The sequence below is a fragment of the Pseudoduganella ginsengisoli genome (assembly GCF_009720865.1).
GTDB lineage: Bacteria > Pseudomonadota > Gammaproteobacteria > Burkholderiales > Burkholderiaceae_D > Rugamonas > Rugamonas ginsengisoli.
Map to the genome: position 1 here is coordinate 112,861 of NZ_WNLA01000005.1, position 57,671 is coordinate 170,531.

The 57,671-nt window shown below is 60.9% G+C and carries 36 protein-coding genes and 1 tRNA gene (2 of these 37 only partly in view); 19 read left to right on the forward strand and 18 right to left on the reverse strand.

The window, feature by feature from the left end:
- Positions 1–599 carry the 3' portion of a helix-turn-helix transcriptional regulator gene (locus GM668_RS10645; RefSeq protein WP_155438933.1) on the forward strand. 109 nt of this gene lie to the left of the window's left edge, so only the last 599 of its 708 coding nucleotides appear in the window; its start codon lies beyond the left edge, outside the window; the stop codon is at positions 597–599.
- Positions 600–616: 17 nt separating this feature from the next.
- Here GM668_RS10645 and GM668_RS10650 read toward each other — a convergent pair whose 3' ends face one another.
- The 4 genes from GM668_RS10650 to GM668_RS10665 all read right to left on the reverse strand — a co-directional run bounded on the left by GM668_RS10650 (position 617) and on the right by GM668_RS10665 (position 6,762).
- Positions 617–2,128, reverse strand: coding sequence for an alkaline phosphatase D family protein (locus GM668_RS10650; RefSeq protein WP_155438934.1), 1,512 nt, complete (start codon positions 2,126–2,128; stop codon positions 617–619).
- 139 nt (positions 2,129–2,267) lie between these two features.
- Positions 2,268–3,998 carry a cation:proton antiporter domain-containing protein gene (locus GM668_RS10655; protein WP_155438935.1) on the reverse strand — a complete coding sequence of 577 codons (1,731 nt, stop codon included), beginning with the start codon at positions 3,996–3,998 and terminating at the stop codon, positions 2,268–2,270.
- A 67-nt stretch (positions 3,999–4,065) separates the two neighbouring features.
- Positions 4,066–5,187, reverse strand: a complete 1,122-nt coding sequence (locus GM668_RS10660) for a beta-ketoacyl-ACP synthase III (RefSeq protein ID WP_155438936.1) — start codon at positions 5,185–5,187, stop codon at positions 4,066–4,068.
- Positions 5,188–5,316: 129 nt separating this feature from the next.
- A complete protein-coding gene (locus GM668_RS10665; RefSeq protein WP_155438937.1) occupies positions 5,317–6,762 on the reverse strand; it encodes a S41 family peptidase in 1,446 nt (481 codons plus the stop codon).
- Between the two features lie 585 nt (positions 6,763–7,347).
- Between GM668_RS10665 and GM668_RS10670 the strand changes: the two genes are divergently transcribed.
- The 3 genes from GM668_RS10670 (at position 7,348) to GM668_RS10680 (ending at position 13,811) form a co-directional block, all read left to right on the forward strand.
- On the forward strand, positions 7,348–9,552 hold the full coding sequence (locus GM668_RS10670; RefSeq protein ID WP_155438938.1) for a TonB-dependent receptor plug domain-containing protein: 2,205 nt from the start codon (positions 7,348–7,350) through the stop codon (positions 9,550–9,552).
- A 15-nt stretch (positions 9,553–9,567) separates the two neighbouring features.
- Positions 9,568–11,628: a M13 family metallopeptidase gene (locus tag GM668_RS10675; RefSeq protein WP_170305586.1), complete on the forward strand. Its 2,061-nt coding sequence runs from the start codon at positions 9,568–9,570 to the stop codon at positions 11,626–11,628.
- 128 nt (positions 11,629–11,756) lie between these two features.
- Positions 11,757–13,811 (forward strand): M13 family metallopeptidase, encoded by a 2,055-nt coding sequence (locus GM668_RS10680; RefSeq protein ID WP_170305587.1) that lies wholly within the window; start codon positions 11,757–11,759, stop codon positions 13,809–13,811.
- A gap of 136 nt (positions 13,812–13,947) precedes the next feature.
- Here the strand turns inward: GM668_RS10680 and GM668_RS10685 are convergent, their stop codons facing one another.
- A complete protein-coding gene (locus GM668_RS10685) occupies positions 13,948–14,493 on the reverse strand; it encodes a c-type cytochrome (RefSeq protein WP_155438939.1) in 546 nt (181 codons plus the stop codon).
- Between the two features lie 187 nt (positions 14,494–14,680).
- On the opposite strand from GM668_RS10685, the gene GM668_RS10690 reads away from it, so the two are divergent.
- Positions 14,681–14,756 (forward strand) — tRNA-Arg (locus tag GM668_RS10690).
- A 30-nt stretch (positions 14,757–14,786) separates the two neighbouring features.
- On the opposite strand, the gene GM668_RS10695 is transcribed toward GM668_RS10690, so the two are convergent.
- A complete protein-coding gene (locus tag GM668_RS10695; protein ID WP_155438940.1) occupies positions 14,787–15,914 on the reverse strand; it encodes an acyltransferase family protein in 1,128 nt (375 codons plus the stop codon).
- A gap of 160 nt (positions 15,915–16,074) precedes the next feature.
- Between GM668_RS10695 and GM668_RS10700 the strand changes: the two genes are divergently transcribed.
- Both GM668_RS10700 and GM668_RS10705 read left to right on the forward strand, forming a co-directional pair.
- Positions 16,075–16,680, forward strand: a complete 606-nt coding sequence (locus tag GM668_RS10700) for a fused MFS/spermidine synthase (protein ID WP_170305588.1) — start codon at positions 16,075–16,077, stop codon at positions 16,678–16,680.
- Complete coding sequence (locus GM668_RS10705) at positions 16,677–18,203, forward strand: spermine/spermidine synthase domain-containing protein (protein WP_155438941.1); 1,527 nt, start codon at positions 16,677–16,679, stop codon at positions 18,201–18,203. Before GM668_RS10700 ends, GM668_RS10705 begins: the two co-directional genes overlap by 4 nt.
- Positions 18,204–18,206: 3 nt before the next feature.
- On the opposite strand, the gene guaD is transcribed toward GM668_RS10705, so the two are convergent.
- Entirely contained in the window at positions 18,207–19,652 is a 1,446-nt protein-coding gene (gene guaD, locus GM668_RS10710) for a guanine deaminase (RefSeq protein WP_155438942.1), read from the reverse strand.
- Between the two features lie 193 nt (positions 19,653–19,845).
- Here guaD and GM668_RS10715 point away from each other — a divergent pair, with 193 nt between their 5' ends.
- Positions 19,846–21,993 (forward strand): YHYH protein, encoded by a 2,148-nt coding sequence (locus GM668_RS10715; protein ID WP_170305589.1) that lies wholly within the window; start codon positions 19,846–19,848, stop codon positions 21,991–21,993.
- Entirely contained in the window at positions 21,990–23,084 is a 1,095-nt protein-coding gene (locus GM668_RS10720; protein ID WP_155438944.1) for a HupE/UreJ family protein, read from the forward strand. Before GM668_RS10715 ends, GM668_RS10720 begins: the two co-directional genes overlap by 4 nt.
- Before the next feature lie 26 nt (positions 23,085–23,110).
- On the opposite strand, the gene GM668_RS10725 is transcribed toward GM668_RS10720, so the two are convergent.
- On the reverse strand, positions 23,111–23,758 hold the full coding sequence (locus GM668_RS10725; RefSeq protein WP_170305590.1) for a TetR/AcrR family transcriptional regulator: 648 nt from the start codon (positions 23,756–23,758) through the stop codon (positions 23,111–23,113).
- 83 nt (positions 23,759–23,841) lie between these two features.
- Between GM668_RS10725 and GM668_RS10730 the strand changes: the two genes are divergently transcribed.
- From GM668_RS10730 to GM668_RS10740, 3 genes are all read left to right on the forward strand, one after another.
- A complete protein-coding gene (locus GM668_RS10730) occupies positions 23,842–25,047 on the forward strand; it encodes an acetyl-CoA C-acetyltransferase (protein ID WP_155438946.1) in 1,206 nt (401 codons plus the stop codon).
- Positions 25,048–25,059: 12 nt separating this feature from the next.
- Positions 25,060–27,186 carry an FAD-dependent oxidoreductase gene (locus GM668_RS10735; protein ID WP_155438947.1) on the forward strand — a complete coding sequence of 709 codons (2,127 nt, stop codon included), beginning with the start codon at positions 25,060–25,062 and terminating at the stop codon, positions 27,184–27,186.
- A gap of 150 nt (positions 27,187–27,336) precedes the next feature.
- Positions 27,337–30,534 (forward strand): transporter substrate-binding domain-containing protein, encoded by a 3,198-nt coding sequence (locus GM668_RS10740; protein WP_155438948.1) that lies wholly within the window; start codon positions 27,337–27,339, stop codon positions 30,532–30,534.
- A gap of 4 nt (positions 30,535–30,538) precedes the next feature.
- Here the strand turns inward: GM668_RS10740 and GM668_RS10745 are convergent, their stop codons facing one another.
- Together GM668_RS10745 and GM668_RS10750 are read right to left on the reverse strand one after the other, a co-directional pair.
- Positions 30,539–31,978: an oligosaccharide flippase family protein gene (locus GM668_RS10745; RefSeq protein WP_155438949.1), complete on the reverse strand. Its 1,440-nt coding sequence runs from the start codon at positions 31,976–31,978 to the stop codon at positions 30,539–30,541.
- A 228-nt stretch (positions 31,979–32,206) separates the two neighbouring features.
- Positions 32,207–33,322 carry a glycosyltransferase gene (locus tag GM668_RS10750; RefSeq protein WP_229499162.1) on the reverse strand — a complete coding sequence of 372 codons (1,116 nt, stop codon included), beginning with the start codon at positions 33,320–33,322 and terminating at the stop codon, positions 32,207–32,209.
- Positions 33,323–33,572: 250 nt separating this feature from the next.
- Here GM668_RS10750 and GM668_RS10755 point away from each other — a divergent pair, with 250 nt between their 5' ends.
- A complete protein-coding gene (locus GM668_RS10755; protein ID WP_155438951.1) occupies positions 33,573–34,556 on the forward strand; it encodes a glycosyltransferase family 2 protein in 984 nt (327 codons plus the stop codon).
- 11 nt (positions 34,557–34,567) lie between these two features.
- Here the strand turns inward: GM668_RS10755 and GM668_RS10760 are convergent, their stop codons facing one another.
- Together GM668_RS10760 and GM668_RS10765 are read right to left on the reverse strand one after the other, a co-directional pair.
- Positions 34,568–36,799 (reverse strand): glycosyltransferase, encoded by a 2,232-nt coding sequence (locus GM668_RS10760; RefSeq protein ID WP_155438952.1) that lies wholly within the window; start codon positions 36,797–36,799, stop codon positions 34,568–34,570.
- A gap of 118 nt (positions 36,800–36,917) precedes the next feature.
- Entirely contained in the window at positions 36,918–39,221 is a 2,304-nt protein-coding gene (locus GM668_RS10765; RefSeq protein WP_229499164.1) for an RIFT barrel domain-containing protein, read from the reverse strand.
- A gap of 552 nt (positions 39,222–39,773) precedes the next feature.
- On the opposite strand from GM668_RS10765, the gene GM668_RS10770 reads away from it, so the two are divergent.
- Genes GM668_RS10770 through GM668_RS10785 form a run of 4 tightly spaced genes read left to right on the forward strand, consistent with a single transcriptional unit; the run spans position 39,774 to position 46,059 of the window.
- On the forward strand, positions 39,774–41,180 hold the full coding sequence (locus tag GM668_RS10770) for a TIGR03013 family XrtA/PEP-CTERM system glycosyltransferase (RefSeq protein WP_155438953.1): 1,407 nt from the start codon (positions 39,774–39,776) through the stop codon (positions 41,178–41,180).
- Positions 41,181–41,196: 16 nt separating this feature from the next.
- On the forward strand, positions 41,197–43,260 hold the full coding sequence (gene prsK / locus GM668_RS10775; protein ID WP_155438954.1) for an XrtA/PEP-CTERM system histidine kinase PrsK: 2,064 nt from the start codon (positions 41,197–41,199) through the stop codon (positions 43,258–43,260).
- 20 nt (positions 43,261–43,280) lie between these two features.
- Positions 43,281–44,633: a PEP-CTERM-box response regulator transcription factor gene (gene prsR, locus GM668_RS10780; protein WP_170305591.1), complete on the forward strand. Its 1,353-nt coding sequence runs from the start codon at positions 43,281–43,283 to the stop codon at positions 44,631–44,633.
- The gene (locus GM668_RS10785) at positions 44,626–46,059 is read left to right on the forward strand and encodes a right-handed parallel beta-helix repeat-containing protein (RefSeq protein ID WP_155438955.1); all 1,434 of its coding nucleotides are present in this window, start codon (positions 44,626–44,628) and stop codon (positions 46,057–46,059) included. Before prsR ends, GM668_RS10785 begins: the two co-directional genes overlap by 8 nt.
- Here GM668_RS10785 and GM668_RS10790 read toward each other — a convergent pair.
- From GM668_RS10790 to GM668_RS10805, 4 genes are read right to left on the reverse strand one after another with little or no spacing between them, the layout of a single operon-like run.
- On the reverse strand, positions 46,056–48,791 hold the full coding sequence (locus tag GM668_RS10790; RefSeq protein ID WP_155438956.1) for an oligosaccharide flippase family protein: 2,736 nt from the start codon (positions 48,789–48,791) through the stop codon (positions 46,056–46,058). The genes GM668_RS10785 and GM668_RS10790 overlap by 4 nt on opposite strands.
- A complete protein-coding gene (locus GM668_RS10795; protein WP_170305592.1) occupies positions 48,695–50,002 on the reverse strand; it encodes a putative O-glycosylation ligase, exosortase A system-associated in 1,308 nt (435 codons plus the stop codon). The genes GM668_RS10790 and GM668_RS10795 overlap by 97 nt, the downstream gene beginning before the upstream one ends.
- On the reverse strand, positions 49,995–51,152 hold the full coding sequence (locus GM668_RS10800; RefSeq protein WP_170305593.1) for a glycosyltransferase family 4 protein: 1,158 nt from the start codon (positions 51,150–51,152) through the stop codon (positions 49,995–49,997). Before GM668_RS10800 ends, GM668_RS10795 begins: the two co-directional genes overlap by 8 nt.
- Positions 51,149–52,327 (reverse strand): glycosyltransferase family 4 protein, encoded by a 1,179-nt coding sequence (locus GM668_RS10805; RefSeq protein ID WP_155438958.1) that lies wholly within the window; start codon positions 52,325–52,327, stop codon positions 51,149–51,151. Before GM668_RS10805 ends, GM668_RS10800 begins: the two co-directional genes overlap by 4 nt.
- Positions 52,328–52,514: 187 nt before the next feature.
- Here GM668_RS10805 and GM668_RS10810 point away from each other — a divergent pair, with 187 nt between their 5' ends.
- A complete protein-coding gene (locus tag GM668_RS10810; RefSeq protein ID WP_155438959.1) occupies positions 52,515–53,879 on the forward strand; it encodes a UDP-glucose dehydrogenase family protein in 1,365 nt (454 codons plus the stop codon).
- The gene (locus tag GM668_RS10815) at positions 53,876–54,850 is read left to right on the forward strand and encodes an NAD-dependent epimerase/dehydratase family protein (protein ID WP_155438960.1); all 975 of its coding nucleotides are present in this window, start codon (positions 53,876–53,878) and stop codon (positions 54,848–54,850) included. Before GM668_RS10810 ends, GM668_RS10815 begins: the two co-directional genes overlap by 4 nt.
- A 16-nt stretch (positions 54,851–54,866) precedes the next feature.
- On the opposite strand, the gene GM668_RS10820 is transcribed toward GM668_RS10815, so the two are convergent.
- Both GM668_RS10820 and GM668_RS10825 read right to left on the reverse strand, forming a co-directional pair.
- Positions 54,867–55,934, reverse strand: a complete 1,068-nt coding sequence (locus tag GM668_RS10820; protein WP_155438961.1) for an acyltransferase family protein — start codon at positions 55,932–55,934, stop codon at positions 54,867–54,869.
- Positions 55,935–57,671, reverse strand: the 3' portion of a protein-coding gene (locus GM668_RS10825) for an XrtA/PEP-CTERM system amidotransferase (RefSeq protein ID WP_155438962.1). It continues 162 nt past the right edge of the window; the window shows 1,737 of its 1,899 coding nt (coding positions 163–1,899); its start codon lies off the right edge, out of view; its stop codon occupies positions 55,935–55,937. It lies immediately after the preceding gene.

Sequence of the window (57,671 nt, forward strand, 5' to 3'; positions counted from 1 at the left end):
CCTATGTGCACCTTGGCGTGACGGGGTTCATGGTGCGCCACCAGCCTGCGGAAGACAGTATCGGCACAGCCGTCGGCAGTTTGCCGGATCCCTTGCTGCGTGCACTGTGCCGCCAGACGGGTGACCCGGTCGATGTCGGCCTGGCGCGTTCACCGCTGCCGCAATCGTGGCGCGCCGACGTGCTGCATGCCGCGTATCCCCATGCGCTGTATGGACAGCTGGGGGAAGCGGGTGTCGTGTATGGCATGAGCGTCGCGTGCCGCAGTGGTTCGGGCGTGAGCCGCGTGGACTTTTACCGCAGCCGGCATGGCGACAGCTTTACCGGCTGTGCGCAACAGGGCACGCTGCAATTGCTGGCGCTGCACTTGCATGAAGGCGCGGCATTCCTGCTGCGTAGCGCCGGTGTGCTGTCGGAGCGGGAGCGGGAAGCGCTGGCGTGGAGTGCGCAAGACAAAACCATCCGGGAAGTCAGCGACATGATGGGGATTTCACAGCGCGCCGTGTATTTCCATTTGCAGAATGCGGCGGCCAAGCTGCAGGTCTACAGCACGCGGCATGCGATCAGCCGCGCGATTGAACTGGGGTTGCTGGCGCTCTAGCAGACTCACTGGGCGGCTTACTCGGCGCCGACCGGATGGATGGCTTTCGTGTACGGCTGCTCTTCGCCTTCCACCCACCAGTTGGCCCAGATACGGTGGCCTGTGTCTGCGCCCGTATCCGGTTCCAGGCTCAGGTAATTGCGCGCGCCGATATAGCGGTGCGACGTGCCGGGGAACGGATACATCGTGGCCGTGATGCCGCGGTCTACCGTTTCCACGCGGCCGCCCACGTGTTCCAGGTAAAACAGCGCCATGGCAGGCGGCGCCGGATGTACGATGCCGGAAGACGTCAACTGGTTGATGACGTCCGCGTTCACCGGCGTGTGGGGGGAGCGGTGATGCCGGTCCGATTCAATCACGCCCAGCGCGCCCACGTGCACGTCGCCTGACAGCACGGTGACGCGGGTGCGGCGCGCGGCAGCCCAGTCCAGCAAGCGGTGTATCAGGCGCAGGCGTTCCTGGCGGTGCGTGCGGCTCAGCCAGTGGTCTTGCAAGTCATCTTCCAATTCCTGCCGGCCGGGCAGGGCGCTCAGCAAGGTTTCCAGCGTCGAGAAATCCGGGTGCACCACGGGGATGCTGGACATCACGAACAAGTGGCGGCAGCCGTGCTGTTCTTCCAGCCACGTGTACACGGCTTGCCACGCTTCATCGCTCATCACGCGGGTGCGGGTGCGCTCGCTGCGCAAGTCCAGCACAAGAATCGCGCATTCTCCGGCACGGATGCCTTGGCTGTAGCCCGGCTGTCCTGGCAGGCGCAGTGCAACGGAAGCGTCGTCTGCCGCATGGAGCTGGAACAGGCGGAAATAATGGCGCGCCACGCTGTAGATACCTTGATAGACGGCGCTGTGCTGCTGTGCATCCGGATACGAACCCCAGCCGTCAAAAATATCGTGGTCATCCCACATCATGACGGTGGGCGCCTGCGCCATCATGGCCGCCACGGCAGGCTGGCTCCAGCGTTCCATGTACAGATTGAAGTAAAACGCATCGACCTGGGCGCGCATGGTTTCCGTGAAGGGCGCGCTGTCGCGCGCATCGGCCGGCAGCGCGCGCCAGGCGCGCAACGCATCGACGTCTTCCCACATATTGTCGCTGTACACCTGGTCGCCGCCCATCAGCAGCAAATGGTGCGCGCGGGCGCCGTGCCGCTCCGCCATGCGGCGCCACATGGCATTGGGTTCGCGCACTTTCTTGATGACTTTGGGATCGGAAAAGCCGTTGCACGACGTGTAGGCGCAAGTGGGCGCGGCGCCGCGCGCGGGGACGACGAAGCTGTGGACGGCGCCATCGACGTCATAGCGCACGCGCTGTTCAAACGCGGTTTGCGGGATCGCCAGGCGGAAGCTGCGCACTTCCGTGGCATCGACGCCGCTGCCGTGGCGCGCCAGCAAGGTGGCGTGGATGGATTCCGATGCGGGGCACGCGACATGGGGCATGGACGCTGCCGGCGCGGCCAGCAAGATACTGACGTGCCAGCCGTCGTCGTCCGCGCCTAGAAATTTCAAAATGGGGCCCAACTGCTTGCTCATCGACGACTACTCCGAATGTGCGGCAACTGAACGCGGCGCCGCGACGCGGGAGCGACATAGTAATCGATTCATTCAATTCTGATAACTAATTAATTTTTATGCATTCCTCTAAAACCGTGTGCCTGGCTCGGATCAAACGTCAATGCGCCGCGTGCTCATGCTGGGCGCGGTGCTCTCCATAAGTTTTCACGACGTATGCCGTCATCCCCCGCGCCAGTTCATCTTCTCCCATGAAGATTTCCCCTGCCCGTTCCTTGCGCAGCAATTCCGCTTCTTCGTCGCTATGCGTGCGCATGACGGTGCGGATATCGGGATTCAAGGCCCGCGCAGTTTCCAGCATGGCCCGCACGTGGAACGTATCCGGCGTGGCAATCACCAGCATGGCGGCGCGTGCAATATGGGCCTGGATCAGCACCGCCGGTTCCCCCGCATTGCCCGCCACGGCAGGCACGCCTTGCTGGCGCAGCTGGTCGACCAGTTCGCGGTTTTGTTCTGCCACCACGTACGGAATGCCGCGCGAAGCCAGTTGCGCGGCAATGCGGCGGCCCACGCGGCCATATCCGACCAGCACCACTTGCCCGCTGAGTTTTTCATGCGGCACCGACATCGGCAATTCCGCCAGCGGATCCGCGCTGCGTTCGAAGCGCGCCGCCAGCAGACTGTTTTTTCCAAAGCGGCGTTCCAGCGGCCCTGTTGCGGCAAAGATCAGCGGGTTCAGTGCAATCGACAGGATGGCGCCTGCCAGGATCAGGCTTTGCCCTTCATGCGGCATCAATTGCAGTGCGATGCCCAGCCCCGCCAGGATGAAGGAGAATTCGCCAATTTGCGCAAGGCTGGCCGACACCATCAGCGCGGTCTTGGCCGGATAGCGCAGTAGCAGCACCAGCACAAACGCCGCCAGTGATTTGCCCAGCACGATAATGCCCAGCACGGCCAGCACGTGCAGCGGCTGTTGCACGAGGATAGCTGGTTCAAACAGCATGCCGACGGAGACAAAGAACAGCACGGCAAAGGCGTCGCGCAGCGGCAGCGATTCATTGGCGGCGCGGTGGCTCAATTCCGATTCGCGCAGCACCATGCCCGCAAAGAATGCGCCCAGCGCAAATGAAATGCCAAACAGTTTGGTGGCGGCAAACGCAATCCCGACGGCTGCCGCAATCACGCACAGCGTGAACAATTCGCGCGACCCCGTGCGCGCCACTTGCCACAGCAGCCAGGGGAACAGCTTGCGGCCCACCAGCATCATGAAGGCGATAAATGCCGCCGCCTGGCCAATGGTGAAGGCGACGGTTTGCCACAGCGGCGTATCCGGATCGGTATGTATATCGGCAGGCGCGGCGCCGCCCAGTGCACCGGCCAGCGGCGGCAACAGCACCAGCACGATGACGGTAACAAGGTCTTCCACCACCAGCCAGCCGACCGCGATGCGGCCATTGAAGGTATCGAGGATGCCCCGTTCTTCCAGCGCCCGCAGCAGCACGACAGTACTGGCCACGGACAGCGCCAGCCCAAATACCAGGCCGCCGCCAAGGCTCCAGCCCCACCAGTGCGCCAATCCCATGCCCATGGCCGTGGCGGCGCCGATTTGCAGCACAGCGCCCGGCAGTGCGACCTTGCGCACTTCCCACAAATCATCGAGCGAGAAATGCAGCCCCACGCCAAACATCATCAGCATGACGCCGATTTCCGCCAATTGCCCGGCCAGCGCCGTATCGGCAACAAAGCCCGGCGTGGCAGGTCCGATCAAGATGCCGGCTGCCAAATAGCCGACCAGCGCGGGCAAACGGAGCTTGGTGGCAATGAAGCCGAATGCCAGCCCGGAACCGAGCGCGGCAGCAATGGTGGTGATCAGGGGAAGGTCATGGTGCATGCGTAAGTAATACCCTTAAACGGTGGACAACCGTTCAAGGGTAGCACAGGCATGCGATGGAGGTTTTTTACAGCTTGCGTACGACGACAGCGCCGATGGAATAGCCGGCGCCAAACGAGCAGATCACACCCAACGCACCGGTATCCAAATCATCCTGGTGCTTGTGGAATGCAATGATGGAGCCGGCCGACGACGTGTTGGCATAGGTATCCAGGATCACTGGCGATTCATGCGGTTCCGCGTCGCGGCCCAGGATGGTGCGGGAAATCAGCTGGTTCATGCTGAGGTTGGCCTGGTGCAGCCAGAAACGCTTGAACTGTTCCACTTGCAGCCCGGTGCGGGCAATGCTTTCCTTGATCATGGCGGCGGCCATCGGGCACACTTCCTTGAACACTTTGCGGCCCTGCTGCTTGAACAGCTTGTCCGGCTGGCCCACGCCGCTTTCATCGAAGCGGTTCATGAAACCGAAGTTGTTGCGGATATTGTTCGAGAAGCTGGTTTTCAGCTTGGTGTCGAGGATTTCCCACTGGTGCTTCGACACTGCCGCATCCTTGGCCTCCACCACGATGGCCGTGCACGCGTCGCCAAAGATGAAGTGGCTGTCGCGGTCGCGCCAGTCCAGGTGGCCGCTGGTGATTTCCGGATTGAGCACCAGCACGGCGCGGGCCTGGCCGCTTTGCACGGCCGCCACGGCGGTCTGGATGCCGAACGTGGCCGACGAGCAGGCCACGTTCATGTCGAAGCCATAGCCATCGATGCCCAGCGCCTGCTGCACTTCCACCGCCATGGCAGGATAGGCGCGCTGCATGTTCGAGCATGCGACCAGCACCATGTCGATGTCGGCCGGCGTGCGGCCTGCGCGGTCCAGCGCCTGGTGGGCCGCCTTCACGCAAATTTCCGCCTGCAGCGACAGTTCGTCATTGCTGCGCTCAGGAATGCGCGGCACCATGCGCTTCGGATCGAGGATGCCTTCCTTTTCCATCACGTAGCGCGCCTTGATGCCGGACGCCTTTTCAATAAAAGCGGAGCTCGATGGCTCCAGCGCCGTGACGGTGCCGGCCGCGATAGCGTCCGCGTTGTCGGCATTGAATTGTTCCACATACGCGTTGAAGCACTCCACCAGTTCATCGTTGGAAATCGAGTATGGCGGGGTAAACAGACCGGTGCCGCTGATGACGACTTGTTTCATATTTTGTAATCTTTCTTAAAAGGCGGTCGCCTGACCGAGAAATTTTACACGATGCGACGAGCCGGAAAGGTAAAACGGCGCCCGCTGGGACGCCGTTTGGGTGCTGGCTATCTATTGTCACAACATTGGCTATTTTTTCAAGGGAGTTTTTGCGGGTACAGGATCGGCCTGCACCAGCTTGGAATCCTGTTTGGCCGTTTGCACGGGCAGGCCCTTCAAATGATTCAGCGCTTGCTGCAGTTGGAAGTCGTCGCCGCTGCCGAATTCCAGCGGCTTGCGCTTGCGCTCCGCCATCAAGATACGCAACTGTTCTTCCGCTTCATCGCGCTTGGCCTTGGCGGCTTCCTGGTCGCGGTCATTGGTCAAGTGTTTCGACAAGTCTGCTTCCCGCAAGCGCAGCGCATTCAAGCCATCGCCATCGGCGTTTTCTTCCACCTGCAAGTCCGGCGTAATGCCCTTGGCCTGGATCGAGCGGCCATTTGGCGTGTAGTAGCGCGCCGTCGTCAGTTTGACCGCTGTATCGGCCGTCAACTGGCGGATGGTTTGCACGGAACCTTTGCCGAACGTTTGCGTGCCGATAATGGTGGCGCGCTTGTAATCCTGCAGCGCGCCTGCCACGATTTCGGAGGCCGATGCGGAACCGGTATTGACCAGCACCGCCATCGGTACATTCTTCACGGCAGCCGGCAATTTGGCGAGGATGTCGCCTTCATTGCGCAGCAAGTAGTATTCCGGACGCCCGTAAAATGTCTGGCGCGAATCCGGCAATTGGCCATTGGTGGACACGATGGCGGCATCGCGCGGCAGGAATGCTGCCGCCACGCCGATTGCGCCTTGCAGCACGCCGCCCGGATCATTGCGCAAGTCCAGCACCAGGCCCTTCATTTGCGGATCCTGCTTGTACAGTTCCGTGATTTTCGCGGCCAGGTCATCGACGGTCGGTTCCTGGAATTGCGCAATGCGCAGCCACGCGTAACCTGGTTCGACGATCTTGCCCTTCACGCTTTTCTGGTGGATTTCTTCACGCGTGATGTGGAACACCAGCGGTTCCGGTTCATCCTTGCGCAGCACGGTCAGCGATACTTTGCTGTGCGGCTCGCCACGCATTTTTTTCACGGATTCATCGAGGCTCAAGCCTTTCACGGGCGTGGCATCAAGCCGTGTGATCAAGTCGCCAGCCTTGATGCCGGCGCGGTAAGCAGGCGAGTCTTCAATCGGGGCGACAATCTTGATGTAGCCATCTTCGCTCTGGCCGATTTCAATGCCCAGGCCGACGAACTTGCCTTGCGAACCTTCACGCAATTCAGCGTAGGCTTTTTTGTCGAGGTAAGCAGAGTGGGGGTCGAGCGATGCGACCATGCCGGTAATGGCTTCGGTCAGCAATTTCTTGTCTTCGACCGGTTCCACATAATCGGATTTGATCAGGCCAAACACGTCGGCCAGCTGCCGCAATTCTTCCAGCGGCAGGGCGGGATCGGCAGGGCGCTGCGCCATCGCGGAAAATTGCAACGAAACGGCGATGCCGGCCACTACACCGAGCCCAACCAGCCCGGTATTCTTGAGTTTCTTGCCCATGTTTCACCTGTATCCAAGCACGCATTACCCTATGGTATTGCGGTGAATTCAGTATAAACCTGATTTTGGGCAACCTGAGTAGCCTGTGCGTAATTTCATTCGCTTTTCAGGCACTTTTAAGCCTGCCGCGCCACACAAATGACGTATCAACAAGAGAAAGTTTGACAGCCTCTCAACATTTCGTTTTCCACGGTTTATCAGTTCTGTAAATGGTCTATTCACGACGGTAAGCAATTGTAAGAAAACAGGAAGGGCAAGCGGACGCGGCCTACACTGGCCTTGTAATTCTCTCTACCCTGTAGTGGTTTTCCGCCAGCGCGCCCGCGCTGGCTTTTTTTTAAATTGGCCATGGCGGCTGAGCTGTTGATTTGACAGCAGCGCTGCGGCAAAACACGCAGTACGGCTGTGGATTCCTGCACTGAATGTTGCTGCGAAAAACGACGTGTATCGAAAAGTAAAAACCCGTTAACAAACGGGCTCTGCAGGCCCGCACGCGATTACAATGCGTGCGCGGCACACTCTCCCGAGCCAGCCAGACTGCTCCAGCCAGCCCCGGCCGCACGGACTGCAATCCCCAGAAATTCCATGAGCAAACTGATCCCCATTGCCTGCCTGGCATTAATAGGCGCCCCCGTTCATGCCTTGGCCCAGCAGCAAAAGGATGAGGGGAAGACGCCGGCACAGCCAGTGGTGCCGCAAGTGACGATCTCCAACACCCGCGCCAGCGATATGGATGAGCGCCGCAATTCCACGGCGGGCAAGCAAGTGTATGGCCGCGAAGAATTGGACCGCAATGGCGATACCAGCCTCGGTGACGTGCTGAAACGCTTGCCGGGGGTGACCATCGGCGGCGGCCGTCCGGGCCGTGGCGGCGATGTGCGCATGCGCGGCCTTGGCAACGGCTATACGCAAATCCTCGTCAATGGCGAACGCCCTCCGGCCGGCTTTTCCATGGAATCGCTGTCGCCGGACCAGGTGGAGCGCGTGGAAGTCATGCGCGGCCCCATTGCGGAACACAGCACGCGCGCCATTGCCGGCACCATCAACATCGTGCTGCGCGACGGCTACCAGCAAAAAGACATCCAGGTGAAGCTGGCGGATTCGGTGGAGCAGGGCCTGCACACGCCGAATCTGTCCGTGACGCTGCCGGGCAAAGAGGGAGCGTTGAATTACACGCTGACCGGTTCCTTGGGCGTCAACCGCCAGCACAACGTGGGCCATACCGTCAGCACCGACACGCGCGCCGACGGCACGGTGGAGCGCTTGCAAATGCAGGATGAAGACAATAGCGGCACGTCGAAGAATTTGCATCTGGCGCCCCGCCTGTCGTACAAGTTCGATAACGGCGACACAGTCAATTTCCAGACGTTCGTGATGGCCATGCGCAGCGATACGGGCGCCACCAGTGAATTGAACCAGCCGGTCGCGCTGCCTGGCGTGCCGCCTGCGGAATACGCGACGGCTTATACGCAGTCGCACGCCAGCAATACGTTTGTGCGCGGCTTTGGCAACTGGATCCACCGGCTGCAAGGCGCATCGAAGCTGGACGTGAAATTCGGGTTTGGCCTGGGCCAGCGTGACAGCGACGTGCGGCGCTATCAATACGATGGTACAGGCGCCTTTGAAAACCGCTTCCTCGATACGGACAATTCGCGCGACCGCGGCTTGAATACGGGCGGCAAATACACGTCGCCGCTGGGCCAGGGCCACTTGCTGGCGGCAGGCTGGGATCTGGAAGCCAGCCACCGCGCACAGACCCGCGTGTCGCTGGATAAAAACGGCGTGTCGCAATTTGCCGACTCGGGCGACAACCTGACTGCCGACACGCGCCGCGTGGCCGTGTTTGCGCAGGATGAATGGGATATCACGCCGCAGTGGAGCGTCTACCTGGGCGCGCGCTGGGAAGGCATCCGCACCACGTCGGACCGCAGCGCCGGCACCGTGTCCAATACCAGCAGCGTGTTTTCCCCGCTATTGCACGGCGTATGGCGCATCCCCGGCAAGGAACGCGACCAGGTGCGCATGAGCTGGACGAAAAGTTATAAGTCGCCCAACGTGCAGGACTTGATCGCGCTGCCCGCCCTGTCGCGCAACAATGATGCGACGCGTCCTGACCGCACCGGCAATCCGAATTTGAAGCCGGAACTGGCGGCTGGTTTCGATGTCGCGTATGAACACTACCTGGGCCGCGCGGGCATCCTGTCGGCCAGTGCGTTTGTGCGCGATATCGATAACTTGATCCGCCGCACCTTGACCACATATACGGCGCCTGATGGTTCCGTGCGCTGGGTGTCGACGCCATCGAATGTCGGCCATGCAAAGACCAAAGGCATCGAACTGGAAGCGAAGTTCCAGTTGGTGGAATTGTTCCCTGACGCGCCAGCGATAGATTTCCGCTCCAATTACAGCCGCTTCTGGTCGAATGTGGATGGCATTCCCGGCCCGGACAATCGGCTGGACCAGCAAGCGAAGCAGACCGGCAATATCGGCGTGGATTACCGCATGAAGGACGTGCCGCTGACGTTGGGCGCCAGCTTTAACTGGACGCCGGCGATCCGTGTGCAAACGTCAACGGAACAAGTGGTGGAAGTGAGCCGCAAGCGCGTGCTGGACGCTTACGTGTTGTGGAAAGCCACGCCGCTGACCCAAATACGCCTGTCTGCGAGTAATATGCTGGCCGATGACGCCACCGGCAATAACCTGGTTACCACTAGGGGCGTTGCAAAATTATCCAGTACGGTCAATCCCACTTACACGGTGTGGAGCGCGCGGCTGGAAACCAAGTTCTGACAAAGGAGAGTTGTAGTGAAACGCATCTTGCTGAGCACCCTGGCTATGAGCCTGCTCGCTGCCTATGGGCCAGCCACCTTCGCGCATGAAGGACGTGAACATCAATCGGCGCCGGCCGCGCTGACGTCGGGCATCGATATCCAGTACATCGATGCCAAGGTGCGTCCTCAGGATGACTTTTTCCAGCATTTGAACGGCGAGTGGCTGAAGACCACGCAAATCCCCGAAGACAAATCCAGCTGGGGCTCGTTCGCCAAGCTGCGCGACGACACGTTGCCGCAACTGCGCTCCATTATCGAAGACCTGCAAGCCAGCAAACAAAAGGCCGGCAGCAATGAACAGAAAATCGCCGACCTGTACGCCAGCTACATGAATGAAGCGCTGCTGGAAAAGCAGGGCATCAAGCCGCTGTCGGGCGAGTTGAGCCAGATCCGCGGCATCAAGGACAAGAAAGCCTTGCCCGGCTTGATCGCGCGCCTGACGCGCATCGGCGTGTCGACGCCCTATGCGGTTTACGTGAGCACCGATGCGCGCGACTCGCAAAAGAATGCCGCGTACGTATCGCAAAGCGGCCTGGGTTTGCCGGACCGCGATTACTACCTGAAAAAAGATGACGAGCGCCTGGCCGGCATCCGCACCAAGTATGTGGCGCACGTGGCCCACATCCTGAAACTGGCGGGCCACAAGGCGCCGGAAGCGGCAGCGCAAGCGATTCTGGAATTTGAAACCGCGCTGGCGGAAGTGCAGTGGACCAAAGTCGACAACCGCGACCCGGTGAAGCGCTACAACAAGACCGAGATTGCCAAGCTGGGCGAGACGGCGCCCGGCTATGACTGGCTCGACGCAATGGGCAAAGCCGGCGTGGCCACCAAGACCAATTACGTGATCGTCAACCAGCCCAGCTACCTGAAGGGCTTCGCGCAAGTGGTCGATGCCACGCCGCTCGACACGCTGAAGGCATATTTTGAATGGCAATTGCTGCGCGATGCGTCGCCGTATCTGTCGAAAGCGTTTGCTGATGCAGACTTCGCATTTTATGAAGGCGTGATCAGTGGCGTGACGGCGCAGCCGCCCCGCTGGAAGCGCGGTGTCGCCACGGTGGAAAGCGCAATTGGCGAAGGCATGGGCCAGCTGTACGTGGCGAAGTACTTCCCGGCCGAGCGCAAGGCGCGCATGGAAACGCTGGTGAAAAACCTGATGGCAGCGTACAAGGACAGCATCGACAAGCTGGACTGGATGGGCCCGGAAACCAAGCGTGAAGCGCAAGACAAGCTGGCCAAGTTCACCACCAAGATCGGTTATCCCAACAAGTGGCGCGATTACAGTGCGCTGTCGATCGTGCCGGGCGACTTGACGGGTAATATGCGCCGCGCGGCGGAGTTCGATTACAAGCGCAATATCGCCAAGCTGGGTGCGCCGGTGGACCGCGAAGAGTGGGGCATGACGCCGCAAACCGTTAACGCGTATTACCGCCCGACCGCCAACGAAATCGTGTTCCCGGCCGCCATCCTGCAGCCGCCATTCTTCAACGCGGCAGCCGATGATGCCGTCAACTATGGTGCGATCGGCGCCGTGATCGGCCATGAAATCAGCCACGGTTTCGACGACAAGGGCAGCCAGTCCGATGGCGACGGCAATTTGCGCGACTGGTGGACGGCTGAAGACCGTGCGAAATTCAAGGCCAAGGCCGATGCGCTGACCAGGCAGTATGACGGCTACAGCCCGCTGCCGGGCTATAACGTCAATGGCGCGCTGACCTTGGGTGAAAACATTGCGGACAACTCGGGCCTGGCCATTGCATACAAGGCGTACAAGCTGTCGCTGCATGGCCAGCCGGCGCCGGTGATCGACAACCTGACGGGCGAGCAGCGTTTCTACATGGGCTTTGGCCAGGTATGGCGCACCAAGATGCGCGAAGCGCAGCAAATCAAGCAAGTGAAAACCGACCCGCACTCGCCGGGCCAGTTCCGCGCCAACGGCACGGTCGTGAACCAGCCGGGCTTTTATGAAGCGTTTGGCGTGAAGGAAGGCGACAAGTTATACGTTGCGCCAGAAAATCGCATCATCATCTGGTAATTTGCACAGTTTGTGCAGCAAAGGGGCCACGCAAGTGGCTCTTTTGCTATCTTTGTGTCTTCCCGCTGTGCTACAGTTTTAAACCCGGTCATAAGCCGGTACGACAATTAATCGAAGGACATTCACCTGTGAACCGACATCTGCTCAGTGCATTGACCCTGGCCCTGCTGGCAACCGCCACTGGCCAAGCCAGCGCCGCCGGCGCTTCCGCTGCCAAATCCGTAGCGAAGCCGACTTCCGGCATCGCCGTTGAATATATCGATCCTGCGGTGCGCGCGCAGGATGACTTCTTTACCCACTTGAGCGGCAAATGGCTGGCCACGACGGAAATCCCGGCGGACAAGTCGAGCTGGGGCTCGTTCGTCAAACTGCACGAAGACACGCAGCCACAGCTGCGCGCCATCATTGAGCAGTCCGCCGCGAATCCCAAGTCCAGCGCGGATGCACAGCGCATTGGCGATTTCTACGCCAGCTTCATGGATGAAGCCAAACTGGAACAGCTGGGCATTTCGCCGCTGAACGGCCAGCTGGCGCAAATTGCCGCACTGCAAGACAAGAAAGAAATCCCTGCGCTGATGGCGCAATTCGCGAAGGTTGGCACGTCGGCGCCGTTCGCAGGCGCGGTTCACCAGGACAACAAGGATTCCACCAAATACGTGGTGGACTTCTTCCAGAGCGGCCTGGGCTTGCCTGAGCGCGATTACTACCTGAACAAGGACGATGCGCGCCTGAAAGATATTCTGGCCAAGTACCAGCAGCACGTGGCCGCCATGCTGACGCTGGCGGGTGACAAGGATGCTGCCGCCAAGGCGCAGACCATCGTGGCGCTGGAAACGGAACTGGCCAAAGTACAGTGGACCCCGGTCGAACTGCGCGACCCGGTCAAGGCGTACAACAAGTTTGAAATTGCCAAGCTCAATGAACTGACCCCGAACTTCGACTGGACGCCTTACCTGGCGGGCCTGGGCGTGACGGGCAAGGTCAACTACGTGATCGTCAGCCAGCCGTCGTACCTGAAAGGCGTGTCCGACATCCTGGCGGCCACGCCGCTGGACGCATGGAAAGCGTACTTCACGTGGCAAACCATCCGCGCCTATGCGCCGTACCTGTCGAAAGCCTTTGTCGATGAAAACTTCGCGTTCTATGGCGCGACGTTGTCGGGCGCGAAGGAAATGCGTCCACGCTGGAAGCGCGGTGTCGCGACGGTGGAAGGCGCGCTGGGCGAATCGCTGGGCAAGCTGTACGTGGAACAACACTTCCCGGCCGAGCGCAAGGCGCGCATGGAAGCGCTGGTGAAAAACCTGATGGTCGCGTACAAGCAATCGATCGACAAACTGGACTGGATGAGCCCGGCAACGAAGAAAGAAGCGCAAGCCAAGCTGGCCAAGTTCACGACGAAGATCGGCTACCCGAACAAGTGGCGCGATTACTCGGCGCTGGTGGTGTCCAAGGACGACCTGGTGGGCAACGTGGTCCGTTCCAACATGGCCGACTACAACAAGGAAATCAACAAACTGGGCAAGCCGATCGACCGCGACGAGTGGGGCATGACGCCGCAGACGATCAATGCGTACTACAACCCGGAAATGAATGAAATCGTGTTCCCGGCCGCGATCCTGCAGCCGCCGTTCTTCGATGCGAATGCGGATGACGCGGTCAACTATGGCGGTATCGGCGCCGTGATCGGCCACGAAATCAGCCACGGTTTCGATGACCAGGGTTCGCAGTACGACGGTGACGGCAACCTGCGCAACTGGTGGACGGAAGCGGACGGCAAGAACTTCGCGCAAAAGACCAAGGCGCTGGTGGCGCAATACAACGCATTCAGCCCGCTGCCTGGCTACAACGTCAACGGTGAACTGACCTTGGGTGAAAACATTGCCGACAACTCCGGCGTGGCGATTGCCTACAAGGCTTATAAACTGTCGCTGAAGGGCAAGCCGGCGCCGGTGATTGATGGTTTGACGGGCGACCAGCGCTTCTTCATGGGCTTTGCCCAGGTATGGCGCAGCAAGATGCGTGATCCGGAAATGATCAAGCGCGTGAAGACCGACCCGCACTCGCCAGGCCAGTTCCGCGCCAACGGCACGATGCGCAACCAGCCGGGCTTCTATGAAGCGTTCAAGGTCAAAGATGGCGACAAGATGTACCTGCCGCCGAAAGACCGCGTGATTATCTGGTAAGTATTCCCAGCCTCACCGCAACCGCCCTCCGGGGCGGTTTTTTTTATGACGGTGCCGGGCACCAACCGGATTTGCAACAAGCGTTGCGCAAAAAAAAACCGCCCCGGAGGGCGGCTTGTTCCGGCGCGCGTAGCGCTCAGGATTTTGGCGCTTCAGCCGCAGCCGATGCAGCGGGCGCCGCGGCTGGGGCCGGTACTTCCGGTTCTTTCAGCTTGCCGCCCGATTTGTTGGCCATGTAGACCACGGCGCGTGCAATTTCCACGTCATCCAGGTCAGGATTGCCGCCTTTGGCCGGCATGGCGTTCAAGCCTTGCAGGGCGTGTTTGATCACAGTGTCCTGGCCTTGTGCCAGGCGCGGGCCCCAGGCGCCGCTGTCGCCGACTTTCGGTGCACCGGCAGCGCCGGTGCCGTGGCAAGCCTGGCACGTTGCCGTGTACACGGCTTCGCCGCTTTGCAGCACTTTCGGGCCATTGGCATCTTTCAGCGTATAACCAGCATCGGCAACAGGACGCAAGCGCGCTTCAACGGCTTGCGAAGTCTGGCCTTCGGAGCCGGCGCCCGTCAGTTTGGTATTGGTGACATATTGCACCAGCAGCACAATGCCGATAATGGTGACGGCAAAAAAGCCGATAACGGCTGCTGCAAGTTGCTTGGGCGTGCGGATCGGAGAATCGTGGCTCATGAATTTCCTTGGTAACAGTTTCGAAACTTGCGTCGGCGTGTTTGTTATTGCAGGAACAGCTAGGGCGCCAAACGAGGGATTATAGTCGTAAAGAATTGGTAGTGGACGTGCAAAGGTGCAAAAGAGACACTTTTCGTGGACATACGGCACCAGACCCGGTATCCTTCGGGGGTTTCATCCTTCCAGCGCGGCTGTAGCTCAATGGATAGAGTATTGGCCTCCGAAGCCAAGGGTTGTGGGTTCGATCCCCGCCAGCCGCACCAGTTCCCTGTTTTCCCTCCCCAAATCCCGGTTTAAGCCTGCATTTGCTGCGGCAAGACCTGTCCGCCCTGCTTGACGGGCGTAGCCAGCGAAAATGGCCGTTCCACCAGCAAGAACAGCGCTGCCGATGGCAGCAAGGTCAGCACGAACATCACCGGCAAGACCACCGCCGCGAACACCGATTCGTGCGCCGCATGCGGCATCACCCTGGCCAGCACGAGGAAGCCGAACTTCAAGCCGAGACCGTGCATCAGGTAATACGAATAGCTCATGTTGCCCAGCCAGCGCAGCGGGGTCCAGCAAAATGCCCGGGTCAGCCAGGCCCGGGGCGCCAGCAGGCACGTGTAGCAGACGACAGGGAACACAAAAAACAGCGTGACGATCTTGGCGGTGTAGCCGGCAGCACCTGGGATGGGGAGCGTGGTCATGGCCAGCGCGCCCGCCAGCAAGAACAAGGAGGCGCTGCTATGCGGCGCCTCCACCGGCGGCTTGCGCAGCGCTTCATGCAGCAAGATGCCGCCGATGAACATGATCAGGCGAACGTGCCCGTCGTGGAGCAGGCAATATCCGGCAATGGCAGTTGCTGCCACCGCAAACAGCGCGACCCGTACGGCGCTGCTGCGGCGGCGCAAGCCAAGCGCGCCGATGACAAACGGCATGGCAATGTAATAAAACATTTCATAGCTCAGCGACCAGGCCACCGTGATAATGGGCTTGATGGAGAACAGCCCCGGCAGCAGCAAGAAATTTTGCAGTACGTAGATCGCGGCTGCCAGTGGAGCGGACGGAATCTTGCTGTCTTCCGGGCGGAGGAAGGACAGCGCCAGGTACAGCGCAAATACGGCGCAAAACGCCGGATAAATGCGCACCACGCGGCGCCACATGAATGGCAGGAAGGGCTGCGGCCGCGCAATCAGCGAGCCATAAATCAGGTAGCCGCTGAGCACAAAGAACAGGTCGACGCCTGCATTCCCCATCGCGTGCACGATATCGAGCACGCCGGCCAGTTTTGAGCCCGGGCTGGCCCATGGCGAGATCAGTGTCGCGTAATGGACCAGGAAGACAAGAAACACGGCAAAGCCGCGCAAGCCTTCCATCGGGCGCAAGTTGCGGCCATTGGCATGGCGAGAGAGTTCAAATTGTCCGGCAAGCCATTGCATAGTTTCCCCGCATTTCATTTTTTGCAATGCTTTGCAAATTGTTATTTTTGATATTTTAACTCTTCAGTAGCGGTCTTTCATTCAATTGGGAACTATGCGCAACGGCCGGATGATGTGAAAATGAAGGGCAGTACTCTGGCCAACCAACCCAGGAGTCCGCGTGCCCGGCAAAACTTCCCAGCCCTTGCTGCTCGGCGTCTTTTTCCTGTCCGGTGTATCGGCGCTGATTTACCAGGTCGCCTGGCAGCGTCTGCTGTTTGGCGCCTTTGGCGTCGACATTGAATCCATCACCATCATTGTTTCCACCTTCATGCTGGGCCTGGGCTGCGGCGCACTGGCCGGCGGACAGCTGGCGGACCGGCTGGGCCACCGTACCGTGCAATTGTTCGCGCTGTGCGAACTGGGCATCGGCCTGTTCGGCCTTGCCAGCACGGCGCTGATTCCTGCCGTGGGCGCACGCTTCCTGCACAGCAGCCTGCCCGTGATTGCGGCGGCGAACTTTCTATTGATCCTGCTGCCTGCCAGCCTGATGGGCGCCACATTGCCGATGCTGGTGGCCCACCTGTTCCGCAGCAATGCCAATGTCGGCCTGTCGATCGGTACGCTGTACTGGGCCAATACCATGGGCGCCGCGCTGGGCGCACTGGCGGCTGGCGTGCTGCTGTTCCACTACCTGACGCTGGACCAGTCGATTTACGTGGCGGCGGCAGGTAATTTCATTGTGTCCGGCTCCGTGTACGTGGGCTACCGCAGGAGGACGGTATGAAAGGGGCGGCGCGCTGGCTATCATTTTTCATGGGCTTCCTCAGCCTGAGCCAGGAAATCCTGTGGGTGCGCATGGCCAGCTTTATTTACCGCGGGGCGCCGCAAGCGTTTGGCGCCATCCTTGCGCTGTACTTGCTGGGCATAGCGCTGGGGGCCGGCTGGGGCAAGCGCTATTGCACGCGCCACGCGGGCTTGTTCCGCGTGGCGGCCGTCATCCTGCTGGTGGCGGCAAGCACGGACATGCTGTTCCCCTGGCTGGTGGTGGCTGCCTTTGCACAACTGCGCGGCGCCGGTACGGCGGCATTGATGCTGTGCGTGCTGGTGACGGCGCTGTTGAAAAGCATGATCTTTCCCATTGCCCACCACCTTGGCTCCTCCGCCAGCACTGACAGCGTGGGCTCGTCCGTGTCGCGCGTGTATTTCGCCAATATCGCCGGTTCTACCCTGGGGCCGCTGGTGACCGGCTTTATCGTGCTACAGCTGTGCACGTTGCAGCAAAGCCTCGCGCTGATGGCGGGCGCCACGTTGATGGTGTCCGCCTTTTGCCTGCAGGCGGATGGCGGGCGGCGGGCCGTCCCTGCATGGGCCGCCAGTACGGCGCTGGCCATTGCTGCTGTCACCGCTATACCCGATGCGTTGCTGGGCCGGCTGGTGGCGGCGATGGACACGGGCGGCCATGCCTATAAAGGCGCGGTGGAAAACCGCTATGGCATCGTGCATTTGCTCGACGGCGGCGACCTGGGCGACATCGTTTATGGCGGCAATGCGTACGATGGCCGGGTCAATACGGACTACATGGTGGACAGCAACATGATTTCCCGCGTTTATATGCTGGCCGCCGTGCAGCCCCGCCCGAAACGCATACTGGTGCTGGGCATGAGTGCGGGATCGTGGACGCGCGTGCTGGCCAATTTCCCCGGTGTGGAACACGTCGACGTGCTGGAAATCAATCCCGGCTACGTGGACGTGATCCGCCGCTATGACGCCGTGCGGCCGGTACTGGACGATCGCCGCATTGCCATGCATTTCGACGACGGCCGGCGCTGGCTGAAACGGCATCCCGGTGAACATTACGACTTGCTGGTCATGAATACCACGTTCCACTACCGCGCCTATATCACCATGCTGCTCAGCGACGACTTCCTGCGCGTGGCGCGCAGCCATTTGCGGCCCGGCGGTGTGATTGCGTTTAACAGCACGGATGCGCCGGATGTTTACAAGACCGCGGCTGGCGTGTTCCGCAACGTGTACAAGATGCGTAATTTCGTCGTGGCAGGCGACATGCTGGCGCTGCCGGACGAAGGCGAGGCAGTGCGCCGCGTGGGCGCACTGGTCGATATCACGCGGCCGCAGGTGGCGGCCAAGGTGCGGGAAGATTTCCAGCGCTATGAACGCTATGATGAAGCCGTGTTTGCACGCCGCGCGGGGCGCAGGCTGGAAACCATCACGGACCAGAACATGCTGACCGAGTTCCGCTATGGCGACAGCCTGCTGAAAAACCTGGGCTGGGCGCCCAGGCAATGAAGCTTAGTTGTACGTGTACTGGTAGTAGCCCGAACCATACCCGTTGACGGTCTGCTTTTTGCCCATCACGTAAGTGTTCTGGATGGCGCGGTCGTCGCCCAGCATTTGCAGCACAAACAGCTTGTCTTCAATGGTATTGGTCTTTTGCATGCGGAACTTCAGCAAGTCCGTTGCATTCGGGTTGATGACGACAAAGTCCGCCTCGTTGCCGATCTTGAAGCTGCCGACCTGGTTTTCCAGGCTCAGCGCGCGCGCCGCACCCAGGGTCGCCAGGTAATACGCCTTGATGGCTTTCAGTGGATTGACCGTGCTTGGATCATCGACAAACGCCTTGCGCAACTGCGTCATCTTGTACGCTTCATTCATGGTCTGCAGCGCATTGAAGCTGGTGCCCGCGCCCACGTCCGTGCCCAGGCCCACTTTCACGCCGTATTGTTCCGCCTTTTGCAGGTTGAACAGGCCGCTGCCGAGGAACATGTTCGACGTCGGGCAAAAGGCAATGGCGGCGCCCGTCTGTGCCAGCGACTGGAATTCATCGTCGCGCAAATGCACGCCGTGCGCATAGACGGAGCGGTTGCGCGACAGGCCGAAGCTGTTATACACGTCCAGGTAGCCGGTCGATGACGGGAACAGCGACTGCACCCACGCGATTTCCGCCTTGTTTTCAGACAAGTGGGTGTGCATGTACACGTCCGGGAATTCCCGCAGCAATTGACCGGCCTTGGCCAGCTGTTCCGGCGTGGACGTCGGCGCAAAGCGGGGCGTGACGGCATACAGCGCGCGGCCATTCTTGTGCCATTTCTGGATCAGCGCCTTGCTGTCCGTATACGAGCTGGCCGGCGTATCCAGCAGGTAGTCCGGCGCATTGCGGTCCATCATGACCTTGCCGGCAATCAAACGCATATTGCGCGTCTGCGCTTCCTCAAACAAGGCATCGACGGAATTCGGGCTGACAGTGCCGAATACCAGTGCCGTCGTTGTGCCATTCCGTACTAATTCATTAATAAATGTTTTAGCGACGCTTTTTGCATAAGTTTTATTCGAGAATTGCTGTTCAGTGGGGAAAGTATAAGTATTCAGCCAATCCAGTAGTTGCTCCCCAAAAGAAGCGATCATTTCCGTTTGAGGATAATGCACGTGGCTATCAATAAATCCGGGCATCAATATTTTCCCGGAATAATCGACCACTTGAATATAGGGATAATTGTTCAGGACCGTGTTGGCAGGGCCGACCGCCTTGACTTTGCCGTCCGTGCCGACGACCAGTACGCCATCTTCATAGTATTCGTAAGGGGTTTGGCTGACGGCGGGATCATCGACAAAGTGCAAAATCGATGCCCGATAAGCCGTCGTTTGATATTGCGCAAAAGCAGGGGTAGTTAATGTTAGTACAGCAGCGGCAATTAAAGCTTTATAGCATTTAGAAAGTTTCACTTTATAAGTCTCCATTTTTAAATTTGTTTTGGCAGAAATGAATGCCGTCGCAAAATTTAAAGGAGTGTGAATATCGCATTATATTCAATTGATTATGTGTCATTAATTATGGCGATATGTTGTGCGGATAAACAACAGATGCGTCGCTGTGCATAATTTCTCCATATTTCCAATCGATAATGAGTGGAAATAATCCATGGGGGAAGCTATGAAAATGCGATTGAGTCCGGGGGCGGGCGCTGTGGTAGCTGCCTGTGCAGTATTGCTGACGGGCTGCGGCGGCTCCGATTCGACCGCTACCAGTGCCGGCAACGCTGTGCGCACGCTGATGGGCGGCGCGGTGCAGGGCGCACCCACGACGGACATTGCGGCCAATGGCGTATCGACGGTCGTCTTTGGCGGCAATGCGAGCCGTTACACGATTGCTGCCAGCGGCAGCGGTTATACCGTGACAGATACGGAAGGCAACGACGGCACAGTGACGGTCACGCGCACACAGCGGCTGCAATTTGCCGACACCAATATTGCCCTCGATGTTGATGGCATCCCGGGCATCGCGTATCGCCTGTACCAGGCGGCCTTTAACCGCGTGCCGGATGAACCCGGGCTGGGCTTTTGGATCAATGTGCTGGACTACGGCAACCCCATGAGCGTCGTGCTGGCCGCGTTTACCGGCTCGCCTGAATTCAAGAGCCTGTATGGGACCAATCCCACCAACTCGGCATTGGTGACGGCGTTTTACACCAATGTGCTGCACCGGGAGCCGGAAGCGGCAGGTAAAGCGTACTGGATCGATGTTCTCGACAGGAAGCTCGATAGCGTCGACAACGTGTTGTTCAACTTTTCCCGTAGTACGGAAAATTACAACAATACACTGCCGTCGATTACCAACGGCATCCGCTATACGCCAATTAACCGCGTTGCCGGCAACACCGTGCCGGGCGCACCCACGATAGGCGCCGGCACGGCCGGCAACGGCACCGCCAGCATTGCCTTCACGGCGCCCGCATCGAATGGCGGCAGCACGATTACCGCCTATACCGCCACGTGCAGCGCCAGCGGCGTCAGCAAGACGGGATCCGGCTTGTCCAGCCCATTGCAGGTGGCGGGCCTGACCAATGGCGTGGCCTACACGTGTTCCGTCAAAGCCGCCAATGCACAAGGCAACAGCGCCGCATCGGGCACGGTGACCGTGACGCCGGTGGGTACGACGACGCCGTCCGACCCGAATAATCCGAACACGCCGACGGTCACGGCGCCGGGCGCGCCTACCATCGGCACGGCTACGGCGGGCAATACCAGCGCCAGCATTGCGTTCACGGCGCCCGCGTCAAATGGCGGCGCCGCCATTACCGGCTATACGGCCAGCTGCACGGGCGGCGGCGCCACCAAGACCGGTACCGGCACTGCCAGCCCGATTGCCGTGACGGGCCTGACCAATGGCACCGCGTACAGCTGCAGCGTCAAGGCCACCAACTCGGCCGGTAGCGGCACGGCGTCATCGAGCGTCAGCGTGACGCCGACAGCCGGCACCACGACGTCCGGCACCAGCAGCACGGCGGGCGTTTACTGCAGCTATACCAACAGCACCACCAACCCAACCACGGGCATGGCCAGCACCGCCGCGGTATCGTGCACCAGCACGCTGCGCCGCTTCACGGGCAACGGCGTGCCGGACCACAAAGTCGGCACGTTCCCGAATTCGGGCAACCCGAACACCATCGGCCAGATCACGGTGGACTTCCAGACTACGATGACGCCGGCTGTCGTCAGCACCACGGGCACGGCTGTCGACCATATCCTCGGCTATGCGATGAACAGCGTGAAGTACGACCCATCGACGGCGGAAAGCTACCAGAATGCAGGCGTATGGAAAATCGAAGCGCTGAACCAGACGTACTTCAAGTTCGGCACCGATACCAACAATGCGCACGTGCAGCCGGATGGCGCGTACCACTACCACGGCATGCCGGAAGAATACATCACGAAGCTGGGCAAGGGCACGTCCACCATGACCCTGGTCGGTTTTGCCGTCGACGGCTTCCCGATCTATGCGCGCTACGGCTACAAGACCGCGTCGGACGCCACCAGCGGCGTCAAGATCATGACGTCCAGCTACCGCATGAAGACGACGCCATCGAGCGGACGTCCATCGACGTCGATTGCCGCCATGGGCACCTTCACGCAGGATTACGAATACGTGGCGGGCCTGGGCGACCTCGATGAGTGCAATGGCCGCACGGGCGTAACGCCGGAATTCCCGAACGGGATTTACCACTACTACATCACGGACGGCTACCCTTACATCCAGCGCTGCGTGAAAGGCACGGCTTCCTCGACGACAGGTGGTAAATGATGTTTGGCATCACGTGGCGGCTGGCATGGCTGATGGTGTGCGCCATGCTGGCCGCACCGGCCGCCATGGCGCACCTGATGCCGTCCGGGCAGGGCGCCGTGCGGCTGGTTGGCGATTCCGCGTATGTGACGATCGCGATTCCCGTCGCCGCGCTGGCGGGTTTCGATGACAACCATGATGGCTTGATCAGCGCGGCGGAAATCAATGCCCACCGCAACATGCTGAGCACGCAGCTCAATGCGATGATCGACATCCGCAGCAGCGGCCAGCCTGGCCGCGTGCTGTTTGAAGACATGCTGCTGTCCCACCCCAGCCCCAGCGTGGAAGCAGGGCAGGGCGAAGCGGAATTTGCACTGCTGCGGCGCTACCAGTGGGATGGTCCCGTCACGGCGCCGCACGTCACGGTGCGCATGTTCCATGCCGATGCGACGGCCGGTAAAAAGCTGGCGCTGCAAGTGATCCGCGGCGAAGAGACGGAATTGTCCGTGCTGTCGCGCGAACGCAATAGCCACCAGTATTTTGCCGGGCCGTGGGCCGTGTTCCAGGATTTCACCTTGCTGGGCGCCGAGCATATTTTGCAGGGACCGGACCATTTGCTGTTCCTGCTGACGGTGCTGGTAGTGGGCGCCGGCTGGCGCTACTGGCTCGCTGTCGTCACCAGTTTCACCATTGCGCACAGCATCACGCTGGCGGCGTCGGCACTGGGCTATGTCAGCGCGCCGCCTGCCGTCGTCGAACCGCTGATTGCCCTCAGCATCGTGCTGATGGCTGTCGATAACCTGTGGCGCGGGCCCGCGTCGGCCCGGCACCGGCCATGGCTGGTATTTGCGTGCGGCTTGCTGCACGGGCTGGGGATTGCCGCCGTGCTGGTGGAAATGGGCCTGTCGGCCAGCAACCGCGCATTGAGCCTGTTTGCCTTCAATGTGGGCGTCGAGGCGGGACAGGTGGTATTTGTTGCGTGCGTGCTGCTGGCGCTGAAGCTGGTGGGCCGCTGGCTGGATCAGCGCTGGCAGGCGCGCTTCGTGAAACTCAGTTCCGTGCTGGCCGCCTGCGCCGGCATGGTGTGGCTGGTGCAGCGCACGCTGGCCTGAATAGCGCCAGGCGGCGACAGGCCGCTTCAGGTACCGAACGCGATGCGCCGGATGGCGGCGGCCATTTCTTGCTGCAGTCCGGCCAGCTCATCATGTTTGGGGCGCGTATCGGCAATGAACACCATGCCGCCGATCAGTTGCGACACGATCAGCGCGGCCCGCAAGTCGCATTGCGCGGGCGCCATGGCGGGGTCGATGTCGCGGATCAGGCGCCGCAAATTCTTGCGGGCCCGCGTCAGCATCGTGTCGAAGATGCTGGCCGCCACGGCATGGCGGTTGGCCAGCGCCGCCACTTCAAAAAACAGGCCGCTTTGCATCTGGTCGCGCAGCGTCTCCAGAAAGTAATCAATCACGCCGGCAAAGCGCAGCTGCGGCGATTCCATGCCCGCCACGATGCGGTCCATGTCCGCCTGGTACGTGGTGAACGTCAGTTCCAGCAGCGCTTCAATCAGCGCGTCGCGGCTGGGGTAATAGTGCTGCACGTTCGACAGGCTGACGCCGACCCGCTGCGCAATGCTGCGCATCGACAATCCCGCATAGCCCTCAGTGGCCAGGATCGCGTAGGCCGCTTCCATGATGGCGGCCGAGCGCTCATAGCCCTTGGTCGTGGTATTGGATTCCTTGCCGCGCAACGGGGGCGCAGGACGGGCAGGACGTGCGGTTTTCATATTCATGGCGACATTATTGCGCTTTCCCCTAAAATAGGTCAACATACCTATAAAAATTAGGTCACATAACCAATTTTGGCGAGGAGACGATGGAAGCGTATATCTACGACGCTGTGCGCACGCCGCGCGGCAAAGGCAAGAAAGATGGCTCGCTGCATGGCGTGACGCCGCTGCGGCTGGCGGAAACCGCGCTGCGCGCGCTGGCCGCGCGCAACAGGCTCGATACGGCGCTGGTCGACGATGTGGTACTGGGCTGCGTGGAACCGGTGGGTGAACAGGGCGCGTGCATCGGCCGCATTGCCGCGCTGGCTGCAGATTATGCGCAAACCGTGGCGGGCGTGCAAATCAACCGCTTTTGCGCGTCGGGCCTGGAAGCGTGCAACATGGCGGCGGCACAAGTGATGTCCGGCCAGTCCGACATGGTGGTGGGCGGCGGCGTGGAAGCCATGTCGCGCGTGCCGATGGGGTCATCCGGCTGGGCGTGGCCGGTGGATCCGCAAATCGCGTTTAAAACGCATTTCGTGCCGCAGGGGATTTCCGCTGACGCCATCGCCACCTTGTATGGCTACAGCCGCCTGGACGCCGATGCGTATGCGGCGGAAAGCCACCGCCGCGCCCATCACGCATGGGAAAGCGGGTGGTTCAACGGCAGCGTCACGCCGGTCGTGGACGTCAACGGCTTGCCGATTTTGACGCGCGATGAAACCGTGCGGCCGCACACCACGGCCGAATCGCTGGCAGCGCTGAAACCGTCGTTTGCCGACATGGGCGAGCAATTCGGCTTTGATGCGGTGATCCGCAAGCGCTATCCGGAACTGGAAAGCGTGCGGCACATCCACCATGCGGGCAACAGTTCCGGCATCGTCGATGGCGCTGCCGCCGTGCTGTTCGGCAGCCGCGAGGCAGGCCAGCGCGCCGGCCTGAAACCGCGCGCCCGCATCCGTTCCTTTGCGTCGGTCGGTTCAGAACCATCGATCATGCTGACGGGCCCCAGCCATGCGGCGGAAAAGGCGCTGAAGCGGGCCGGCATGGGCGCGGCCGATATCGATTTGTGGGAATTGAATGAAGCGTTTGCGTCGGTCGTGCTGCGCTTCATGGATGTGCTGTCCATCCCGCACGACAAGATCAACGTCAATGGCGGCGCCATCGCCATGGGCCATCCGCTGGGCGCCACGGGCGCCATGATCCTCGGCATCCTGCTCGATGAAATGGAGCGCCGCAATGCCGCCACGGGGCTGGCGACGCTGTGTGTCGGCGCCGGTATGGGGACTGCCACCATCATTGAACGCCTGTAAGGAGAACATACCATGATCAATGTGACGATCGATGCGGACGGCATTGCCACGCTGTGCTGGGATATGCCGGGCCGCAGCCAGAATGTGCTCAATGAAGCCAGCTGCACGGCGCTGTTTGAGGCGATAGCCCGCGTCGTGCAAGACGATGCCGTCAAAGGCGCCATCATGACGTCCGCCAAGCCGGACTTTATTGCAGGCGGCGACCTGGAATGGCTGTTGAATACGGACCAGGCGGCGGTACTGCTGGAGCGGGTAACGGCGCTGCACCGCGCGCTGCGCAAGCTGGAAACGTGCGGCAAGCCGGTCGCGGTGGCGCTGGGCGGCTCCGCATTGGGCGGCGGCCTGGAAGTGGCGCTGGCAGGCCATTACCGGGTCGCGGCGGATAATCCCAAAGCCCGCTTTGGCTTGCCGGAAGTGACGCTGGGCTTATTGCCGGGTGGCGGCGGCACGCAGCGCTTGCCGCGCCTGACGGGAATCCAGAAAGCGCTGCCGCTGCTGTTGGAAGGCAAGCGCCTGAAGGCAGGCGAGGCGCTGAAGCTGGGCATCATCCATGCCGTGGCGCCGGCGGGCGAAGAAGTGGCGGCGGCGCGCGCATGGGTGCTGGCGCAAACGGCGCCCGTGCAGCAGCCATGGGATGTCAAAGGCTACAAGGTGCCGGGCGGCGCGGTCGCCAGCCCCGCCGTGCAGCAAGTGCTGATGGCGGCCAATGCCATGACACATGCAAAAACGTGGGGCAATTACCCGGCGCCGCAAGCGATCCTGTCGTGCGTGTATGAAGGCGTGAACGTGGATATCGACACGGGCCTGGCCGTGGAAGCGCGCTACTTCGTGCAAATGGTGCTGTCGAAAGAAGCGAAGAACATGATCCGCTCGCTGTTCTTTTCCATGGGTGAAGCCAACAAGCTGGCCTCCCGTCCGCCGGATGTGCCGCGCCGCCGCTACAGCCAGGTCGGCGTGCTGGGCGCTGGCATGATGGGCGCGGGGATTGCGTATGTGGCAGCCAGGGCGGGCATGCGCGTGGTGCTGATCGACCGCGACCAGCCTGCGGCTGACAAGGGCAAAGGCTATTCGCACAAGCTGGTGGAAAAACAGGCGGCGCGGGGCCAGCTTGCGCCGGACCAGGCGCAGGCGCTGCTGGAGCGCATCACCGCCACCACGGATTATGCGCAGCTGGCCGAGTGCGAAATGGTGATTGAAGCCGTGTTTGAAGACCGCGCCCTGAAAGCGGACGTGACGCGCAAAGCGGAAGCGGTGATGCCTGCCGGCGCCATCCTTGCATCGAATACGTCGACGCTGCCGATTTCCGGCCTGGCCGAAGCCAGCTCCCGTCCGGAGCAATTCATCGGCCTGCATTTCTTTTCTCCCGTGGACCGGATGCCGCTGGTGGAAGTCATCATCGGCAGGCAAACCAGCCAGGCAACGCTGGCGCACGCGCTGGACTTTGTGCAGGCGCTGGGCATGACGCCGATCGTCGTCAACGACGCGCGCGGTTTTTATACGAGCCGCGTATTTTCCACCTATGTGCTGGAAGGGCTGGCGCTGCTGGCCGAAGGCGTGGCGCCGGCCTTGATTGAAAACGCGGGCTTGCAGGCGGGGATGCCGGTGGGGCCGCTGGCGCTGACGGATGAAGTGTCCAGTGAACTGATCGTCAAAATCGACCGCCAGACCCGCGCCGACCTGGGCGCCGCCTATCAGCCCCGGCCAGGGCATCAAGTGGCGGCGCGCATGGTGGAACTGGGCCGCATCGGCAAGAAGGCTGGCCAGGGCTTTTATGATTATCCGGATGGCGGCAGCAAACGCCTGTGGCCTGGCCTGGCGGAGCAATATCCGCGCGCCGCTGTACAGCCGGACGTGGCGCAGCTGGTCGAGCGCCTGATCACTGTGCAGGCCGTGGAAACCGTGCGCTGCATGGAAGAAGGCGTGTTGATGAACGCGCGCGATGCCGACGTGGGCGCCATCCTGGGCTGGGGGTTCCCGCCATTCCGGGGCGGCCCGCTCAGTGAAATCGATACGGTGGGCGCGGCCGGGTTTGTGCAGCGCTGCGAACGTCTGGCGGCCAGCCACGGGCCCCGTTTTGCCGTACCGGCCCTGCTGAAAACCATGGCGGCTGATGGCCAGGCGTTTTATCCGCCGCGCTGATAGTGCGCCAATGGCTGATGCGACCTGGTTGCCACAGTAACCAGGTGGCAGCCGCCTTTTAACTGGTTTTTTACTGCCTTCAGTGCGGGATTGACGTAGGATGGTTTCTGTCGATCCCGCGCCGGCCTGGCGAACCTTTGTAGGCGGTTTATGCGAGCAGTTTCAGTATGCTGGATGCACTTTGGCCGCAGGCTATGGTCCCTGGTGGTGCTGGCGGTGTTTGCCTGTGCCGGGCCGTCGGCCGCCCAGGGCGAAGACCGCGCCCTACTCACCGAGGCGGAACAGGCATGGGTCAAAGCCCATCCCTTGGTTACGCTGGCGGTCGACCAGAATAACCCCCCGCTGAATTTTCGCCGCGCCGATGCCGATACCGCATCGTTTGGCGGCGCGTCGATTGATTACGCCAACCTGATTGCCCGTAAAACGGGGCTGACGGTGCGCTATGCGGGATCGACCTGGGATGAAGCGCTGAAAAAAGCCATGGCCCACGAAGTCGATGGCGTGATGGGCGCGCGTGAACGGCCCGAACGCAAAGCCCGCCTGAACTTTACGGCGCCGTACCTGGAATTCCCCATTGCCATGGCCGTGCCGCAGCAAACGCCGGAAGTGCGCATGCTGTCGGACTTCGGCAAGCGCCGCATCGCTGTCGTGAAAAATACCGCGCGCATTCCCGTACTGCGGTCGCGCTGCCCTGACTGCGTGCTGGTCGAAGTGGACAGTCCCGCCGAGGGCATCGCGCGGCTCCAGCGCAATGAAGCCGATGGTTTTTTTGACGATTTGCCGGTCGTGCAGCGGCAGTTGGCGCAAGGCCGCACGCCGTTGAAAATCGGCCTGCTTTACTATTACTCGGAAGCGGCTACCGTGCGCTTTGCGCTGCGCAACGATGAACCGCTGCTGCAAACGATATTCGACAAAGGGCTGGCGGCGATCCGGCCCGACGAGCATGCAATGATCCGCTCGCGCTGGCTGACGGCGGCCGAAGGCATCCCCGTGCAGCGCGACTTGCCGCTCAGTGATGAACAGCGCAGCTGGCTGGCCGGCCACCCGGCAATCCGCATCGGTTATGACGCGCACCGCACGCCGATTGAATGGAAAGGCGATGATGGCGCGCCGCGCGGCATCTCGATTGAATTCATGCGGCGCATTGAGCAAATGCTGGGTGTGCGCTTTGAGCTGGTGCCGTATGAGGGCCTGGCGCCGCTGCTCGATGCGGCCCGCCAGCGCGAAGTGGACGTCGTTGCATCGGCAGCGCAAGCGGGCGGCCGGCAAAACTACCTGCGCTTTTCTGATACGTATATCAGCACGCCCGTCGTCCTGTTTGCAGCCGTTGGCGCGTCGCCGCCCAGCCTGGCCAATATGGCTGGTAAAAAAGTCGCCGTGATCCGCCACACGTCGCTCGATGAATGGCTGCAGCGCGAATGGCCCGGTGTGGGCCGGGCGCCGGTCGCAAGCTTGAAGGAAGCGGTGGCCTTGCTGCGCAAGGGGGAAGCCAATGCCTATGCGGGCGCGCTGCTGACGGCGTCGCACCAGTTGATGGAAACGGGCGCCAATGACGTGCGTGTGGCGGGGGAAACGGATTACACGTACCAGTTACGCATCGGTGTGCGCTCTGACTGGCCGGAGCTGGTGGCCATGATGGACCAGGCGCTGGCCGCCATTCCCCGCGCAGAGCGCGACAGTTTTCGCCAGAAATGGGCCAACATCAGCTATGCGAGGGAAATCGACTACCGTCCGCTGGGTGCGCTGCTGGCCGCTGTCATCGTGGCTGCTGCCTTCATCGTGCAGTTGCGCGTGATGGTCAAGCGCCGCACGTCCGACCTGGAGCGGGAAGTGGCGACGCGCCGCTCGCGCGAAGAGGAATTGCAGCATTACCGGCTGCATTTGCAGGAACTGGTCGATGCCCGGACCAGGGAGCTGGCGTCCGCCAAGGAAGAAGCGGTGGCGGCCAATCGGGCCAAGAGCGTATTCCTGTCGAACATGAGCCATGAATTGCGCACGCCGCTGAACGCCATCCTGGGCTTTTCCGAATTGCTGCGCCATGAAGACAACGTAACGGGGCCGCAGCGCAAGACGCTGGACTTGATCAACCGCAGCGGTGAAAACCTGCTGTCGCTGATTAACGATGTGCTGGACATGTCGAAGATTGAAGCGGAGCGCGCCATCGTGGAGCGGGCGCCGTTCGACGTGGCGCTGATGTGCCGCGACATTGCGGACCTGATGGCCGTACGGGCCCATGACAAGGGCTTGCAGCTGGTGCTGGAACTGGGCGATCCACTGGCCGCCGTGCTGCATGGCGATGAAACCAAGTTGCGCCAGTGCGTGCTGAACCTGGTGGGCAATGCCATCAAATTCACGGAGCAGGGCGGCGTGACATTGCGCGCCGCCACGGCAGAGCGGGATGGCGGTGGCGTGACGCTGGTGATTGAAGTGGAGGACAGCGGTGTCGGCATTAGCGCAGCGGACCAGGCGCGCGTATTTGAACCCTTTGTGCAAGTGGACCGCGCGCAGGAAGGCACGGGCCTGGGCTTGTCGATCACGCGCAAGCTGATGGACTTGATGGGCGGTACGCTGGCGCTGGCCAGTACGCCAGGCAAGGGGTCGTGCTTCCGCATTGAATTGCCGATGCAGCGCGCCGCGCTGGAAATGCCGCTGGCGCGTGCGGGCCGCCAGGGCCGCGTGGAACGGGTGGCGCCTGGCCAGCCCGCGTACCGCATCCTGATTGCGGAAGACCAGATGCAAAACTGGCTGCTGTTGCAGCGTTTGCTGGAAGATGTGGGGCTCGATGTGCGCGTCGCCGTCAATGGCCAGGCGGCGGTGGAACAGTTTGAAAGCTGGCATCCGCATTTCATCTGGATGGATAACCGCATGCCCGTCATGAGCGGCATTGATGCGACGCGCCGCATCCGTGCGCTGCCGGGCGGTATGGACGTGAAAATCGTTGCGGTGACGGCGTCCGCATTCCAGGACGAACGCGATGAAGTGATGGAGTCGGGCATGGATGACTTTATCCGCAAGCCATACCGCCGCGATGAAATCTTTGAATGCCTGGAGCGGCACCTGGGCTTGTCGTTTGTGCGGAGCTGGGAGGCGCCGGACGACAGTGCGGCAGCGGCGCCGGAGCCAGCCGCCTTGTCGCCGGCAGATTTCCTGGTGCTGCCGGCCGGCGTGCGCGCCGCGCTGCGCCTGGCCGTGGTCAGCCTGGACCAGCAGGCGCTGACGGCCCTGATCGCCGGCTTTGACGGCTACGCGCCGCAACTGGCGCATGGTGTGCGCGGCATGGCTGCCGCGTCACGTTATCGGGAATTGTGCGCGCTGCTCGATGGGGTGCCCCAGGCGGCAAGCCTGTGACAGATTAGCGGCGGTATTGCAGCCGTGCGGCGGCCGCCTTGGTGATGACGGCGAGGTCGCCGACAACCGGATGGCCGACCATGTAGACACTGGCCAGCCAGGTCACGGTGGCCGTGGCGGCAATCAGCGGTACGCGCAGCGCGGGCGACGCGGGCAGCAGCCAGGACAACAGCAGCGATACGCCGGCAACGATGGCGGCCACCGCCAGGCTGCGCCAGCAAGCCGTTGCAATCTGGCGCAGGCTGATGCCTGTGATGGCATGGGCAATCCGGTAAGCAATCATGCTTTGAATGGCGTCGGCCACGACCAGCGCCAGCGCCACCGTATACAGGCTGCCCTGCAATGCGGCGCCGAAAATCAGCGTGATGCGCGTCCCCTGCACGATGGCGCCATAGCGGGACAACAGGTCGACCCGGCCCGTGGCGTTGCAAATGGTGCTGAGCGGCGACGACATGACGGCAAAGCAGGCGCCGGCGCACAGGATGGACGTGTAAGGGGCTGCCGCCAGCCATTTTTCGCCAAACAGCACGCGCACCACGTCCAGTGAAAAAATGCCCAGCACGATAAAGAAGGGCCACACGATCAGCGTGAAATATTCGAGCGACTTGCGCAATTGCGGCGTGACGTCGCCATCCTTGCGGTTTTGCTCCGCCATGGTCGACAGGACCACCGGCATGGCGGCCTGCATCACGGATTCCTGCATCATGGTGATCAGCGTGCCCGACCGGCTCAGCAGGCCGACTGCGCTGAAGCCCAGCAGCTTACCGACGATCAAGTCATTGGCGCGCTGGCCAATTTGTTCCGCAATGCCGAACGCTGTCGTGTGGGCGCCGAATTGCGAAATCCGCCGCCAGTGCTGGAACGAGATGCGGTACATGCCGGGCTGGTAGCCGCGCAGGTTGGCCACCACCACGATAATGATGGCGCTGGCCAGCTGGCCCATCGCCAGTGCCTTGGCGCCAAAGCCCAGCCAGCCCAGCGTGATGGCGGTCGACGCATTGCAAATCGCGCCGGAAATGCTGACGGGAAACATTCTGGCAAATTGCTGGTTGCGCACCATCAGCGACAGGCTGATGGTGGAAAACGGGGAAATCAGCAGGCCGACTGTGGAAATGCCGATGATGGTGGCGACTTCCGGCTTCGCGTAAAAGTCTGCCACGGGTCCCGCTATGGCAAACAGCACGATGCTGAGGACAATGGCGATGGCAAGGGAAATAGTGAATGCCGTGTTGATCTTTTCCAGCGTGATTTCCATTTCCTTGATGAGGAAATTACCGACGCCGAAATCACGCAGCGCGTGGGTCAGGGCGGCAATGGCGACGCCAATGGAAAACACCCCGGTTTCTTCCGGAGAAATAAGCCGCGACAGCACCAGTACGCTGCCAATATTGATCAGTAACTGGAAATGCTTTTGCAGTAACGCGATGATGATGTTGTTGCGCACTTATGCCGCTTCCTTGCTGGCGGCGAACTGCCGGATTGGGGTAAGTCGTAGGGATGCGATCACTACTGCTGCGGGAGTTCAACCGGTGGGATGCCGCATCGACGGCAAAACAAGATCAGACGCGATCCTGGACTTGTTGAAATGATAGCAGGCAGTTTCAATCTCATGTTACCGCAGCGTATTTCAACATGCAATGCCGGAAGTGATACCAGCAGGATAACGATGCTGCTACTGAGCAACTTGATCCAGCAATTCGGCCAGCTGGGTGGCGCGGGACTGGCGCGATGCCGCTTGCCGCTCTGCCATCGGCGGCGGGGGCAACTGGCCTGTACGGACCTTGTCCAGAAAAGCCAGCAACGTGGCGCGGATGGCGGCTACGTCATCCAGCGGCGCCACCACGGCGCTGCTGCAGCCGCTCAGCGCCGTGGCCGTATCGCCGGCCAGGTCGGTCAGTGCAAGGATGGGGCGGCCGCTGCGGATATATTCATACAGCTTGGCGGGGATTTGCGCATTGCAGCTGCTGCCTTGCAAGATCAGCAAACCGTGCGCCTGCATCATTTCCGCCAGCGCGGCGCGGTAGTGGATGGGCGGCTCGATCCGCACCATGTCCGCTAAACCATATTGCTGCACTTGTTCGCTGATGCGCCGGTCGTGCGCGGTGGCGCGCAGCAGCAGGCAAAACTGCTTGCTGGACAGCAACCCTTCGCTGCGCAGGTCCGCCAGCGCCTGGAACAGGCAGGCCGGATCGCGTTCGGCCGGGTAGACGACGCCGCTGTGCAGCAGTAAGAAGGGCCCGGCGGGCGGCACGGGTTCCGGCCCGGACGGGAAGCTGTGTTCGTCGTAGCCATTTTCAATGACGACGAATTTTTCCGGCGGCGCTTCCGGATAGCGGCGCTGGTAGTCACGTACGGCGCCTGGTGTCGTGCACACGACGCGGCTGCTGTGGCGCACCACTTGCCGTTCGATCCAGCGGTAGACCCACAGTGACAACTTGTCTGTGGGAAATCCGGTACTGATCATGGGATCGCGTAAATCCGCCACCCAGGGCACGCCGCTGAGGCGGTGCAAGGTCAGGCCGATCAGGTGCGCCGTGGCGATCGGGTAGGTGGACCAGATCACCTGGGGGCGGTAGCGGTGCAACAGGCGCCGGCCGGCTGGCACCGCGCCGAACCACCATGAAATCCAGCGGTCGGGCAATGCCCACAGCCGCAGGTAATGGCCCTTGAGGGAAAGGTGGCGGGCACTGTCCAGCGCGAACGCGCGCTGGACGACGGTGTCGGCGGGAATGTCTTGCAACAAATCCGTCGCCGAAACCGGGTAAGCCTGGGGTTGTGCGGACAGCATCAGCGGCTGCCAATTGTGCGTAGGTAAATATCGGCAAAATGCTAACGTACGCTGTACTCCACTACTGCCACTTTGCGGTGGAAAGTGGAAAGCAATCAGCAATACGGATTTGGCCATACCCAGGACTCCAGTTCAACCGTTCTGTGGACGGCAAGCACTGATGTTAACGGTTTTATGATAATTTGCACAAGACCGTATATACTTCCCTTACGAAAAACAGGTAGTCGGCCTGATTTTTAGGAATACGTCCATGATACGTACACCAGCTCCCATTCGAATCAGTCTCATTATCCCAGCTTATAATCGCGCCTCGCTGATCGGCGCGACGCTGGATGCTGCCTTGGCGCAAACCGCACCGTTCCACGAAATTATCGTGGTCAACGATGGTTCGACTGACGATACTGCCGCCGTTGTTGCGGCGTATGGCGACCGTGTCCGCTACCTGGAATTCGCAAACCGTGGTGTACAAGCCACACGCAACAGCGGCGTCGCTGCTGCCACGGGCGACTACATTACGCTGTGCGACTCCGATGACTTGCTGGAACCCGCTTTCGTTGAAACCATGCAAGCGTGGCTGAACAAGCACCCGGATACGGATGCACTGTACTGCAATTTCCGCACCTTTGATGCGGAAAGCGCCCATCCAGAAGATAAATTCGCACAAGCGCCAGCGAATTACTTTGACGGGGTGCAAGAACACGGTGATTTTTTGTATCCGGTTCCAGATATCTATGCCCGCTCCATCCGGTTCCAGGCATTTTTCTCGTCGGGCTTCATCGTCCGCCGCGCGTTCTTCCACGCCTTGAAAGGCTACAACACCAACTTCAAGGGTATCGGCAGCGAAGATTGGGAATTTTCCATGCGCGTCATGCTGGCCGGCAAAGTTGCCGTGTGCAAGCAGCCGCTGGTGAAAATCCGCAAGCATCGCGGCAATACGTCGCGCGACAATTTGCGGCAAGTGCGGGGGACCGTGCATATCCTCCAGTATTCACTGGCCAACCATGCCGGCGCAGCAGCCCATCGGGACTTGATTATGCGCAGCATTAGTCGTCGTCAACTCGAACTGTTCGACATTGCCTTTGCCCGTGGCGACTTTGACTTGGCGCGGGCCGTGCTGATGCAACTGGCGCCATTGCACAGCTTGCGTTTTGTGCTGAAAAAAGCCATTTGCAAGCTGCCTGCCCTGTTGCGCCAGCCTGTATGGCGGCTGACGCAACTGGGCTCCCCGGCTTAAGCGGCGCGCCGTCAGACGACGTTGTGGTTGAGCAAGCGTTCGCAAGTCCGCAAGAACTGGCGGGCCACCATCGCAGTATTGTTTTGCAGCGCTACGCGTAAGCCATTTTCGCTCAGCCGGTTGCGCAGGGCCGGGTCATCCAGAATGGTGACCACGGCGCGCGCAATGTCTTCCGCATCCGTCCCATCGACCAGGTAACCTGTTTCGCGGTCCAGCACGGCTTCCACGACGCCGCCGGCACGCCCGCCAATGACGGGTTTGCCGCAGGCATTGGCTTCACGGAACACCAGGCCGAAGCCCTCCGTATCGCCGTCGGGCATGGTGCGGTTAGGCATGATGAACAAGTCGCACAGGCGCAGGTAGCGCACCAGGTCGGCATCGGAAATCTGGCCCACGAGGGTGACTGAGTCGCCAAGCTTTTCGGTGGCAATGGTGTGCTTTAATTGCTCGCGCAATTCGCCATCGCCCACCACCAGGTAATGAATATCCTGGCGCTGGCGCACAATGCGCATCATGGCTTGCAGCGCCATATCCACACCTTTACGCGGTACCAGGCGGCCAACCGTGAGGACGACTTTCTTGCCGTGCAAGCGGTGTTTTTCAACGAGGTCGGCAGGAACGGGACCGGGCGTGAAACGTCCCGTGTCGACGCCGTTCTGGATCAAGGCAATGGATTCCGGCTGCAACTGCATCTTGTGCGTGAGCGCGTCGCACGTGAAGCTGCTGACGGCCACGACTTTGTCAGCCGCATCCAGGTATTTCTTGCGGCTATTGCCGTGCAAACGGCCACCGGTGGCCTGCGTAATTTCTTCGCCATGCACGTAAATCACTAGTTTGCAGCCAAACAGTTTTTTCAGCGCGATACCCAGCCAGCTTCCCGTGACAAGCTCGCCCACGCACACGACATTGATGCGGTGGCGCTTGGCCAGCCACGCTGCCGTGATCAGGTTGCTCGCATACAGCGGCAAGTCCTTCACCAGCAGGCGGTACACCGACACGGCAAGGTTGCGGGGCGGCGGCTGCATCAGCGGCCGTAACAGGGGTACGCGGTCAATCGGGTAAGTCGCCTTGGCATCGTGTTCGCGCCAGCCAGGAATTTCCTTATTGGTCAGGTAATTTGTATGGGCGGTCAGCACGCGGATGCTGCCTTCGGGCATTTGGCGGCACAGGTTTTCATACACGACGGCAGAGCCGCCATGAATCGGCGGGAATGTGCTGGCAATCAGCAGGCAGCGCACGTCATTGCTGTTTTCCGCCTTGGCGCTGCCGGAGACGGGCACGGTCACGCCGCGCACCCGTGCATTGCGCACCAACTGGTATGCGAGGCGTTCCGGCGACGTGCGCCACGGCGTGAAGCGGGGCAGCTGGAACAAGTCGGCATCGGCTGTCGCGGCGCCGGGGCTGGTCGCCACGGCAGCCTGGTAGCCGCAAGCTTTGACCATCTTGACGTGTTCTTCGCGGTAATCTTTTTGTGGCCGGCCATTGGGGTAGGCAAACAAATTGACTTTGGCGCGAATGATGGCTTCCAGCTGTTCCTTGCATCCGCCAATTTCTGCCATGGCCTGTTCGGCCGTGCATTCGCTGAGGATGGGATGGCCTACCGTGTGGGCGCCGATCTCGAAGCCCTGGCTGTGCAGTGCACGCACCGCATCCGCATCAAAGTGCGGCGGCAATTGCAACGGGACCGTGGCTTGCGCCTCCAGCTGGGCCAGCGCTGCCATGCGGTCCACTACGCTGGCGTATTTCAGCCGCGCTTGCAATTCCGTGACCAGCGCCTGGCGCCGGTTTTCAGTACGCAAATCATTGAAGCCGCCAAAACCATACGGCAGCGTGACGCCCTGGTCAGGCAATGCGCGCACGGCGGCAACAATGCGTTCATGCCACAGCGAAGGTCCTGCCAATTGTTCCGTCGTAACGAAAAACGTTCCCGTCATTTGCCGTTCGCGCAGGGCGGGGGCGACATGGTCCAGCCAGTCGACATAGCCGTCATCGAATGTCAGGGCAACCGAGCGCTTTGGTAGTTTGCCACGCGGCAATTGCGTCACGGCTTCGCTCAACGGCATGACGTGCATATGCTCGGACAGGAAGTCCAGCATTTCACAAAAATGCGTGAGGTTCAGTTCGTCTGGCGTCAGCGGGTCCGCCAGTGCCGGAATTTTGTGGAACAGCAGGATAGTCAGCCTGCCATCGCTGAATGCCGGAGAGGCGAGCGAAAACAGCCGCCGGGCGAAGGGTGAAAGCATGATAGGCGCACGCAAAGCGGCACGCCCGAGGAGCGTGCCGCCATATTGATCAAGGCTGTCGATGGTACCTATTCAATATATGTTTTGCAAGTCCATACGGCAGTTGTGCGCTGCGGTATTAGCGGGGAACAATGGCGAACTGCGGTGCGGTGCTGTAATCCGGCTTTACCGTACGGCTCATGAACAATTTCCATGCCTTCGCGCCGTCAGTCGTCAGTGGCGCCGCGAACGCCAGTGCCGGCTGCATATTGGAAGGATAGCCCATGTTGAAGCTGGATACACCCGTCATTTCACCGACCTGCACACCGAAGGCTGCTGCCATTTGCGTGCTGTTGCAAGTCAACGCGGCAATCTCCGGCGTATGGCTGGCCTTGTACACGTCGGCAATAGTCGAATAAATGGCGGTATCGGTGCTGCTGTTCTTCAGCGTCACGTTATAAATCGCGCCATCGATCCAGCAGGCGCCGGCGCCCACCATGCGGCTCACGGCAAATTGCGCCTTCCATGCCAGCAAGGCTTGCGCTTTGGTGAAGCCCAGTTCACTCAAGTGGCCGGCGACCGACGTGAAGAAGTCATCTTGCCAAGGTGCAATCGCCGTACCATTGTTATAGCTGAAGGCATAACCATTGATCAGCACACCCAGCTTGTTAGCCTGGCTATTGTTGACGTACGTGGTTTCATACCAGTTCAGGTTGTTATTGACCAGGTTCGTCAGCACGGCTTTTTGCGGGTCGCTGTCCGGCGTAATGTAAGCCGCCTGGCCTAACGTACGCATGGACCACGCCTGGCCACGCACCTGGTCATTTTGCACCAACCCTTTGCCAAAGCTGCGGTAGTTGGGATTCTCCGAGAAACTATCGAAGTTGGCCCAGAATTGCAGTTCTTCCAGGTAGTAGTAATCACCGGTCAGCACGTAAGGCAGGTATGCCAGGCTGGGCTGGTGCGCCGTGTCGGCCGTGGTCGGGATGTCGCACAGGCCAGCGCCGGCACAGGCCGGGAAGGCTTCGTACTGCTTGGTGGCCGGGTTGTACGTATCGGTCGAGCGGCCGACTATCGTCATGTAGGGATAATCGGCCAGCGTGACCGGACGGTCCGTGCGGCGGTCGCGGTAGTGGATCGACCAGCTGCCGGCCAGGTCGCCCGTGCTCAAGGTCAAATCGCGGGCCACGGAACTGGTGCTCAGCACCGTCATGGCAGCCCAGCCCGGCAAGATGCCGATGTCGATCCGGCCGCCCGTCATTGGCATATAAGTAGAGACGAGACCCGTCGGCATGGCCTGCGTCAACGTTTTATTGAGCGTGGTTTTCAAATCCGTCAGCGCCGTGGTTTGCACTTTCACGGTCTGGTCATAATTCGGCACCGCCTTGGATGCGATCAGGTAAGCAGGATTGTGGCTCACCTGCAGTGCGGGCGCCGTGCCCCACCACGCCACCTGGCGCCAGCGCGCATGGTGGTAATGGGTCATGCCTGCCTTGGTGTAGCTGGCGCGGCCGCCAATCAGCACTTGCGCGTCATACGTGAAGTTTTGTGGCTTGGCTTCGAACGCCCATGCATTTTCCACCGTGACGTCCACACGGGCTTTGCTGGTGCCATAGGCGCGGATGGCAAAGCGGGCCGACAGGTGCGGATGGACTTCGCCGGACGCCGTTTGCAGTGGCGCCGACACTTGCCATTCAGTGGCGAGCGGGCCCGACATCCACGTAGTAAATTTGCCGCTCTTCAACAACGCATCGGCCGATGCGGTATACACCTTGCCGCCGATCGTCGCGCTGAACGATGACGTAAAGCCGGCATTGAGCAATTGCTGGGGCGTCGCGGCAGCCGTGGCGCCGGGCGCCGTGCCTTTGACCAGGTAAATGGCTTGCGTTTGTGCAGGCAGGCTGGTTGGCAGTACCACCGTGATGATGGCGTGGCGCAGCGAGCCATCCGCGTGGCGCGCCTTGACGTCCACCTGGATCGGCACCGTGGTGCCGGCCGCCGTCTTGGCGCCCAGGTATTCCGTGCTCTTGACGTCGCCCGCCTTGAAGACTTGGCCAAACGTGACGGGCGCATTGATTTGCGGTGCGGTACCCGTGCTGGTGACTTGTACAGACGTAATATTGGCAAACGATACGGCAGCGGCAGGGGCCGGCGCGGCGCCGCCCGTCAGCAAACCGGTCGTGGAACCGGCGGCCAGCGTGGCTGGCACAGTGCCGCCCTGTACTGTCGGCGAAGCGGGTGCGGTGTCCGTGGCAGGCGTTTCCGCCGTGGCGGCTGGAATCGTGGCCTTCGACGGATTGGTAATGGCTGGACCGCCCATCGTCACCAGGCTGGCTGGCGGCAAAGCAGGCGTATCGCTATTGCCTCCGCCACAAGCAGCGAGCGAGGCGCACAGCAGCGTAGCGAGTAAGGGAGGCATGGAACGGAAAGGGATGTTGCGCATAGCTGATCTATCCTGAAAAGTGGCGGCACCTGAAAATAATGCCGTGTGGATACAGTCAGGGCAGATTAGCGCGGAAACGACTTTTCTGCGCGGAAATTTTACTTTTCCACGCAAAATAAATCCTAAAAACAACGCCTGATTTTCCTGTTGTTCAACTTCCTTGTCAAGATCAATTTGCTCGGTCACAACACGTGATATCTGTCCGCTAAAATCAGCCGTGCGCATATCAAATCGCAACTTTATTGCTATAATGACATAGGTATTGGTGCCAAATAAATAAACTTATTGTAACTATCCTTTACTTAAGTCATTGTAAAGCTTGCATTTGCTGACAAACTCATTGACGATAGCGGCGAATTCCCCGAACACAGCAGTAGCGCCAAGCCAACGCAGCAGCTTGCGCTGGGCGTAGCCGTCGCCGACACTTAAGCTGGTGGGCTACCCGGCGGGCTATGTGCTCATGCATATGATTGAATAGGGCTGGCAATGGGATAGTGCCGGCTTGGCTTGTCCCTAATGGACTGATTCCCGGCAGTGCCGAGGAAAAATGACATGTTAAAAATATCTAACCATTACGTATCCAAAGTCGCGTTCAGCTTGCTGTTCGTTGAAGTGCTCATCCTGATCGGCTCGTTCTATGTGGGCTCTGCCATCCGCTTCTTTGATGGCGAAGATTTCATCGCGCCCAAGCTGGAGCACTTCCTGCTGTCTGCCTGCGTCTTTGCCGGCGCCATTGTCTTTTCCATGAGCGCACTGGGCATGTACCAGCTGAATTTTGCGGAAGGTTTGCGCAACCCGCTGTTCTTCCTGCGCCTGATGCCATCGTTTGCGATGGCGTTCGGTATCCTGACGCTGGTGTTCTATATTGCGCCGGACCTGTATTTTGGCCGCGGCATCCTGTTGCTGGTGTTTGGCATTTCCGCGCTGGGCATTTTGGCCGCGCGCGCGATTTTCTTCACCACGTCGGAATTCCGCTTCCTGGAAACGCGCATCATGTTCCTCGGCGTTGGTCCGCTGGCAAAAGAATGCGGCGACATGGCGACGACGGCGACCAGCTATCACAAATATGATGTGGCAGGCTATGTGGCCATGCCTGGCGAAGAATGCCGCGTGGCGCCCACCTCCGTCTTGCAAATGGAACCCGGCATGTCGCTGGTGGCGCTGGCGCGCAAATATGACGCCAGTGAAATTGTCGTGGCCGTGCAAAACCGCCGTGGCGGCACGTTCCCCATCCGCGAGTTGTTGGAATGTAAGTTGTTCGGCATTACTGTGACGGATGCCGCCACGTTCTTTGAACGGGAAACCTACCAGATCCGCGTGGAATCCCTGCAGCCGAGTTGGCTCGTGTTTGGCGGCGGCTTCGACCAGAGCTTTGTGCGCACGTTCATGAAGCGCGCTTTTGATATTGTTGTCAGCACCATCATCCTCGCGCTGACCGCGCCGATTATGCTGGTCACGGCCGCCCTGATCCGCCTGGAAGACGGCGGTCCCGTGTTTTATAACCAGGAGCGCACGGGCCGCGCCGGCCGCACGTTCCGTGTGCACAAGTTCCGCAGCATGGGCACCAATGCTGAAAAAGGCGGCAAGCCGCAGTGGGCTGCCGTCAACGATCCCCGCGTGACGCGCGTGGGCGACTTCATCCGCAAAGTGCGTATCGATGAATTGCCGCAACTGTGGAATGTGTTCAAAGGCGAAATGAGTTTTGTCGGCCCGCGTCCGGAACGGCCTTATTTTGTCGAGCAATTGATTGCGGAAATCCCGTACTACAACGTCCGCCACAGCATCAAGCCTGGCATCACGGGCTGGGCGCAAGTGCGCTACGGCTATGGTTCGACGGTGGAAGATTCCGTGCAAAAGCTGCAGTACGACCTCTACTATGTAAAGAACAACAGCCTGTTCCTCGACATCCTCGTGCTGATCGATACCATGAAAGTGGTCATGTTTGGCAGCGGCCGCTGATGAGACAGGCGCCGGTATGCTGATTACCATCACTGCGGTCAGTTATGGCATCGCCGCGCTGGCCTTTGCGCTGTTGACGGTGCTGCAATTGACGCGCTGGCGGCACCGCGCGCATGCGGCGCTGCTGGTGGTGGGAGCGCTGGGAACGGCGGCCTGGGCCGGCAATTTCGCATGGCACGCGTGGTGGCAAACGCCTGGCGCGCCGGTCGAGCACGTACTGGAATTCATCCGTGCCGCAGGCTGGGCGGCATTCCTGCTCAGCATGATGGGCATATTGCGCCCCGGTGCGGATTGGCGCGCGCTGCGCAGCAACCGCTTGCTGCAACTGGCAGCGATTACGCTGGGCCTGTTCGCGGCCGTGGCGGCGGTGGAGACGTGGGCGCCATCGCTGCTGGAAGACTCCGGGCTGGCGCTGGTGGTCTTGCACGCAATGATCGCCGTCATGATCATGATCCTGGTGGAACAGGCGTACCGCAACAAGACGCCGCAAGAACGCTGGGCCATCAAATATGCGTGCATGGGTATCGGCGGCATGTTTGTCTACGATTTTTACCTGTATGCCGACGCCATGCTGTTCCGCCGCATCAACCCCGACATCTGGGCGGCGCGCGGCTTTGTGCAGGCGCTGACCATGCCGCTGATTGCCATCGGCGTATCGCGTTCGGATTCGTGGTCGAGCGCGTTGTCCGTGTCGCGCCGCATCCTGTTCCATTCCGTTGCGCTGGGTGGTTCCGCCGCTTATTTGCTGGCCATGAGTACGGCCGGCTATTACCTGCGTTATTTCGGCGGCAACTGGGGTTCCGTCATGCAGGTGGCGTTTGTGTTTGGCGCCATTGTGCTGCTGGCTGCGCTGCTGTTTTCCGGCACGTCGCGCGCGTGGCTGAAAGTTTTCATCAGCAAGCACTTTTACACATACAACTACGATTATCGTGAAGAATGGCTGCGCTTTACGCGCATGCTGTCGCAGGAGGGGCCGGGGCTGGGCGAACGCACGATCCAGGCGGTGGCGGGGCTGGTGGAAAGCCCTGGCGGCGCCGTCTGGCTGCGCCGCGACAGTGGCGCCTATGAACCGCTGGCGCAATACCATTGCCCCGTGATCACGGCCAATGAACCGGGTGAATCATCTTTTTGCCAATTCCTCGCGACCCGCCAGTGGGTGGTGGACGTCGATGAATACCGCCGCGATGGCGAACTGTATGACGGCATTACGCTGCCAGAATGGCTGCAAACCATGGAACGCGCATGGCTGGTAGTGCCGCTGATGCTGCAAGGGCGGCTGTTCGGTTTCATGCTGTTGCTGCAGCCGCGCAGCGCCGTCCAGTTGAATTGGGAAGTCATTGATTTGCTGAAAGTAGCGGGCAGCCAGGCCGCCAGTTACCTGGCGCAGCAGGAAGCCGCGACGGCGCTGATGCTGGCGCGCCAGTTTGAATCGTTTAACCGCATGTCGACATTTGTCGTGCATGATTTGAAAAACCTCGTGGCCCAGCTGTCGCTGCTGATCCCGAACGCGCACAAGCACCGCAACAACCCGGAATTCCAGCAAGATATGCTCGATACCGTGACGCACTCGGTGCAGAAAATGAAGCTGATGCTGCAAAAACTCAGCCGCAACGATGCGCCGGAACGGCCTGTTTCGTTGCCGATTGACCAGTTATTGCAACAAGCCGTATCCTTGAAAGCAGCGTTTGAACCGCGTCCGGTATTGCAGGTCCAGCAGCCGGGTTTGCGGGTGGTGGCGGACTGGGAGCGGCTGGAGCGCGTGCTGGGCCACCTGATTCAAAACGCGATCGAAGCAACGCCGAAAGATGGCTCGGTGAACATTACGCTGGGCCAGTCCGGCAATGCCGTGCTGGTGGAAATCAGCGACACGGGCCAGGGCATGACGGAAGAATTCATTCGCGACCGGCTGTTCAAGCCGTTTGAATCAACCAAGCCGGCGGGTATGGGGATTGGTGCATTTGAAAGCCGGGAATACATACACGAACTGGGCGGACGGCTCGATGTCAGCAGTACGCCACAGCGCGGCACAACATTCCGTGTAACGTTGCCAATGTACGTACAGGATGCACAGGCCGCATAGGGCCAGGACGAAGGAATACCGTGAGCAAAAAATTATTGATCATTGAAGACGATCCCGGACTGCAAAAGCAGTTGAAATGGAGTTTCGACGCCTACGAGGTCGTGGTGGCGGGCGACTGTGAAACGGCGCTGGCGCAAGTGCGCCGCCATGAACCGGAAGTGGTGATCACCGACCTGGGCTTGCCGCCTGATCCGGATGGCGCCACGCAAGGGCTGGCCGTGCTGCAGCAAGTGCTGGCCATGGCGCCGGATACCAAAGTCATTGTGTTGACGGGCAACCAGGACCATGCGCACGCCGTACAGGCGATCGGCATGGGCGCGTATGACTTCCACCAGAAACCAGCCGATCCGGATTTGCTGGGCCTGGTCGTGCAGCGCGCGTTTTACCTGCATGCGCTGCAAAGTGAAAACCGCCGCATGCTGCAAACGCAGGGCGATTCGCCGCTCGATGGCGTGATCAGCCGCGATGTGGGTATGCAAAAAATTTGCCGCAGCATTGAAAAAGTTGCGCCGACGTCTGCTTCCGTCATGTTGCTGGGGGAATCCGGCACCGGCAAGGAAGTGCTGGCGCGCGCGCTGCACCAGCTGAGCCCGCGTTCTAAAGAGCGCTTCATGGCCATCAATTGCGCGGCCATTCCGGAAAACTTGCTGGAATCCGAACTGTTTGGCTATGAAAAGGGCGCGTTTACCGGCGCGGCCAAGCAAACCAAAGGCAAGGTCGAACTGGCCAGCGGCGGCACGTTCTTCCTCGATGAAGTGGGCGACTTGCCGATGGCGCTGCAAGCGAAGCTGCTGCGCTTCCTGCAAGAGCGCGTCATCGAGCGCGTGGGCGGGCATGAAGAAATTCCTGTCGACGTGCGCGTCGTGTGCGCAACCCACCGCAATTTGAAAGAACTGGCGGCGGCCGGCCGCTTCCGGGAAGACTTGTATTACCGCCTGTCGGAAATCGTCGTGACGATTCCGCCGCTGCGCAACCGCGTCGGCGACGCCGTGCTGCTGGCGCACCACTTCAAGAACAAGTTCTGCGCGCAGGAATCGCGCGCCAACCTGCACTTCAGCAAAGAAGCGCTGCAAGTGATCGAAGCGCACCCATGGCCCGGCAATGTGCGGGAAATGGAAAACTGCATCAAGCGGGCCGTGATCATGGCCGACGGCAGCCAGATCGTGCCCGATGACATGGGCTTGGCGACCGATGCGGTCGAAGGCGAACCGCTGAATTTGCGCCAGGTACGCGATGAAGCGGAATACAAGGCCATCGTCAAAGTGCTGGCGCGTACCGACGGCAACATCGTCAAAGCGTCGGAATTACTGGGTGTCAGCCGTCCCACCATGTACGACTTGTTGAGCCGTCATGGTTTGGGGAACAATGGCTAAGCTGGGGCGCTGGCTGATTGTTGCAGGTTTGCTGGGCTGTTCCGCCGCCGGCACTGCGCTGTATGGATTGGAGCGCGCCGGCATTACGCCGCGCGCGCTGGCGCCGTATATTGCTCACCGCAGCCAGGGACACAATCCCACGATTGAAGCGCTGGGCGCGAAAGCGCAACACTGGCTGTTGACAGCAGACCGGGGAACGCAAGCGTTGCCGCAGGTTTTTGACAGCAGCCTGGGGGCGCAACCTGCTGCCGTGAGCGGGCCTGCCGGTACCATCTTGGAAGTGGCCAATGCCGCCGCGCTGCGCAAGGCCCTGGCAGCCGCACAGCCGGGGACCGTCATCACACTGTCGCCCGGCCACTACCGGCTGGAAGTACAGCCATTGGCCCTGACCCGTCCCGGCACCGAGGCGGCGCCGGTGACCGTGCGTGCCGCCAGGCCCGGAACGGTGTTCATCGGCATGGCGCTGCAAGAAGGTTTCAAAGTCGCCGCACCGTACTGGCGGTTTGAAAATCTCACGATCCAGGGCGTGTGCGCCCGCCATACGGATTGCGAACACGCTTTCCACGTGGTCGGCGCAGCGCACCACTTCACGGCGCACAACAATACCATCCTGGATTTCAACGCCCACTTTAAAATCAATGGCCTTGATGGCCAATTCCCGGACCATGGCGCCATCGTTGCCAATACACTGAGCAACACGGCGCCGCGCGATACGGCCAATCCCGTGACGCCGGTCGACCTGGTGGCGGCCAGCCACTGGAGCATCCGCCGCAACGTCATCAGTGATTTCATCAAGCTAGAGGGCGATCGCGTCAGCTATGGCGCATTCGTCAAAGGCGGCGGTGAACACAATGTGCTGGAACAAAACGCCGTGCTGTGCGAACAGCGGCTGCATGGCGCGGGCGGCCAGCGTATTGGCTTGTCGCTGGGCGGCGGCGGCACCACCAAAGCGTATTGCCGCGACCAGCGCTGCATCATGGAACAAAGCGAAGGCGTGATTCGCGCCAACCTGGTGGCCAGCTGTTCCGACGCGGGCATTTATTTGAACAGCGCCGCGCGCAGCAGCGTGCTGCACAACACGCTGCTCGATACGGGCGGCGTGCTGGCGCGGTTTTCCTCCACGAGTGCCAACGTGGCGGGCAATTTGATTGATGGCCCGGTGCTGGTGCAGCAAGGCGCGCAAGTGCGGCTGGACGATAATTTGACCACCAGCGTGATGCGCCTGTATGCGGCCAGCCATCCGCAGCGGGACTGGTTCAACAATGTGCGCAATCTGGACCTGGCGTGGCGCGTGCCCGCGCCCCGGCGCGCAGCAGCGGTGCAAGCGCCGGATTTGTGCGGGACGGAACGTCCGGCCACGCCGCGCTACGGTGCCTTTGAAGACTTTGCCGCCTGCCGCAGCGGTAGCGCAGCGAAGGCCAACTAGGCAGGCTTCAGCGCCCGCTGCACGCAATCGATGACGCGCGCCAGTTCCGCCGCGCGCAGCCCCTGGTGGCACGGCAGGCCCACCACGTGCGCCGCTATGGCGTCCGTATTGGCGCACACCCCTTGCGAACCGGGCCATGCAGGCTGGCCGAAACGGATCAGCGGCACGCCATCGGCCAACAATTTTTCACAGACCGTATCGGCGTCAGCTATCCACAACGGGAATGCCCACGGCACCACGTCCGGCGGCAATGCCGGCTGCCACGGCCGGCAGCCGGGCAAGCCTGCCACCGCCTGCTGCAGCGCCAGGTAATGGCGGCGCCGGCCGGCCGCGATGCGCTTGCGCGACACCAGGTGCAGCACCAGCCGTGAAAAGATGGCCGAGCGCACGTGCAGCCAGCGGGGATCGAAATCAAAACTGCTGTCGGATGACGCGGGGCTCAGCGCTTGCGTGGCAGGCCGTTGCTGCTTGTAGCGCCGCCACAGCATCTGTTTCACGGCCAGCAGCGGCGCCAGCATGGCTGCCGCCAGCGGCAGGCGGCGGTGGCTGAAGCTTTTGTCCAGCACGCCCAGCACGGCTTTCGCTTCAAAGCCCTTGCCGCCGCTGTGCAGTGCGATGCCATCCAGCCGGTGGCGCGACGACAGCAAGGTGCCGCCTTCATACACAGGGAAAAATTTCATGCCGCTGGCAATCGCATAATCGCCATGCCAGCCTGGCGGGTGAGCATTGCCCACGCTGAAGAACCGGTGTGCGCAATCTTCCAGCAACAGCAAACCATGCGCATCGCAAAACGCGCGGATGGCCGCCATGTCTTGCGCAAAACCATAGTAATGGCTGACCACGAGTACGCGCACGCCATCGAGTTTGGCGGCCACGTCGTCGAGGTTGATGGCGCCATCCGCATGCATGCGGTAAAACACGGGGATCGCATCGCGCCACAGCACGGGCGGCACCATGGCCTGGCTGTGCCATGCCGGCAGCAGCACTTTTTCGCCCGGCTGCACGGCCATTGCCTGCAAGGCCAGCGCCATGGCAATGCGGCCGCTGCTGACAGGGATATGGTGGCCGGCATCTTCGACGGAGCGCGGCGCGGGCCCGCAGCCCGGCAAGATGGCGGGTAGGGACAACAGGGGGACGGGCGGCACGCGCTGCCGCATCCAGTCCGCCAGGCGGGCCAGCCAGCCAGACGGCAGGCGGCGCGCCACGGCCGGCGTGGCAAGGATGTGCACGATTTGTTCGCCCAGCGGGTGGCGCGTCCACACCAGGCTGCCCAGCCAGCCGACGGCGGCGGCGGCAATGCACAAGGGCAGCGCCAGCGCGGGCGACAGCCGGGCCAGCGCCACATGCACCAGCCATGGCGGCAGGGCAGCCGCACTGGCGACGAACGCGCTGTCGCGGCACGTTTGCAGCAGCTGGCCGGGCGTGATGTCCAGCGTGTGGCGCAAGAACCAGCAGCTGACCGCCAGCGCAATACATTCGGCGGCAGCCAGCGCCATGCCCACGGTGGCAATGTCGTGCGTGGACGTGGCCAGTACGGCGGCGATTTTCATGCCCTGCGTGATGATGCTGTACATGGTGCTGGCGCGCAGGCAGCGGTTGGCCACCATCGCTTGCGTGGCAAACAGGGACACGGCCGACGCGGCGCTGGCCACACACAGCAGGCGCACGACCGGCACTGATGGCGCCCATTGGCCGCCGTACAGCAGGCTGACCATGGGTTCGGCCACGATGGCCAGCACCAGGTAAAACGGCCAGGCCAGCGCCGTGACGAGGCGCACGGAGTGCAGGTAAGACGGCGCCAGCGCCTGGCCCTGGTTACGCGTCTGTGAAAAATACGGCAGCACCAGCGGCGACAGCGCTTCGCCGACTAAGCGGGAAAACAATTGCACGAGGCCCGTGGCGCGGCTGAAATAGCCGACCGCCGCCATGTTCATGGTTTTACCCATGATCAGTTCCGGCAAGGCGGTGCCCGCCATTTGCGCGGCGCTGCCCAGGCTGGACACGCTGCCAAACGCCAGCACGGGCCGTAAATTGCGGAACGATGGCAGCCACGGCATGCCCGCAGGCCGCGCCATGTTGGCAATCAAGCCAAAGGCGCAGACGGACGCCAGGTTGGCCCACGCCAGGCTGATGGCGCCCAGGCCCGCCGCCGCCAGCCCGATACTGACGGCCGTGTGGCTCAACGTGCTGCCGACCCGGACCCAGAACACGGCGTCCAGCCGCGATTCGCGCCGCAATACATTGACGGTAATGGAGCCCAGCGGCGACAGCGCGAAACTGGCCGCCATCACGGTCAGTAGCGCCTGCAGTTCGGGCTTGGCATAGAATTGCGCGGCAACGCCGCTGAAGGCCAGCAGGATGGCGCCGACCAGCCCCGCCAGCAGCCACGCCATGCCCATGGCCGAGCGCAGCTTGGCGGGCGTCAGGTCGGGCGTCTGGATCACATATTGCGCGATGCCGAAATCACGCAGCACATGCAGCATGGCCGTCAGGAACGCGGCCACGGAATACGTGCCGATCTCGCTGGGTGACAGCAGCCGCGCCAGTATCATGACGGCGACAAACTGAATCACCATTTCCACGTACTGGATGGCAAACGCAATGCTGACGAGCTTGCGGTTGCTGGGCGGACTGCTCATCGGCTGGGCGCGGGCTTCAGCGGGGGCCGTGGCCGGGTCCGTACTTGCCGGACAGGCGGTGGCGGCGCTTCCTTCGGTTGCAGGGCCAGCCATTTTTCCAGCAACAGCATGATGGCCACGATGTAATAGTACAAGTCATAGTAGGCCATCGACAGGAACGCGCCGCCGACGGCATAGCCGATCAGGCTGACCTGGCACATGGCGGCCAAATCCCTGGCCCACTTCAATTCCGCCTTGTCCTTGGTGGCCGCCAAGATGCGCGAACCGCTACGCCATGCCAGGACCATGAACAGCAGGAACAGCCCCAAGCCGATGAATCCGTGTTCACCCAGCACTTGGAAATAAATACTGTGGGCGACGTGGAAATCCTGCGGATTGGGCGCATACAGCTGGAATTGCTTGAATGTAAAGACAATATAGCCGCCCCCCAGCAAGTGCGACTTGGCTACGTTGTAAGCAAAGGTCCACGCATTGATCCGTCCCATGGCGGACCCGTCTTCCTGATAATTGTCGATGGATTGCATGCGCCCCATCCATTGATCAGGCATCAGCATCAGCACGGCCGGCGCCAGCGCCAGCAGCACCATGCCGGTTGCCACCTTGTTGCGGCTTTTCAGCCACAGGAAGCCCAGCATGGCGCCGGTCGCCAAGAGCGCGCCACGCGAATAGCTGCCCATGGCGGACACCAGTGTCAGCGCCGTCAGGGCCTGGAAACCCAGCTTGAACCATTTGCGCTTTTCCTGCATCGCGTGGTACCAGATCAGGGGCGTGATTTGCACCATAGCCAGCGCCATGCAATTGTTATCTGTGATGTATGTGCCTTCCGGCCCTTGCACACGGTAATGGCCGCCACTGCCGATGGTAAACAAGCCACCCTTCAAGCCATAAAACGCCAGAGACGCCGTGATCACCATGGTCAACTGCTTGATATCGAGTTCCGTGCGGATCACGGCCAGGGTGACCAGCACCATGAAGAAAGTCTTGAATACCCGCGACCACTCTTTCCACGCCAAGTCCGGCTCCAGCGCGAAGAAGCTGGTAATTGTTGTCCATGAGAAAAAGATGATTAGCGCTACCAGTACCCGGTTGGACGGCAGGCTTTTCGGGTCCTTGGACATCAGCATGCTGATCAGCGTGCAGCCGCTCAGTAGCAGGGCAAACGGAAAATCATAGGCTGCCCCGTAAGTCAGCCGGTGTGGATTCATCAGGCTGATCCACGCAAACATCATCACGCCGATTGCCGGCCGTTTGAAAATAAACGGCAGGGAACCGAAAACGATGATGAAGATGATGATGTCACGCACGGCGCAACAAACCTTCGAATAGCGAGACGGCGCGATGCGCGTTGGCATGCCACGTCAGGTTTTGTTCATCGATGGTGCGGCGGGCGTTGTCCGCCACGAGGCTGCGCAAGGCGCTGTCGTCGCACAGGCGCTGCACGGCTTGCGCCAGGCCATAGGGATCTTTTGGATCGAACAGCACGGCGTTGTAGTCCGGGCGCAGGATTTCTTCGATATTCGGCTGGGCCGGTCCCACGATGGCTTTGCCCAGCGCCAGGTATTCAAACAGTTTCAGCGGCGATGCATACGCGACCACGGCCGGCTGCAGCGCAATGTCGAACGCCGCCACGTGGCGCGCCACGTCGTCGCGGCCGACAATGCCGGTGAACGTGACGCGGTCGGCAATCCCCAGTTCGCGCGCCTGCTGTTCCAGCGCTTCGCGGGCCGGGCCGTCGCCCACTACCAGCAAATGGCGGCGCGCGTCCGGCGGGTCGCCTGCCATCATGGCAATGACTTTATCGAGGCCGTGCCAGTCGCGCACGAAACCCGTGAAGCCCAACACCAGCTGGCCTTCCAGCCCCAGTGCGCGCTTGGCTGCCTGCGTGTCGGGCGCATCGGCGAAACGCGACCAGTTGATGCCGTTCGGGATCACGACAATGCGGTCTTGCTGCACGCCATACGACGCCACGATGTCGCCCAGCACCTTGGTGACAGGCAAGACTTTGTCGGCATTGCGCCACGCGTAGCCCTGCGACCACCGCGCCAGCGATTTCAGCGACAAGCCGTCATAGCGGGAACGCTCTTCCATGATGGGAGCATTGATTTCCAGTAACATCGGCAAGCGGTGGCGGCGTGCCGCCCAAATGCCTGCGGGCAAGAACAAGTTGTAGCGCTCGTACAGCACGTCCGGCTTATGGGTGGCAATGGCACGCATCAGCGCGCGGTACGCCACCAGCGTATAGCCAAATTCCATCAATTCATAGAACCACTTCGGCAAGTGGCGTTTCAGCCACGCGACGGCGCCCGCATCGGAGCCAAACGGCGTTTCTTCGGCGGCTTTCGGCGCCACGATGATCACTTCATGGCCTTGCTCGCGCAGGGCGTCAATCATTTCTTCAATGTGCACATACTGCCCGTCTTTCGAGCGGGTACGGTGGTGATAAAGGATTTTCACGAAGCTAGTTCCACGAGAATTTTTTTGAAGAGATCGATCTGGCCCTGGGTGGTATCGTCCCAGTTGAAGCGTTCCGCATAGGCGCGCGTGGCTTCCCGCGCCGGGTAGCGTTCGCGCAACAGGCGCACGGCTTCCACCAGCCCTTGCGGCGTATGTTGCGGCATCAGCATGCCGGCTTCGGGCGCCGCCACGACTTCCGGCGTGCCCCACACATTGCTGGCCACGACTGGTGTGCCGCACGCCATCGATTCCAGCAACACATTGGCCCACCCTTCGCGGCTCGACGCCAGCACCATCAAGTCCGCAGCATTGTAGTACAGCTTGAGTTCCGTTTGCGGCACTGCGCCAAGGAAAGTCACGCGGTCCGCCACACCCAGCTGGTGCGTCAGCGCTTCCAGTTTCGCCCGGTCCGGACCGGAACCGGCAATCAGCAATTGCACGTCTGGCAACGATGGCAGTGCACTGATGATCAAGTCGTGCCGCTTGCGTTCATTTAACAAGCCGACGGACAGCAGCGTGAACCGGTCGAGTCCCAAGGTGGCGCGGGCGGCAGCCTTGTCCATCACGTGGAAGCGCTGCAAATCGACGCCATTGCGCAGCGGCGTGATAGACGACGGCGTGACCCCAAGTTGCACCATTTCATCTTTCAACGCCTGGCACACGGTAATGATGCCCTTGGCATTGCGCGCCGCCCACAAAATCATGCGGCGTGGCAGGCTGTACTGGGGAATCAAGTTGATGTCGGTGCCGCGTGCGGTAATCACGACGGGTTTGTTAAAGTACTTGCCCAGCATGACAGCGGCGACGCCGTCCGGGTAAAAATAGTGGGCGTCGATGGCGTCGAAATCGTAGCCTTCATCGATAATGCGGCCGATTTCCTTTTTTGCCGATTGCGCCAGCATCAGCGGGGTCACGTACATGCCGATCTTGGGCAGCACAATATAGCGCGGATGCGTGATGCTGATGCCGTGGCGCACTTCGCTGCGGGGTACTTTGTTGTATACCGCATATTCGCCAAAACGGGGCGACGATGAAGGAAACCATGGTACCGGCGCCACGACGCGCGACTCGGCCTGGCCGCTGGCCAGCAAGTATTTCAGTCTTGTCTCTACGAAAATTCCGTGACTGGGTTGTTCCGAATTGGGATAGAGTGTGCTGAACGTCAAAAGCTTCATGGCCGGAACGGAAGAGGTGGGATGGGGCGTGTGCAGAAATGCGCGTGCGAATTGCATCTACACAATTTCGGATATTACACTGATGATAAAATTGAAAGTATAATTACGCAAGAGCTATCTTTCAGACGTCGGGACATTGTACGCTGTCCGGCTTGACCCAAAGTTTTCAATCTTCTCCTTTGCCAATATGAAAATCACTGTTATCGGATCCGGTTATGTAGGTTTGGTGTCGGGCGCCTGTTTTGCCGATGTGGGCAATAATGTGCTGTGCCTGGACGTCGATGAGCGCAAGATCAACATGCTGAATAACGGGGAAATCCCGATCCACGAACCTGGCCTGGAAGGCATGGTCGTGCGCAATGCGGAAGCGGGCCGCCTGAAGTTCTCGACCAGCTACGACGTGGCGGTGGAACACGCGGAAGTGATTTTCCTGGCTGTCGGCACGCCGCCGGACGAAGATGGCAGCGCCGACTTGCAATACATCCTGGCTGCGGCCCGCAGCATCGGCCAGCGCATTACGAAACCGGTCGTGGTGGTGGATAAATCCACGGTGCCGGTCGGTACCGCCGACAAAGTGCGCGCCGCCATTGGCGAAGAAGTGGCGAAACGCGGCGTCAACGTCAGCTTCTCCGTCGTCAGCAACCCGGAATTCCTCAAGGAAGGCGCGGCGCTGGACGACTTCATGAAGCCGGACCGTATCGTTGTCGGCGGCGACGATGCCGGCGCGCTGAAATTGATGCGCCAGCTGTACGCACCGTTCAGCCGCAACCACGAAAAATTCGTTGCAATGGACGTGCGCAGCGCGGAATTGACCAAATATGCTGCCAACGCCATGCTGGCGACCCGTATCAGCTTCATGAATGAATTGGCCAACCTGGCCGAACTGCTGGGTGCGGATATTGAATCCGTGCGCCTGGGCATTGGTATGGACCCACGGATTGGTTCGCAATTCCTGTATCCAGGCATGGGTTACGGTGGTTCGTGCTTCCCGAAAGACGTCAAGGCGCTCGTCAAGACGGCTGCCGACAACGACCAGACCTTGCACATCCTGACCGCGACCGAACTGGTCAATGAAAACCAGAAAAACGTGCTGTTCAACAAGCTGGTGCGCTTCTATGGCGGCGTGGAAAACTTGCGCGGCAAGACCATCGGCCTGTGGGGCTTGTCGTTCAAGCCCAACACCGACGATATGCGTGAAGCGCCAAGCCTGGTGCTGATCCGCAACCTGTTTGCCGCCGGCGCCAGCGTGCGCGCTTATGATCCAGTCGCCAGCAAGGAAGCATTGCGCGTGCTGACCCTGGAACATGGCGCGGAAAAGCTGCAGGCTTCGCTGGAAATCGTGGGCAAGGCTGGCGACGCCGTGCAAGGCGCCGACGTGCTGGTGCTGGTCACGGAATGGAAGGAATTCCGCACGCCAGACTTTAACGACCTGGCGCAAGTATTGCGCGACAAGGCAGTGTTTGACGGCCGCAATATCTACGATCCGGAAGTCGTGGCAACTGCCGGACTGCGCTACGAAGGTATCGGCCGCATCGGCAAGGCTGGTGCATGAGCACGATCCTCGTGACCGGGGCTGCCGGGTTCGTCGGCAGCTTCGTTGCTTCGCGTTTGGCGGCCATGGGGCATACCGTGGTCGGGGCGGACAACTTCAACGATTACTACCCGGTCAAGCTCAAGCATGACCGCGTGGCGGCATTGCTGGAACCAGCCGGCGTCACGTGCCGCACGGTGGAATTGTCGGATGACGCGCAAGTGCGCGCGCTGTTCGATGACGTGCAGCCGGAACTGGTCGTGCACCTGGCGGCGCAAGCCGGCGTGCGGTATTCCATCACGAACCCGCAAGCGTATATCCAGTCCAACCTGGTTGCTTTCGGCAACATGCTGGAAGCGTGCCGCCATCACAAGGTGGGCCACCTGGTCTATGCCAGCAGCAGCAGCGTGTATGGCGAAAATGCCAAAGTGCCGTTCAGCGAAGACGATGTGACGGACGCGCCGGTGTCGCTGTACGCGGCCACGAAAAAGTCGAATGAATTGATGGCGCACTCGTACAGCAAACTGTACCAGCTGCCTGCCACTGGTTTGCGCTTCTTTACCGTCTACGGTCCGTGGGGCCGTCCGGACATGGCGTACTTCAGCTTTTCTGAAAAAATGCTGGCCGGTGAAACCATCCCCGTGTTTGCCGGCGGCGTGCTGACGCGCGATTTCACGTATATCGACGATATCGTGGAAGGCGTCGTGCGCCTGCTGTTCAAGCCGCAGCCGGGTGAAGGCAAAGTGCCGCACGCCGTGTTCAACATCGGCAATCACCATCCCGTGCGTGTGCTGGACTTCATTGCGTCGCTGGAGCGCGCCAGCGGCATCAAGGCCAACATGGACTTCCTGCCGATGCAGCCGGGCGACGTGCCGGCCACGCATGCTGACATCACGAAGCTGCAAAACTGGGTCGGCTTTGCGCCCAGTACGCCGCTCGATGATGGCTTGCAGCGCTTCTTTGCCTGGTACCAGGCTTGGCGCCGCGGTTAAGCGGATTAAGCGTGTTTCAGCGCGCAGCCACGCCAGCGCGCTGAAACACGCTGGAAATCCAGCGGTTCCACACTTCCTTTTTCCGTTCGGAAAACTCCGCAATCACAAACATCAAGATCAGCGTCCCCGGCAAGATGACCAGCCGGGTGCGCCAATCCGCCGGGGCCCACGGCACCAGCGTGGCCAGGCATTGCGCGACCGGCAAGTGGAACAAATAAATCGTAAATGTCGTGCCGGCCAGCCAGCGGATCGGCTTTTGTCCCAGCGCCAGCCATTTGCCGAACAAGTCCGACGCCCATACGAAGCCTGCCAAATGCAGGGCAAACAGGGGGCCGACGATGTAGCGTGGCAGCAGGTTGTGGAACTGGCCCACATCCGCGCCGCCGCTGTTGAACCCGGGTTTCAGGAAATAGCAGTACAGCGCATAACCAGCCACGGACAACGCCAGCAGCAGCAATCCCGCACCCTGGCCTGGCTTGCGGCGCGCGGTCCACACGTAAGCGCCATAGCCCAGCATCCAGATGGGGAAAAAGATGGCAATGCGGGGACCGGCAATGCCGATGGCAATGGCCAGCCACAGCCACTTCCAGCTGGAACGGCCAAAGTAAAAGATGGCAAAGAACAGGTAATACCAGACTTCGAACCCCAGCGACCAGTACGGCAAGTTCGAGCCGATTTCAATCGGGTTGTACCACAGCTGGTTGACAAAGAATAAGCCCGCGAAGAATTGCCACACAGGGTTGCCGCCGGTATAGCCCCAGTCCATTGAATACAGTTCCGGCGCGTAGTGCTTGCCCGCCGTGTCCAGCGCAAAGGTCAGCACCAGCGCCGGGATCGCGACGGAATAAATGCGCGCGGCCCGTGAAATCCCGTACGCCGTAGCGTCCGTTTCTTTCTGGTGCACGACATAGGCAATGACGAAACCCGACAACACGAAAAACACCATGACGGCGTCGTCCATGTAACCACCCAGGCGCCACAGCACGCCGTCCGTGAACCGCTTGCCGGCCAGGTGGCCCAGCATCACCACCATGGCGGCGGAAAAGCGGACCAGGTCGAGATAGAGTGACGTCGAGCGGTTCATTTACTGATACGCGCTGACGCGCAGGAACGTGGCAAACATCAGCACCGACCACAGCGCCGCACTGTAATCCTTCATGCCCGACTCATGCTGTTCCACCATGTGGCGCAGGTAGCGCTCATTGAACAGGCCGGTATCGAGCAGCAGCGGGCTGAGGACCGTGTCGCGCACGGTCTGCTTTAGCGGGCCGCGGAACCAGCTGGCCAGCGGAATCGAAAAGCCCCGCTTGGAACGGAACAAAATATCTTCCGACAGGTGCGGACGCAATGCCTGCTTGAAGATGTACTTGCCTTCACCGCCATGGAGCTTCAGGTGGGCCGGCAAGCCCGCCGCCCACTCGACCAGCGTATGGTCAAGTATCGGCACGCGCACTTCCAGCGAGTGCGCCATGGACGCGCGGTCGACTTTGGTGAGGATGCCGCCCGGCAGCCACGTTTTAAAATCCAGGTACTGGATGACGGACAGCGGATCTTCCGCATCCGTGTTGGCCGCGTGTTCCTGCATGACGTCGATGGCGCGGTAGCCTTGCAGGCTGGCCTTGAATTTGTCGCTGAACAGTTCTGCGCGCACGCGGTCCGGCATGATGGACACGCCGTGGAAGTAACCCTCCACCAGGTCGCGCGCCAGTGCTTCAAACGTAGTCTTGGCGCGGAACACGCGGGGCGCCCAGTCGGCTTTCGGATACCACTTGCCCAAGGCGCCGAACAGCGGCTTGCGCAAGCCGGCCGGCAGCTTGTCGCGCACCGACTGTTCCGCCATCGCATAGCGGTAGCGGCGGTAGCCGGCAAAGTTTTCATCGCCGCCGTCGCCCGACAGGGCCACCGTCACGCGCTGGCGCGCCAGCTGGCATACGCGGTACGTGGGGATGGCGGAACTGTCGGCAAACGGTTCGTCATACAGGCGCGCCAAGGTATCGATCAAGCCATAGTCATCGTTGTCGACGATTTGCGCGTGGTGCACCGTGTTGTAGCGCTGCGCCACTTGCTGCGCATATTTGGTTTCATCGAATTCCGGATCATTGAAGCCGATCGAGCACGTGTTGACGACCGGGCCATCCTGCTGCGCCATCATAGCCACGACGGCGGATGAATCCACGCCGCCCGACAGGAACGCACCCAGCGGCACCTCCGCCACCATCTGGCTTTGCACGGATGCGCGCAAACGGTCGATCAATTCACGTTCGATGTCCGCTTCGCTTTGCGCCGTTTGCTGCGGCTGGAACGACACGTCCCACCACTTTTCCTGGCGTACGGCCTTGTCGCCCACTTTCAACAGGATGCGGTGGCCAGGCTGCAGCTTGTACGCATTGTGGAAAATGGTTTTCGGGTCCGGCACGTAGCCATAGGCGAAGAAATCTTCGACCGCCTGGACATTCAATTCGCGCGACAGTTCCGGGTGCGTCATGATGGACTTCAATTCGGAACCAAACACGAAGTAGCCGGTCGGCAGCAGCGAATAAAACATGGGCTTGATGCCCACGTGGTCGCGCGCGAGGAACATGGTTTGCTGGTTGCGGTCCCAGATGCCAAACGCGAACATGCCTTTCAGGCGGTGCACGCAGTCCGGACCCCACGCCAGCCACGATTGCAGCACGACTTCCGTATCGGACTTGGTCTGGAATACGTGGCCCATGCCTTTCAGCTCGGCCATCAATTCGCGGTAATTGTAGATTTCACCGTTGTAGACAATCACGACGCTGCGGTCGGCATTGAACAGCGGTTGCTGGCCCGTGGCCAGGTC

Coding starts and splice junctions, on each gene's coding strand:
- GM668_RS10650 (WP_155438934.1), bottom strand. CDS start 2,128: ATGAGCAAGCAGTTGGGCCCCATTTTGAAATTTCTAGGCGCGGACGAC.
- GM668_RS10655 (WP_155438935.1), bottom strand. CDS start 3,998: ATGCACCATGACCTTCCCCTGATCACCACCATTGCTGCCGCGCTCGGT.
- GM668_RS10660 (WP_155438936.1), bottom strand. CDS start 5,187: ATGAAACAAGTCGTCATCAGCGGCACCGGTCTGTTTACCCCGCCATAC.
- GM668_RS10665 (WP_155438937.1), bottom strand. CDS start 6,762: ATGGGCAAGAAACTCAAGAATACCGGGCTGGTTGGGCTCGGTGTAGTG.
- GM668_RS10670 (WP_155438938.1), top strand. CDS start 7,348: ATGAGCAAACTGATCCCCATTGCCTGCCTGGCATTAATAGGCGCCCCC.
- GM668_RS10685 (WP_155438939.1), bottom strand. CDS start 14,493: ATGAGCCACGATTCTCCGATCCGCACGCCCAAGCAACTTGCAGCAGCC.
- GM668_RS10695 (WP_155438940.1), bottom strand. CDS start 15,914: ATGCAATGGCTTGCCGGACAATTTGAACTCTCTCGCCATGCCAATGGC.
- GM668_RS10705 (WP_155438941.1), top strand. CDS start 16,677: ATGAAAGGGGCGGCGCGCTGGCTATCATTTTTCATGGGCTTCCTCAGC.
- guaD (WP_155438942.1), bottom strand. CDS start 19,652: ATGGAGACTTATAAAGTGAAACTTTCTAAATGCTATAAAGCTTTAATT.
- GM668_RS10715 (WP_170305589.1), top strand. CDS start 19,846: ATGAAAATGCGATTGAGTCCGGGGGCGGGCGCTGTGGTAGCTGCCTGT.
- GM668_RS10720 (WP_155438944.1), top strand. CDS start 21,990: ATGATGTTTGGCATCACGTGGCGGCTGGCATGGCTGATGGTGTGCGCC.
- GM668_RS10725 (WP_170305590.1), bottom strand. CDS start 23,758: ATGAATATGAAAACCGCACGTCCTGCCCGTCCTGCGCCCCCGTTGCGC.
- GM668_RS10730 (WP_155438946.1), top strand. CDS start 23,842: ATGGAAGCGTATATCTACGACGCTGTGCGCACGCCGCGCGGCAAAGGC.
- GM668_RS10735 (WP_155438947.1), top strand. CDS start 25,060: ATGATCAATGTGACGATCGATGCGGACGGCATTGCCACGCTGTGCTGG.
- GM668_RS10740 (WP_155438948.1), top strand. CDS start 27,337: ATGCGAGCAGTTTCAGTATGCTGGATGCACTTTGGCCGCAGGCTATGG.
- GM668_RS10750 (WP_229499162.1), bottom strand. CDS start 33,322: ATGCTGTCCGCACAACCCCAGGCTTACCCGGTTTCGGCGACGGATTTG.
- GM668_RS10755 (WP_155438951.1), top strand. CDS start 33,573: ATGATACGTACACCAGCTCCCATTCGAATCAGTCTCATTATCCCAGCT.
- GM668_RS10760 (WP_155438952.1), bottom strand. CDS start 36,799: ATGCTTTCACCCTTCGCCCGGCGGCTGTTTTCGCTCGCCTCTCCGGCA.
- GM668_RS10765 (WP_229499164.1), bottom strand. CDS start 39,221: ATGCGCAACATCCCTTTCCGTTCCATGCCTCCCTTACTCGCTACGCTG.
- GM668_RS10770 (WP_155438953.1), top strand. CDS start 39,774: ATGTTAAAAATATCTAACCATTACGTATCCAAAGTCGCGTTCAGCTTG.
- prsK (WP_155438954.1), top strand. CDS start 41,197: ATGCTGATTACCATCACTGCGGTCAGTTATGGCATCGCCGCGCTGGCC.
- GM668_RS10785 (WP_155438955.1), top strand. CDS start 44,626: ATGGCTAAGCTGGGGCGCTGGCTGATTGTTGCAGGTTTGCTGGGCTGT.
- GM668_RS10790 (WP_155438956.1), bottom strand. CDS start 48,791: ATGGCTGGCCCTGCAACCGAAGGAAGCGCCGCCACCGCCTGTCCGGCA.
- GM668_RS10805 (WP_155438958.1), bottom strand. CDS start 52,327: ATGAAGCTTTTGACGTTCAGCACACTCTATCCCAATTCGGAACAACCC.
- GM668_RS10810 (WP_155438959.1), top strand. CDS start 52,515: ATGAAAATCACTGTTATCGGATCCGGTTATGTAGGTTTGGTGTCGGGC.
- GM668_RS10815 (WP_155438960.1), top strand. CDS start 53,876: ATGAGCACGATCCTCGTGACCGGGGCTGCCGGGTTCGTCGGCAGCTTC.
- GM668_RS10820 (WP_155438961.1), bottom strand. CDS start 55,934: ATGAACCGCTCGACGTCACTCTATCTCGACCTGGTCCGCTTTTCCGCC.